The organism is Brevibacterium sp. RIT 803, assembly GCF_016892625.1.
Classification (GTDB): domain Bacteria; phylum Actinomycetota; class Actinomycetes; order Actinomycetales; family Brevibacteriaceae; genus Brevibacterium.
Genome location: NZ_JAFEMW010000001.1, coordinates 919781 through 975312 on the forward strand (window position 1 = coordinate 919781; position 55532 = coordinate 975312).

The 55532-nt window shown below is 62.4% G+C and carries 58 protein-coding genes (2 of these 58 running past the window's edge); 29 read left to right on the plus strand and 29 right to left on the minus strand.

What is annotated here, in order from left to right:
- The 3 genes from JTF07_RS04145 to JTF07_RS04155 form a co-directional block, all read left to right on the plus strand.
- A protein-coding gene (locus JTF07_RS04145) for an LLM class flavin-dependent oxidoreductase (RefSeq protein WP_204233019.1) crosses the window boundary here: on the plus strand, positions 1-1134 show its 3' portion. It extends 63 nt beyond the left edge of the window; 1134 of the gene's 1197 nt are visible here — the last part of the coding sequence; its start codon lies off the left edge, out of view; its stop codon occupies positions 1132-1134.
- Positions 1131-1697, plus strand: coding sequence for an NADPH-dependent FMN reductase (locus tag JTF07_RS04150; protein WP_204233020.1), 567 nt, complete (start codon positions 1131-1133; stop codon positions 1695-1697). Before JTF07_RS04145 ends, JTF07_RS04150 begins: the two co-directional genes overlap by 4 nt.
- 139 nt (positions 1698-1836) lie before the next feature.
- Positions 1837-2322 carry a DoxX family protein gene (locus JTF07_RS04155; RefSeq protein WP_204233021.1) on the plus strand — a complete coding sequence of 162 codons (486 nt, stop codon included), beginning with the start codon at positions 1837-1839 and terminating at the stop codon, positions 2320-2322.
- Positions 2323-2329: 7 nt separating this feature from the next.
- On the opposite strand, the gene JTF07_RS04160 is transcribed toward JTF07_RS04155, so the two are convergent.
- A complete protein-coding gene (locus tag JTF07_RS04160; RefSeq protein ID WP_252199259.1) occupies positions 2330-3415 on the minus strand; it encodes a GlxA family transcriptional regulator in 1086 nt (361 codons plus the stop codon).
- A gap of 95 nt (positions 3416-3510) precedes the next feature.
- Between JTF07_RS04160 and JTF07_RS04165 the strand changes: the two genes are divergently transcribed.
- Entirely contained in the window at positions 3511-4149 is a 639-nt protein-coding gene (locus JTF07_RS04165; protein ID WP_204233022.1) for an isochorismatase family protein, read from the plus strand.
- A gap of 4 nt (positions 4150-4153) precedes the next feature.
- On the opposite strand, the gene JTF07_RS04170 is transcribed toward JTF07_RS04165, so the two are convergent.
- Genes JTF07_RS04170 through arsB form a run of 4 tightly spaced genes read right to left on the minus strand, consistent with a single transcriptional unit; the run spans position 4154 to position 7644 of the window.
- Positions 4154-4570, minus strand: coding sequence for an arsenate-mycothiol transferase ArsC (locus JTF07_RS04170; protein WP_353843868.1), 417 nt, complete (start codon positions 4568-4570; stop codon positions 4154-4156).
- Entirely contained in the window at positions 4567-6081 is a 1515-nt protein-coding gene (locus JTF07_RS04175; RefSeq protein ID WP_204233023.1) for an NAD(P)/FAD-dependent oxidoreductase, read from the minus strand. Before JTF07_RS04175 ends, JTF07_RS04170 begins: the two co-directional genes overlap by 4 nt.
- On the minus strand, positions 6074-6532 hold the full coding sequence (locus JTF07_RS04180) for an arsenate reductase ArsC (protein WP_204233024.1): 459 nt from the start codon (positions 6530-6532) through the stop codon (positions 6074-6076). Before JTF07_RS04180 ends, JTF07_RS04175 begins: the two co-directional genes overlap by 8 nt.
- Entirely contained in the window at positions 6529-7644 is a 1116-nt protein-coding gene (arsB, locus tag JTF07_RS04185) for an ACR3 family arsenite efflux transporter (protein WP_204233025.1), read from the minus strand. Before arsB ends, JTF07_RS04180 begins: the two co-directional genes overlap by 4 nt.
- Before the next feature lie 120 nt (positions 7645-7764).
- On the opposite strand from arsB, the gene JTF07_RS04190 reads away from it, so the two are divergent.
- Both JTF07_RS04190 and mdlC read left to right on the plus strand, forming a co-directional pair.
- Positions 7765-8115 (plus strand): ArsR/SmtB family transcription factor, encoded by a 351-nt coding sequence (locus JTF07_RS04190; protein WP_353843869.1) that lies wholly within the window; start codon positions 7765-7767, stop codon positions 8113-8115.
- A gap of 143 nt (positions 8116-8258) precedes the next feature.
- Entirely contained in the window at positions 8259-9857 is a 1599-nt protein-coding gene (mdlC, locus tag JTF07_RS04195) for a benzoylformate decarboxylase (protein WP_204233026.1), read from the plus strand.
- Here mdlC and JTF07_RS04200 read toward each other — a convergent pair whose 3' ends face one another.
- On the minus strand, positions 9858-10772 hold the full coding sequence (locus JTF07_RS04200; RefSeq protein WP_204233027.1) for a DUF2268 domain-containing putative Zn-dependent protease: 915 nt from the start codon (positions 10770-10772) through the stop codon (positions 9858-9860).
- A gap of 62 nt (positions 10773-10834) precedes the next feature.
- On the opposite strand from JTF07_RS04200, the gene JTF07_RS04205 reads away from it, so the two are divergent.
- Together JTF07_RS04205 and JTF07_RS04210 are read left to right on the plus strand one after the other, a co-directional pair.
- Complete coding sequence (locus JTF07_RS04205) at positions 10835-11287, plus strand: MepB family protein (protein ID WP_204233028.1); 453 nt, start codon at positions 10835-10837, stop codon at positions 11285-11287.
- 230 nt (positions 11288-11517) lie between these two features.
- Positions 11518-12675: a calcium:cation antiporter gene (locus JTF07_RS04210; protein ID WP_204233029.1), complete on the plus strand. Its 1158-nt coding sequence runs from the start codon at positions 11518-11520 to the stop codon at positions 12673-12675.
- Positions 12676-12705: 30 nt separating this feature from the next.
- Here JTF07_RS04210 and JTF07_RS04215 read toward each other — a convergent pair whose 3' ends face one another.
- Positions 12706-13188, minus strand: a complete 483-nt coding sequence (locus tag JTF07_RS04215) for a winged helix-turn-helix transcriptional regulator (RefSeq protein WP_204233030.1) — start codon at positions 13186-13188, stop codon at positions 12706-12708.
- A 75-nt stretch (positions 13189-13263) separates the two neighbouring features.
- On the opposite strand from JTF07_RS04215, the gene JTF07_RS04220 reads away from it, so the two are divergent.
- The gene (locus JTF07_RS04220; RefSeq protein WP_204233031.1) at positions 13264-13698 is read left to right on the plus strand and encodes a PaaI family thioesterase; all 435 of its coding nucleotides are present in this window, start codon (positions 13264-13266) and stop codon (positions 13696-13698) included.
- A 1-nt stretch (position 13699) separates the two neighbouring features.
- Positions 13700-14206 carry a PaaI family thioesterase gene (locus JTF07_RS04225; RefSeq protein ID WP_204233032.1) on the plus strand — a complete coding sequence of 169 codons (507 nt, stop codon included), beginning with the start codon at positions 13700-13702 and terminating at the stop codon, positions 14204-14206.
- A 77-nt stretch (positions 14207-14283) separates the two neighbouring features.
- Here JTF07_RS04225 and JTF07_RS04230 read toward each other — a convergent pair whose 3' ends face one another.
- The 3 genes from JTF07_RS04230 to JTF07_RS04240 all read right to left on the minus strand — a co-directional run bounded on the left by JTF07_RS04230 (position 14284) and on the right by JTF07_RS04240 (position 17654).
- Positions 14284-15375 (minus strand): HNH endonuclease family protein, encoded by a 1092-nt coding sequence (locus JTF07_RS04230; protein ID WP_204233033.1) that lies wholly within the window; start codon positions 15373-15375, stop codon positions 14284-14286.
- Positions 15376-15548: 173 nt separating this feature from the next.
- Positions 15549-16757 (minus strand): GmrSD restriction endonuclease domain-containing protein, encoded by a 1209-nt coding sequence (locus JTF07_RS04235; protein WP_204233034.1) that lies wholly within the window; start codon positions 16755-16757, stop codon positions 15549-15551.
- Between the two features lie 99 nt (positions 16758-16856).
- Positions 16857-17654, minus strand: a complete 798-nt coding sequence (locus JTF07_RS04240) for an NAD(P)H-dependent oxidoreductase (protein ID WP_204233035.1) — start codon at positions 17652-17654, stop codon at positions 16857-16859.
- Positions 17655-17734: 80 nt separating this feature from the next.
- Between JTF07_RS04240 and JTF07_RS20790 the strand changes: the two genes are divergently transcribed.
- Both JTF07_RS20790 and JTF07_RS04250 read left to right on the plus strand, forming a co-directional pair.
- Positions 17735-18685 (plus strand): AraC family transcriptional regulator, encoded by a 951-nt coding sequence (locus JTF07_RS20790; RefSeq protein WP_204233036.1) that lies wholly within the window; start codon positions 17735-17737, stop codon positions 18683-18685.
- Between the two features lie 21 nt (positions 18686-18706).
- Complete coding sequence (locus tag JTF07_RS04250) at positions 18707-19459, plus strand: hypothetical protein (protein WP_252199262.1); 753 nt, start codon at positions 18707-18709, stop codon at positions 19457-19459.
- Between the two features lie 121 nt (positions 19460-19580).
- Here the strand turns inward: JTF07_RS04250 and JTF07_RS04255 are convergent, their stop codons facing one another.
- Together JTF07_RS04255 and JTF07_RS04260 are read right to left on the minus strand one after the other, a co-directional pair.
- Positions 19581-20435, minus strand: a complete 855-nt coding sequence (locus JTF07_RS04255; RefSeq protein WP_204233037.1) for a sulfite exporter TauE/SafE family protein — start codon at positions 20433-20435, stop codon at positions 19581-19583.
- Positions 20436-20601: 166 nt separating this feature from the next.
- Positions 20602-21483, minus strand: coding sequence for a LysR family transcriptional regulator (locus tag JTF07_RS04260; protein WP_204233038.1), 882 nt, complete (start codon positions 21481-21483; stop codon positions 20602-20604).
- 79 nt (positions 21484-21562) lie between these two features.
- On the opposite strand from JTF07_RS04260, the gene JTF07_RS04265 reads away from it, so the two are divergent.
- The 7 genes from JTF07_RS04265 to JTF07_RS04295 all read left to right on the plus strand — a co-directional run bounded on the left by JTF07_RS04265 (position 21563) and on the right by JTF07_RS04295 (position 29023).
- A complete protein-coding gene (locus JTF07_RS04265) occupies positions 21563-22534 on the plus strand; it encodes an EamA family transporter (RefSeq protein WP_204233039.1) in 972 nt (323 codons plus the stop codon).
- Positions 22531-23187: an NAD(P)-dependent oxidoreductase gene (locus JTF07_RS04270; protein ID WP_204233040.1), complete on the plus strand. Its 657-nt coding sequence runs from the start codon at positions 22531-22533 to the stop codon at positions 23185-23187. The genes JTF07_RS04265 and JTF07_RS04270 overlap by 4 nt, the downstream gene beginning before the upstream one ends.
- Positions 23188-23304: 117 nt before the next feature.
- On the plus strand, positions 23305-24600 hold the full coding sequence (locus JTF07_RS04275) for an MFS transporter (protein ID WP_204233041.1): 1296 nt from the start codon (positions 23305-23307) through the stop codon (positions 24598-24600).
- A 61-nt stretch (positions 24601-24661) separates the two neighbouring features.
- Positions 24662-25354 carry a GntR family transcriptional regulator gene (locus JTF07_RS04280; RefSeq protein ID WP_204233042.1) on the plus strand — a complete coding sequence of 231 codons (693 nt, stop codon included), beginning with the start codon at positions 24662-24664 and terminating at the stop codon, positions 25352-25354.
- A gap of 31 nt (positions 25355-25385) precedes the next feature.
- Positions 25386-26393 carry an aldo/keto reductase family protein gene (locus JTF07_RS04285; RefSeq protein WP_204233043.1) on the plus strand — a complete coding sequence of 336 codons (1008 nt, stop codon included), beginning with the start codon at positions 25386-25388 and terminating at the stop codon, positions 26391-26393.
- Positions 26394-26679: 286 nt separating this feature from the next.
- A complete protein-coding gene (locus tag JTF07_RS04290) occupies positions 26680-28107 on the plus strand; it encodes an MDR family MFS transporter (RefSeq protein ID WP_204233044.1) in 1428 nt (475 codons plus the stop codon).
- 157 nt (positions 28108-28264) lie between these two features.
- A complete protein-coding gene (locus JTF07_RS04295; protein WP_204233045.1) occupies positions 28265-29023 on the plus strand; it encodes an IclR family transcriptional regulator in 759 nt (252 codons plus the stop codon).
- Here JTF07_RS04295 and JTF07_RS04300 read toward each other — a convergent pair.
- Genes JTF07_RS04300 through JTF07_RS04315 form a run of 4 tightly spaced genes read right to left on the minus strand, consistent with a single transcriptional unit; the run spans position 29014 to position 32741 of the window.
- Positions 29014-29889 (minus strand): HpcH/HpaI aldolase/citrate lyase family protein, encoded by an 876-nt coding sequence (locus JTF07_RS04300; RefSeq protein ID WP_204233046.1) that lies wholly within the window; start codon positions 29887-29889, stop codon positions 29014-29016. The genes JTF07_RS04295 and JTF07_RS04300 overlap by 10 nt on opposite strands.
- Entirely contained in the window at positions 29886-31118 is a 1233-nt protein-coding gene (locus JTF07_RS04305; RefSeq protein ID WP_252199265.1) for a CaiB/BaiF CoA transferase family protein, read from the minus strand. Before JTF07_RS04305 ends, JTF07_RS04300 begins: the two co-directional genes overlap by 4 nt.
- A 5-nt stretch (positions 31119-31123) precedes the next feature.
- Positions 31124-31381, minus strand: coding sequence for a hypothetical protein (locus JTF07_RS04310; protein WP_204233047.1), 258 nt, complete (start codon positions 31379-31381; stop codon positions 31124-31126).
- A 10-nt stretch (positions 31382-31391) separates the two neighbouring features.
- The gene (locus JTF07_RS04315; protein WP_204233048.1) at positions 31392-32741 is read right to left on the minus strand and encodes a TRAP transporter large permease subunit; all 1350 of its coding nucleotides are present in this window, start codon (positions 32739-32741) and stop codon (positions 31392-31394) included.
- 166 nt (positions 32742-32907) lie between these two features.
- On the opposite strand from JTF07_RS04315, the gene JTF07_RS04320 reads away from it, so the two are divergent.
- Positions 32908-34263, plus strand: a complete 1356-nt coding sequence (locus JTF07_RS04320) for an RraA family protein (protein WP_204233049.1) — start codon at positions 32908-32910, stop codon at positions 34261-34263.
- 160 nt (positions 34264-34423) lie between these two features.
- On the opposite strand, the gene JTF07_RS04325 is transcribed toward JTF07_RS04320, so the two are convergent.
- Positions 34424-34912, minus strand: a complete 489-nt coding sequence (locus tag JTF07_RS04325; protein ID WP_204233050.1) for an SRPBCC domain-containing protein — start codon at positions 34910-34912, stop codon at positions 34424-34426.
- Between the two features lie 16 nt (positions 34913-34928).
- Between JTF07_RS04325 and JTF07_RS04330 the strand changes: the two genes are divergently transcribed.
- Positions 34929-35297 carry an ArsR/SmtB family transcription factor gene (locus JTF07_RS04330; RefSeq protein ID WP_252199269.1) on the plus strand — a complete coding sequence of 123 codons (369 nt, stop codon included), beginning with the start codon at positions 34929-34931 and terminating at the stop codon, positions 35295-35297.
- A gap of 13 nt (positions 35298-35310) precedes the next feature.
- Here JTF07_RS04330 and JTF07_RS04335 read toward each other — a convergent pair whose 3' ends face one another.
- Together JTF07_RS04335 and JTF07_RS04340 are read right to left on the minus strand one after the other, a co-directional pair.
- A complete protein-coding gene (locus JTF07_RS04335; RefSeq protein WP_204233051.1) occupies positions 35311-36516 on the minus strand; it encodes an MFS transporter in 1206 nt (401 codons plus the stop codon).
- A 121-nt stretch (positions 36517-36637) separates the two neighbouring features.
- Complete coding sequence (locus JTF07_RS04340; RefSeq protein ID WP_252199271.1) at positions 36638-37429, minus strand: YihY/virulence factor BrkB family protein; 792 nt, start codon at positions 37427-37429, stop codon at positions 36638-36640.
- Between the two features lie 430 nt (positions 37430-37859).
- Here JTF07_RS04340 and JTF07_RS04345 point away from each other — a divergent pair, with 430 nt between their 5' ends.
- Positions 37860-38405, plus strand: a complete 546-nt coding sequence (locus JTF07_RS04345) for a hypothetical protein (protein WP_204233053.1) — start codon at positions 37860-37862, stop codon at positions 38403-38405.
- Positions 38406-38500: 95 nt separating this feature from the next.
- On the opposite strand, the gene JTF07_RS04350 is transcribed toward JTF07_RS04345, so the two are convergent.
- Entirely contained in the window at positions 38501-38725 is a 225-nt protein-coding gene (locus JTF07_RS04350) for a hypothetical protein (protein ID WP_204233054.1), read from the minus strand.
- Positions 38726-39164: 439 nt separating this feature from the next.
- Positions 39165-40334: an integrase gene (locus JTF07_RS04355; RefSeq protein WP_204233055.1), complete on the minus strand. Its 1170-nt coding sequence runs from the start codon at positions 40332-40334 to the stop codon at positions 39165-39167.
- A gap of 175 nt (positions 40335-40509) precedes the next feature.
- On the opposite strand from JTF07_RS04355, the gene JTF07_RS04360 reads away from it, so the two are divergent.
- From JTF07_RS04360 to JTF07_RS04370, 3 genes are all read left to right on the plus strand, one after another.
- Positions 40510-41550: a helix-turn-helix transcriptional regulator gene (locus tag JTF07_RS04360; protein WP_204233056.1), complete on the plus strand. Its 1041-nt coding sequence runs from the start codon at positions 40510-40512 to the stop codon at positions 41548-41550.
- Positions 41551-41865: 315 nt separating this feature from the next.
- Positions 41866-42507, plus strand: coding sequence for a hypothetical protein (locus JTF07_RS04365; RefSeq protein WP_204233057.1), 642 nt, complete (start codon positions 41866-41868; stop codon positions 42505-42507).
- Positions 42508-42526: 19 nt separating this feature from the next.
- Positions 42527-43006, plus strand: coding sequence for a hypothetical protein (locus JTF07_RS04370; protein ID WP_204233058.1), 480 nt, complete (start codon positions 42527-42529; stop codon positions 43004-43006).
- A gap of 31 nt (positions 43007-43037) precedes the next feature.
- Here JTF07_RS04370 and JTF07_RS04375 read toward each other — a convergent pair whose 3' ends face one another.
- Together JTF07_RS04375 and JTF07_RS04380 are read right to left on the minus strand one after the other, a co-directional pair.
- The gene (locus JTF07_RS04375) at positions 43038-43481 is read right to left on the minus strand and encodes an NUDIX hydrolase (protein ID WP_204233059.1); all 444 of its coding nucleotides are present in this window, start codon (positions 43479-43481) and stop codon (positions 43038-43040) included.
- A gap of 29 nt (positions 43482-43510) precedes the next feature.
- Entirely contained in the window at positions 43511-44143 is a 633-nt protein-coding gene (locus JTF07_RS04380; RefSeq protein WP_204233060.1) for a DNA-3-methyladenine glycosylase I, read from the minus strand.
- A gap of 91 nt (positions 44144-44234) precedes the next feature.
- On the opposite strand from JTF07_RS04380, the gene JTF07_RS04385 reads away from it, so the two are divergent.
- Positions 44235-45119 carry an aspartate dehydrogenase domain-containing protein gene (locus JTF07_RS04385; RefSeq protein WP_252199274.1) on the plus strand — a complete coding sequence of 295 codons (885 nt, stop codon included), beginning with the start codon at positions 44235-44237 and terminating at the stop codon, positions 45117-45119.
- Positions 45120-45228: 109 nt separating this feature from the next.
- Here the strand turns inward: JTF07_RS04385 and betT are convergent, their stop codons facing one another.
- The 3 genes from betT to JTF07_RS04400 form a co-directional block, all read right to left on the minus strand.
- Positions 45229-47298, minus strand: a complete 2070-nt coding sequence (gene betT, locus JTF07_RS04390) for a choline BCCT transporter BetT (protein ID WP_204233061.1) — start codon at positions 47296-47298, stop codon at positions 45229-45231.
- A gap of 209 nt (positions 47299-47507) precedes the next feature.
- On the minus strand, positions 47508-48887 hold the full coding sequence (locus JTF07_RS04395; RefSeq protein ID WP_204233062.1) for a short-chain fatty acid transporter: 1380 nt from the start codon (positions 48885-48887) through the stop codon (positions 47508-47510).
- A 127-nt stretch (positions 48888-49014) separates the two neighbouring features.
- Positions 49015-50394, minus strand: a complete 1380-nt coding sequence (locus tag JTF07_RS04400; RefSeq protein WP_204233063.1) for an NAD-dependent succinate-semialdehyde dehydrogenase — start codon at positions 50392-50394, stop codon at positions 49015-49017.
- 177 nt (positions 50395-50571) lie between these two features.
- Here JTF07_RS04400 and JTF07_RS04405 point away from each other — a divergent pair, with 177 nt between their 5' ends.
- A complete protein-coding gene (locus JTF07_RS04405) occupies positions 50572-50925 on the plus strand; it encodes a nuclear transport factor 2 family protein (protein ID WP_143920515.1) in 354 nt (117 codons plus the stop codon).
- Positions 50926-51299: 374 nt separating this feature from the next.
- On the opposite strand, the gene JTF07_RS04410 is transcribed toward JTF07_RS04405, so the two are convergent.
- Positions 51300-51878, minus strand: a complete 579-nt coding sequence (locus JTF07_RS04410; protein ID WP_204233064.1) for a TetR/AcrR family transcriptional regulator — start codon at positions 51876-51878, stop codon at positions 51300-51302.
- Positions 51879-52015: 137 nt separating this feature from the next.
- Between JTF07_RS04410 and JTF07_RS04415 the strand changes: the two genes are divergently transcribed.
- On the plus strand, positions 52016-52846 hold the full coding sequence (locus JTF07_RS04415; protein WP_502710960.1) for an alpha/beta hydrolase family protein: 831 nt from the start codon (positions 52016-52018) through the stop codon (positions 52844-52846).
- A 102-nt stretch (positions 52847-52948) separates the two neighbouring features.
- Here JTF07_RS04415 and JTF07_RS04420 read toward each other — a convergent pair whose 3' ends face one another.
- The gene (locus tag JTF07_RS04420; protein ID WP_204233065.1) at positions 52949-53884 is read right to left on the minus strand and encodes a 3-hydroxyacyl-CoA dehydrogenase NAD-binding domain-containing protein; all 936 of its coding nucleotides are present in this window, start codon (positions 53882-53884) and stop codon (positions 52949-52951) included.
- 119 nt (positions 53885-54003) lie between these two features.
- Between JTF07_RS04420 and JTF07_RS04425 the strand changes: the two genes are divergently transcribed.
- On the plus strand, positions 54004-54867 hold the full coding sequence (locus tag JTF07_RS04425; protein ID WP_204233066.1) for a hypothetical protein: 864 nt from the start codon (positions 54004-54006) through the stop codon (positions 54865-54867).
- Between the two features lie 22 nt (positions 54868-54889).
- On the opposite strand, the gene JTF07_RS04430 is transcribed toward JTF07_RS04425, so the two are convergent.
- On the minus strand, positions 54890-55532 hold the 3' end of the coding sequence (locus JTF07_RS04430; RefSeq protein ID WP_204233067.1) for a long-chain-fatty-acid--CoA ligase. Its footprint extends 989 nt past the window's final position; 643 of the gene's 1632 nt are visible here — the last part of the coding sequence; the start codon falls outside the window, past its right edge; the stop codon is at positions 54890-54892.

Below are 55532 nucleotides of genomic sequence, written 5' to 3' on the forward strand. Positions count from 1 at the left end.
TCGGTCAACATGATGGATCACCTGGGATTCAGCTCCGGTCAGGGACTGCAGTTCGGGATGTACAGCCTCGGCGATCATCTGCCGAACCCGGCCGACGGATCCAGAGTCAGTGCGGGCGAGCGCATCCGCGAGTTCATCGGCTATGCCCAAGCGGCCGAGGACGCGGGCCTCGACTTTATCAGCGTCGGTGAGAGCCACCAGCAGTACTTCGCCTCACAGGCCCACGCCGTCATCCTCGGCGCGATCGCCCAGGCGACGAGCACCATCCGCATCGGCAGCACCTCGACGATCCTGAGCACCTCGGACCCGGTTCGCGTGTTCGAGAACTTCTCCACGATCGACCACATCTCCGGCGGTCGGGCCGAACTCGTCGCCGGCCGCGCCTCACGCGTCGGGCTCTTCGAACTGCTGGGCTATGATCTGCGCGACTACGAAGAGCTGTTCGAAGAGAAGTTCGAGTTGCTCAACCGGATCAATCGTGAGCAGAAACTCAGCTGGAGGGGCCAGTTCCGTGCGCCCCTGAACGACGCCGAGGTACTCCCCCGCCCAGCACAGGAGCCGCTGCCGATCTGGCGAGCAGTGGGTGGTGCCCCGACAAGTGCGATCAAGGCCGGCCTGGCCGGAGTACCCATGGTCATGGCGCATCTGGGCGGCACCACTTCCTCGTTCAAGCCGACAGTCAATGCCTACCGGGAGGCGGCACGCCACCAAGGCTTCGATCCGGCTGCCCTGCCGATCGCAACTGCGGGATTCTTCCATGCCGCCGAGACCTCGCAGGAGGCTTTGCGCGGACTCTACCCTCATATCAATGAGGGGATGAAGCGCACGAACGGCCAGGGCATGCCCAAGCAGCTCTTCGCCCAGGCGGTGGACCCGCACAGCATCGTCAACCTCGGCAGCCCCCAGCAGATCGTCGAGAAGATGCTGCACCAGCATGAGGTGTTCGGCCATCAGCGCTACCTTGGTCAGATGGATTTCGGCGGCATGCCCTATGACCAGGTGATGAAGCAGATCGAGATCATCGGTTCTGAGATCATCCCGGCCCTGAAGAAGTACACGGCCTCACCGACGCCCGCTTCTGCCCTGTCTGCCTCGGCAGCGAACCGCCATGCCGCCGAGGAGCCTGCCCGATGAAGCTCGTTGCGATCTCGGGTTCGAACGTCGGCACCAAGACTCGGACCGTCATGGAGCATGTCACTCAGACGGTGATTGTCCAGGATCCGGACGTCGAGGCCACGCTCGTCGACCTCGCCGAGGTCGACATGGTCTTCAGTGACGGACGGAACTTCACCGAGTACACCGGAGATACCGGTCGTGTCACCCGGGCCCTCATGGATGCCGATGCCATCATCATCGGCACGCCGATCTTCCAGGCCTCGATTCCGGCGACGCTGAAGAACATCTTCGACCTGCTGCCGGTCAATGCATTCCGCGACAAGGTCGTGGCCATGGTCGCGACCGCTGGGTCAGCCAAGCACTATCTCATTCCCCAGCAGCAGCTGCAGCCGATTCTCACGTATATGAAGGCTCAGGTTGTGCAGCCGTACGTGTTCGTCGAGGAGAAGGACCTGCTGCGCAAGCAGATCGTCAACACCGATGTCATCGCCCGCCTCGACCGGCTCGTCGAGGACACCCTTGTGCTCACACAGACTTACGCCTCGATCAGGGAAGCGAAGGATGCCGCCTACGGGTTCTGAGCATCAGACTCCGACGGCCAGTGTGTTCAGCCACGGCCGTCCGCGATTGTCTCAGACGACAAGCGAAACTGCTGTCAGCGTCTTGCCAAGCGCAGCACATACCCTGTAGTTGCACTTTCAATCAACCCTGGAGATCGCTGTGTACGCCACGACCGGATTCCCGACCATCGCTCGCGACATCATCACCGTCATCGCTCGGATCGCCCTCGGCGCCATCTTCATCGCCCACGGCTGGCAGAAGTTCAATGAGTGGACCGTTGCCGGAACTACCCAATCATTCGCACAGATGGGCGTACCGCTGCCAGACATCGCGGCCCCGTTCGCCACGTTCGTCGAGCTCATCGGCGGCGCGCTCCTCATCCTCGGCGCACTGACCCCGATCGTCGGAATCCTCCTGGCCGCCAACCTCATCGGGGCACTGGTCATCGTCCACCTGATCCCCGTGCCGTTCGTCGACCAGGGCGGCTGGGAACTCGTCGCAGCACTGGCAGCCGGCGCCCTGCTATTGGCCGCCATGGGACCAGGTCGCTTCAGCGTCGACCGGTTCCTGCTCAAGGGGAAGAAGAAGTCGAAGCAGTCGCGGAGTGCCGCAGCAACGAGCGCAGACTCCGCTCCGGCCGAATAGGCGCCGGCTATATAACCGCTGGCCGATCGGGTGTCGAATCAATTGAGGTCGGCCCGGATGGGGTTTGCCCTGTTGAAACAGGCCGCGCTTCGAACCGGCGACGATATTCCGAAGGAGTCGTCTTGAACGCGGCAGCGAAGTTCTGCCGCAGAGTGACCACACTGCCGAATCCGCAGTTCACGGCGATCTGATCGATCGACACGCTCGTGGTCTCCAGCGCCCGACGAGCCTCATCGAGGCGGCGCATGCGCACCCACGAAGCAGGCGTCGCCCCCGTCGATGCCCGAAAGGTGCGGATGAAGGTCCGCACACTCATGTGTGCGACCTCGGCCAACCTTTCGACCGGCAGTGATTCGTCAAGGTGATCGACTGCCCAATCAAGAACTCGAGAGATGGGGTCGTCATCGGCATGCTCCGGCAGCGGTCGCTGAATGTACTGCGCCTGCCCACCGTCGCGGTGCGGTGCGATGACCAGGGAACGCGCCACCTGGTTCGCAGCGTCGGCCCCCAATCTCGTACGCACCATGTGAAGACAGGCATCCAACGCCGAGGCTGTGCCAGCCGAGGTGATGACATCGCCGTAGTCGATGTAGAGAACTGAATCGTCGATCTCCAGATCCGGGTGTCGAGCCGTGAGTTGGTCGAACCCCTGCCAGTGCGTCACCGCCCTGCGGCCGGCGAGCAGACCGGCGTCTGCGATGGGGAACGTGCCCAGACAGAGTCCGGCAATGGAAGCACCCCGATGATGGCTGTCAACGAGTAGCTGTCGCAGGGGCTGCCCAGCCGGGCGACCATCGTCGTACCAGGACGGAACGACGACAACCTCGGCGCCGGATGCCGCGTCCGGCCCACTCAGCCCAGTGATCTGATACCCCTCCGCCGTCGTGACCGGCGCATCGTCGTCGGAGAACAGGACGGTTTCCCACGCCGCCAAGCCCTGGCGGGCAACCTCGTTGAAGACCATCTGCGGCACGGACAGATGGAACATGGTGATGCCGGTGAAGGCATAGATGGCGATGCGCACGTCGGGCTCTTCCTGATTGGCTGGTGGCAGGCTCGTGAAGTTTGGCGTAATTCCATCGTAGATGAGCATTTGTGCTACTGGTAGTGCCCGGTCGGCTCTCGCACACTGGAGGTGTGCCGCAGTTACGCGCCACGTCCTCACTGACCACAACCTTGGAGTTCGCTATGACTACCGCCCGCCGTGCCCTTGTCCTCGTCGATGTGCAGCAGCAGTATTTCGACGGTCCCTTGGAGATCCAGTATCCGAGCCATGACCAGTCACTGCCGAAGATCACTGCGGCCATCGACGCTGCGGTTGCCGCCGACATCCCGGTCGCCGTCTTCCAGCACACGATGGGCACCGAGGCCCCGGCCTTCAATCCGAACGAGCCCGGGTTCGCACTCCACCCTGAGGTCGCTCAACGCCAGGTCGATTCCTGGAAGTCAGTGGTCAAGGAGTACGGCTCCGTCTATGCCGACACCGATCTCGAAGCATGGCTGCGCGAGAAGGGCGTCGACACAGTCACCCTCGTGGGCTACATGACCAATAACTGCATCCTCTCCTCGGCAGCTGGCGCCGAGGTTCTCGGCTTCACCACGGAGGTGCTCTCCGATGCGACCGGTGCCATCAACATCGCCAATGATGCCGGCTTCGCCGACGCCAAGACCGTGCACACGACGCTGATGGCGCTCCTGCATTCGAACTGGGCGTCCGTCGCGACCACCGAAGCTTGGACTCATGCACTGACTTCTCAGGAGCCGCTGCCGAAGGGAGACCTGGGCAGTTCGGCCGTCACGGGTGCGCAGAAGGCAGGGCAGAACTGATTGTTCAGTAACCCGTGCGCAACCGCTCCAGAAGGTCGGTGACTCGGTTGCTGATGTCGTTGCGAACCAGACGCATGCGCTCGATTCCTTCGATGCCGCGCGCGGAGGGCTCGTCGGTGTCCCAGTTTTCAACCTCGGTGCCCTCGGGCGCATGCACGGTCGCTTCGCGGCCCAACGTGACGACGACATCAGCGGCTTCCAGATCCGCCGGCGTGACCGGTTTGGGTGTTCCTTCGCTGATGTCGATGTTCCATTCGGCCAGCGACGCAACCGAGAGCTGATTGAGCGAGGTACCGGGTTTGGTCCCGCCGGAGACGACGTCGATCGAGTCTCCGGCGATGTCGCCCATGAGCCCCGCAGCCATCTGTGACTTTCCGCCGTTCTTCACACAGACGAAGAGGACGCGAGGTGGGGCGCTCACTGCGCCTCCTGGTGTGCGCTGCGGCCGTGTTCCAGCCCTGTGGGGATGCCAATCGAGACCGGCTGTCCGGCTTCGCCACAACACGACTCCGGCTCGGCAGCTTCGACAGCAGGCGCTGGCTCGCAGCACCCGCTACTGTCTGCGGTCACCGTGGCGACCGATGGCGTATCGCATGACGAACCGATGTCGGCCGAGCACACTCCGGTCTCCGGGAGCACAAGCTCGACCCTCTCGGCCGCTTCCTGATCGCCGGCGATCGCGGCGACGATCGAACGGACCTGCTCGTAACCGGTGGCCATGAGGAACGTCGGCGCTCGACCGTAGGACTTCATACCCGCGATGTAGAAGTCCGTCTCCGGATGAGCCAGCAGGCGGGCTCCATGTGGTGCGACGGTTCCGCAGCTGTGGTGTTCGGGATCGATGAGTGGTCCCAATCCGGTGGGCGCCTCGACGATCGGGTCGAGGTCGAGTCGGATTTCGCGGAGGAAACTGAGATCCGGCCTAAATCCTGTGGTCGGAACGAGCCGGTCAACGTCAATTGAGACTGCGCCTGCGGGGGTGATTCCGGTGACGGTCAGTTTGCTCGCAGTGTCTGAACCTGTGAGGTCCTGTCCTATGTTGTCCGCCGAGGTGGCGCTCCGGTCCGTAATGCCCAGCCCCGTGATGGTCACCGAGGTGTGAACCTCGATGCGTCCGGCTTCGACAAGGTGGCGCAGGCGAGTGCCCAGTGCTCCGCGTGCTGGGAGTCCGTCCTGGTCGCCACCGCCGTAGACATCGGCAGGATCAGTTCCTCGTATGGCCCAGCTGATGCGAGTGGACGGTTCGGCCTCGCGGAGCTCTCCCAGGGCCAGCAGTGTGTTGGCCGCCGAGTGACCGGCTCCGACCACAAGCGTGTGACGGTCTGCGAAGTGTGCCCGATCCCGGCCGAGGACGTCGGGCAGCGGTGAGGTGACGAGCCCAGCCTCGCGGGCCTCATTCTCACCGTTGGCCGGCAGCCCCGCCTGGCCAAGCGGATTAGGGGTCCCCCAGGTGCCTGAGGCATCAATGACGGCACGAACGACATGATCCAAAATCTCGCCGCGCTCGTTCTGAGTCCGCAAGAGGAATGGAGTGTCCTCGCGTCCCGGGGTGCGGGTGCGATCCTTGCCGACGCGGCTGACCGCAATGACTTGTGTCTGCGTGCGAATCGCGTTGCTCAGCTGTGGGGTCGCTGCCAATGGAGCAAGGTACTTCGCGACGAGTTCAGCCCCTGTGGGCAGGTAGTCGCCAGCAGGCTCCACCCATCCTGTCAGCTCGAGCAATGCCCGTGCAGCCTGGTCGATGTTGTACTTCCACGGTGAGAAGAGGCCGATGTGGCCCCACGCACTGACAGCGGTTGCAGGTGTCGCGCCTGCTTCGAAGACGAGCGGCTCCATTCTGCGAGCGATGACGTGCGCCGCGGCAGCCAGACCAACCGGGCCGGAGCCGATGATGGCGACCGGAAGTTTGGATATTGGTGTGGACTCAGTCACGAGTCGTCCTCTCTGGAAGTGCGTCGTCTGCAGAAGCCCTGGATATGGACAGGCTGGTGAGCAGATCGTGAATGCGGGCGCGAATGTCATCGCGAATGGTGCGCACGGTCTCGATACCCTGACCTGCCGGGTCATCGAGGTCCCAGTCTTCGTAACGCTTGCCGGGGAAGATGGGGCAAGCATCGCCGCAGCCCATGGTGATCACCACATCCGAGGTCTTCACCGTGTCCGGGGTGAGAATTTTCGGGTGCTGGTCGGTGATGTCGATGCCGACCTCAGCCATCGCCTCGGCGGCGGTGGGGTTGAGCATTTTCCCCGGTGCACTGCCGGCAGAGCGGACCTCGACTCGGTCACCTCCGAACTCGCGGAGGAATCCCGCGGCCATCTGCGATCGGCCGGCGTTGTGCACGCAGACGAAGAGGACGCTGGGCTTCTGTTCGACTGTCGTCATTTCTGTGCCTCCTGGCGCTCCGGGTGCATCTGGTGTCCGGTGTATTCGGGGAAGAAGCGGCGTCGTGACCATAGGGCCACATAGACGAGGGCGACGAGGATGGGTACTTCGATGAGCGGACCGACGACTCCCGCCAGGGCCTGTCCGGAAGCCACTCCGTAGGTGCCGATGGCCACTGCGATGGCGAGTTCGAAGTTGTTGCCTGCGGCGGTAAATGCCAGAGTGGCCGTCTTCTCATAGCCCAGCTTCAGGCCACGGCCCACAACCATGCCGAAGGCGAAGACGACGGTGAAGTAGACGAGCAACGGCAGAGCGATGCGCACGACATCCAAGGGGTTCGAGGTGATCTCGTCACCCTGGAAGGCGAAGAGCACAACGATGGTGAACAGCAGCCCATAGAGCGCGAAAGGGCCGATCTTCGGTAGGAACCGGTCTTCGTACCAGGCCCGCCCCTTGGCTTTCTCACCGATGAGGCGAGTGAGGAAGCCGGCCAACAGCGGAATGCCGAGGAAGACGAGGACGCTGAGCGTGATCGCCCAGAACGAGAATTCGCCACTCGTCGTCGGCAATCCGAGGAGGTTCGGCAGCCACTGCAGGTAGAACCAGCCGAGGAGGCCGAAGGCGAAGACCTGGAAGACCGAGTTGATCGCAACGAGGACGGCAGCGGCTTCACGGTCCCCGCAGGCAAGGTCGTTCCAGATGAAGACCATCGCAATGCAGCGGGCGAGACCGACGATGATCAATCCCGTCCGATATTCCGGAAGGTCTGGCAGGAAGAGCCAGGCGAGGGCGAACATGAAGGCGGGAGCGGCCAACCAGTTGATCAGCAGGGACGTGATCATCAGTTTTCTGTCGCTGAGCACGCGCCCGGTTTCGTTGTAGCGGACCTTGGCCAGCACCGGATACATCATCACCAGCAGTCCCAGAGCAATCGGCAATGACACATCGGCGACCTTGACCGAATCCAGGGCCGCAGCGAGTCCGGGCACAAGCCGACCGAGCAGCAGACCGAGGATCATCGCCGCGATGATCCACACCGGCAGGAAACGATCGAGGGTCGACAGCTTAGTCTGTGCCGGTTCACTGGTGAGGGCTGTCACTGGGGTGCTCATCGGACTCCTGGGACGAATCTGTTCAGGGCCGAGATTCCCCAGCCGCAAACATCGAAGGTGATCGATATGAATCTAAGCACTACATATCGACAACTGTCAATGTATGGGCATAATGGAGGAGTGACCACTGAACAGACATTGCCCGCACCCGCCTCGGCGACTTGCTGCACGACACTGACCGGCGAGCCTCTGGACGAGGTTCGGGCACGCGAGTTCGCCCGGATCTTCAAAGCCTTGGCCGACCCGACACGCCTGCGCCTGGTTTCCTTGGTCGCCGCCCGCGAAGGCAATGAAGCCTGTGCATGTGACCTCATCGATCCGGTCGGGCTGGGCCAACCCACGGTCTCACACCACCTGAAGATCCTCGTCGACGCGGGAATCCTTCACCGTGAGAAGCGAGGCATCTGGTCGTACTATTCGCTGGCGGCAGAGACTCTGGAGCGCATCACTGCCTTCCTCTCTCCTGCATGAGGCTGTGACCGGACGTCGGGGACACACTGTGCGTCGGGAGGAGGCTGTGACCGGACGTCGGGCGACCTCGGCGCGCCGGACCGGATCGGGGTACGCTCCGAAATGAGACCACCCCACTCCCCCGGACGAAAGCAGAGAGGTCAATGACCAAGACTGTCCTTCAGACAAGCCTGGATGTCTTCCGCGCTCACGGAATGACGACGATATTCGGCAACCCCGGATCGAACGAATTGCCGTTCCTCGCGGGACTCGGCGATGATTTCCGCTTCGTCCTCGGCCTGCATGAACAGGTCGTCGTCGGCATGGCCGAAGGCTTCTCCCGCGCCACCGGGCGTCCGGTTCTGGTGAACCTGCATGCTGCGTCCGGCTCCGGCAACGGTATGGGCGCGCTGACCAACGCTCATTACGGCCACGTTCCGCTGGTCATCCTCGCCGGGCAGCAGGTCCGCCGGACGGTCGGTCAGGAAGTGATGCTGGCCAGCGCGGATGCCGCCGCACTGCCGACGCCGCTGGTGAAGTATTCCCACGAGCCGCTGTCTGCCGCCGACGTCCCGCGAACCCTGTCCCAAGCAGCATTCGAAGCCGTCACCCAGCCGAGCGGCCCCGTCTATGTGTCGGTGCCCTTGGACGATTGGGACGAACCGGCACTCGACGATGACGACCTGCTGCCGGCACGATCGGTGTCGACCGGGCGTGGCATCGATCCGGAGCTCGAACAGGAGCTGCTCACCTCCCTCAATGGGGCGAAGCGTCCGGCTCTCGTCGTCGGTCCCCAAGTGGATGCCGCCGCCGTTGCTGACCCGAGCGTCACGGAAGCAGCGATGTCACTGGCGGAGAGGCTCGACGCCTCCGTCTACATCGCCCCGTCGCCCACCCGCTGTCCGTTCCCGACGACCCACCCGAACTTCAAAGGAGTCCTTGTCCCCGGAATCCAGTCCGTGCGGGACCAGCTGGCCGAGCATGATGTCGTCCTGGTTCTGGGTGCGGCCGTGTTCAGATATCACCGCTGGGAGCCCTCGAACTACCTGACTCCCGGCACCGAGGTCATCCAGATCACCCAGGACCCGCGCGAGGCCACCCGAGCACCGTTCGGCAAAGCCGTGATTACCGATGTCGGCCGCACCACCGTGACTCTCGCGAAGCAGATCACCGATCGCGGTACCCGCCGCGGCGAGCGCGGTTCACGGATCATGAGCCCAGCGGCCACCTCGGCGGAGGGAATGACCGGCGGAGAGGTTCTCGAAGTGCTCAACGAGTACGTCAACGAATCGGTGTCCTACGTCAACGAGACCACCACTTTGGACCTCGATTACCTCGAACGAGTCGCCATCGACCGACCCGGAATGTACAGCTTCCCAGCCTCCGGCGGTCTGGGCTTCGGGCTACCTGTTGCCGTCGGAATGTCGATCGGAGCACCGGAGAAGACGATCGTTGCGACCGTCGGTGACGGCTCCGCGAACTACGGCATCACCGCGCTGTACACGGCCGGCCAGCTGCAGACGCGAACCGTGTTCGTCATCATCAACAACTCCGGCTACGGCGCCTTGGCCGGCTTTGCACAGCGCATGGGCGTGCCCAAGGTTCCTGGTCTGACTCTGGGCGGCATCGACTTCGTCTCTCTGGCCCAGGGCTACGGGGTACCGGCCAAGCAGACGTCGACCCGTGCCGAGTTCGCCGCCGCCTATCGGGAGGCACTCGAAGCGTCGGGCCCGGTGCTCATCGACGCCTCGATCGTCTCGTGACTAAGGGTTGAGCGGCTTCAGTCCGAGACACGGCAGAGCCGTCTCGATGATGTCCACGGCCGGCCGCCTGACATTCGCAGCCGCAGTGCCTCCGCCCGCATCAAGACAGGCGCCGACGAGTCGGACACCTGCCGCATAGCCTGCACCGGTCGGCAACCCAACGGGCTCGCTTCCGAACTGGCGCGCCGTGGCATCACCGAGGACCCAAGCCGCGAAATCCTGCATCCCCGCGACGTCGAGACCGGTGACGACTTTGGCCAAGACGTCCTCATCCAGGTAGGTGTCTGCGGCGACGAAATGGGTGTACCCAGCCTCGCCGTACAGTTCTGCTGCGAACAGATCCGCGAGCCCCTCGGATACGACGTGCTCTCCCACGGTGACCGTGGCCGGATCCCACACTACGCCGCCAGGTGAGTAGCGGACATTGTGATGGAGCTCGTGGACTGCAATAGCTTCCAATCGTTGAAGTACGCGCGGAGTGGGCCAAAGAGTCAGCACGATGTAGCCGCTGATCCCTCCGAAGCCAGACAGCCCCTGCACCTCGTTCATGAAGTGCTCGTTGCCGGGATCCCCCAGCACCAGCAGGACCTTGAGATCGGGAACCATGGCGCCGGGATCGCCCGTCTCCAGGGCCTCAATTCCACGGGCGAGTGCTGTCTCGATACGCTGCCAAGCGTCTGCTTCAATGAGGGCGTCAAGGCCCTCACGAATGAGCTCTGCCGAATCACCTGAATCGACGAAGGGAAATCCGAAGTTCTGTCTGTGCACTTCAGCCATGTCGACGCCTCCTGGGATGAAGTGATACATCCCAGCCATCGGCTCCCACAGCTGACGTACCAAGTCGGCACGATGCTGTGGGTCAGCGATGACGATTCGACGCATTCCTGTGGAACTGTCAATGAGTGAAATGGCCATAGGTATGACCGTAGATGTTGACGTCGCGTCAAGGTCAAGGTAAACCGCCTAAGCTGATCCGCATGGGATTCAGGGCTTTGGAGCACTACGCGCAAACAATGGGCCCGACCCCGACAGAGGTGGTCGCTGAGGAGCAGAACAGCGAATATGAGTCTGGCCGTGCCATGCTCGACGCGACCTGGTGGCGGATCCGGACTGCCCGCGTCACTCCTGCCAAACCGGGCGCTTTCGTTGCCGTTTGGGGTCGCACATCGGAGGGAGTCACCGCACCGTTCTCCGGCGGGGAGGACAGCGTCGATGGCTGCGCAGGCCTTCTCGTGTTCGTCTCCGAGGAAGAACACTTCGGAGTCTTCACTTTCACCGCCGCCAGCCTGGTCGAACTGGGAATCTACTCTTCCCCACGCTCACCAGGGAAACGAGGATTCCGCCTCTACCCACCGTGGTCCGCCTCGCTGAATCCCCAAGCGACTCGAACTCAACGCAGACAAGCTCCGTTCTTCGAACGGATCTGTTGATTCGTTCGGATGACCCGACTGACTCATTCATCGACGGCCAGATTGATCGGCTGCAATATTGATCGACTGACTTGTCACTCGACAGTCTTTCGGAGAACTGTGTGGCAGTTTGTCCCCCATAGACTCAACTGGATATCCTGGGCATCAGCACCATGGGAAAGAAGCGGTCGGGACGACCCGAACGCATACAGTCACGATGAGGACGGCCTCGAAGAACAGGAATGCCCGTCATGACTGCCGCCATTCGCAGCATCCTCACTCCTTCTGCCATCGTTCGCCTGATCCTCGGCTGGGGCGCATTCGCCGCTCTCCTCATCGCAGGCCCACTGCTGACTCCGCCCGTTGCCGGACCGCTCCTCGTCAGCGCCCTGATCGTTATCGTCAGCGTCATCCTCATCTGCGCCTTCGGCGTCGTCCACGAGGCCGAGCACCTGGCCCGCCGCCTCGGCGATCCCTATGGTTCGCTGGTGCTCACGCTCTCGATCGTGCTCATCGAGGTGGTGCTCATCGCCGCCGTCCTCCTCGGCCCCGGAGACCACGCCACGATCGCTCGTGACTCAGTCATGGCCGTGTCGATGATCATTCTCAATGCTGTCATCGGCCTGTGTCTGCTCGTCGCGGGACTGCGCCACGGCAGCCTCACCCATAACCGCACAGGCGTCTCGACGTATCTGTCACTCATCATCGTCCTCGCCGCTCTCGCTTTCGCTCTGCCGGCGCTCATCGGCGCGAACGGCAGCTACGAGGAATGGCAGGAGATCCCGATCATCGTACTCACGATCGGCATCTATGCCTTCTTCCTCTACCGCCAGATGGGTGCCCAAGCCGCGGACTTCCACGAGGTCGATCAGCGACTGCTCCAGATCCCCGCCGAGGTGGGTGCGGGCGACTCCGCGCCGCCGAAACTGAGCATCGGCGAGATCATCTCCACCCACCGCACCGAGATCATCGTGCGTCTGGCACTGCTCATCGCCACGGTCACTCCGATCGTGCTGCTCTCCCACGATATGGCGTCGCTGCTCGATGACGGCTTGGGCCGCCTCGGCGCTCCTGTGGCTCTGTCGGGTGTCGTCATCGCGCTCATCGTCTTCCTCCCGGAGACGATCACCTCGATCAGGGCCGCATGGCAGGGCGAGATCCAGCGGGTGAGCAACCTGTGCCACGGGGCGCAGGTGTCGACGGTGGGGCTGACGATTCCGACGGTGCTGCTCATCGGGCTGCTCACCGATCAGCCGATCGTGCTTGCGGAGTCCCCGGCGAACCTGCTTCTGCTCACGGTCACGCTGCTGCTGTCGGTGACGACCTTTGCAGCGAAGAAGGTCACAGCCATCCACGGTGCCGCCCACCTCGTCGTGTTCGCGATCTTCGGGATCACGCTCTTCTCCTGAGCCGGCCCGCCGCTGGCGATGTGCTCGACCTCAGCTCGCACGGGGCCGTTCGGCGCCGCTCATGCGGGTCACGGATTCCCGGGGTGAGGAGATGGGATGACCCGCGGCGCACTCGACGACAGCTGTCACTGGCTGGCCGCAGTCGCGATGCAGCACTTCGAGCGGCGGACCGCCCGATCCGACGTCCTGGCCACCGCCGTGCCTATCTCCCCAGCGCAGCAGAGAGATCATCACCGGATAGAGGTCGAGGCCCTTGTCCGTCAGCAGGTATTCCTTGCGGGCCCGCTGACCGACTTCGCGATAGGCCTTCGCCGTCAGTACTCCGGCGGTGACAAGCTTGCGCAGCCGGTCGGAGAGCACCGGGTCCGAGACGCCGACATGGTCACGGATCTGGTCGAACCGGCGCACTCCATTGAACGCCTCACGGAGGATGAGCACGGTCCACTTCTCCCCGATGACGTCCAAGGTCTTCTGGATCGAGCAGTCTGCAGTATCGAAATCCAGCCAGTCCATATGCGCTCCTTCGTTTGACCGCCTGATCCATTGTAGGCTAACTTCAAATTATTCAGCCAGCTCGAAGGGGAACTCATGAATCCGCAGTCAGACTCACTTCCAGACGTCTCGCTTGAGACAGCCAGCAACTTCGTCGCCGCCTCGGGTCTCATCATCGACGAGGTCACGAATACAACTGTCCGCGGCCATGCCGACCTGGGCTCCGACCATCACACGCCCTGGGGTGTCGTCCACGGCGGCGTGTACACAACGCTTGTGGAGAGCACGGGAAGCATCGGCGCCAGCCACGCCGTGGGCGAGCGCGGCGAGTTCGCCGTCGGCATCCACAACGCCACCGACTTCCTGCGCCCGACCACCGGCGCTCGTGTCGAAGTCGAGGGCACTGCCCTGCACCAGGGCCGAACCCAGCAGCTGTGGGAGGTCATCATCACCGACACCTCCTCGGACAAGGTTCTCGCCCGCGGTCAGCTGCGCCTGCAGAACGTCCCTATGCCGAAGGAAGCCAACTGAGATGAGCAGGCAATCACACACTCGCGAAGCCACGGTGACGTGGAACGACCCCTCTGAGGGGCTGGCACTTCTGCCGACGCTGGACGGCATCGACTACCTGCGCAAGATGGCTGCCGGTGAAATCCCCGGAGCACCCATCGGTTCCCATATGGGCATGGAGATCGCCGAGGTGGGCGTAGGCAGTGTCACATTCCACTGCCGTCCCGATGAGTCCCATTACAACCCGATCGGCATGGTTCACGGAGGATTGGTCTGCACCCTGCTCGACTCGGTACTCGGGTGCGCGGCGCACACCACCTTGCCGAAGGGCACCGGGCACACCTCGATCGAGATCAAGGTCAACTACCTGCGCCCGGTTACAGCAGGCAGCGGGCCGCTTGTCGCCACAGGTCGAGTCGTCAAGCCCGGTCGCCGAGTGATCTTCTCCGAAGGCGAAGTCGTCGACAACAAGGGCAAGACCGTCGCCACAGCTTCCGGCAGTCTGCTCGTCTTCCCACTGGAAGCCTAGTAGCGCGCGGCTCTGCAGCCGTGGTTGGCTCAGCGGCCGGTTCCCGCCTGGCGACAGCCTCGGCGGCCAATCGCGGTCTATTCCTGCGGTGCTGCGGACTCTGTTTCATCGGTCGAGCCATCCGCGCGTCCGTCGGTCGAGTCCGCGTCGCCGTCATTCGGGTTCGTGTCACCATCGGTCGGACTCGTTGAGGATTCTGTTGAGTTCGCTCCCGAGGACTCGTCCGAAGACTCCTCCGGGGTCTCCTCGGACGCTGATTCGGCACTGACACTCTCGCCCTCGCCCGGTTCCGGCCAAGCCACTTCCTTGTTGAAAGCGGGCTGATCCGCGCACGTGTCGAGCACGGCCTCCATCGCGTCCTTCTCAGCAGAGGCCACCCACAGTCCGTACTTGTGCTTGATCGCGATCTGCCGAGATACGTATTCGCATTGGAAGTCCTCGTTCGGCGGCAGCCATGCGGCCGCATCGCCGCCGCCCTTCTGTCGAATGACATTCGCGCTCACGGTCAGCAGGTTGAGCGGATCATTTCCGAACTCCCGCAGCTCGTCGACGGACATGCCCGAGGCCCCGGTCTGCCAGGCGTTGGAGCCGGAGACGATGTAGTCGACGTCGACATTGGCAGACCCGCGCTCGAAGGCGTATGACTCACCAAGGTATTTGTCTTCGAGATCACCGGCGATGGCGACACAGCCGTTGGTCTCCGCCTCGATCTTCAGATCCGTGAGGTCGCGTCTGAGTGCGTCGTTGCGTGTATCGCAGCCGTTGTCATCGACATCCGAGGTCCAGTCGAAGAGTTCCGGGTCGTAGCCGGTCCTGTGCTCCTTGACCTTGACGTCAAGCTCGTCGAGCATCGAACGCGCCGGACTCAACCCGGTGGTACGTTCGTTATCCTGTGGAGAATCGCTGCCGTCTTCACCGTCAGCGGCAGGCTTCGACTCGTTCTGCGCGGAGACATCGGGGCCTGAATCTGCGGGCACTTCCTGGTCATTGTGCGGTCGAATTCCCTGGGCGGGTGCCGCCGAGGCTGAAGGCCGTGAGGGAACCGGGTCGGAATCCGCTGTGCCGCCCCCGCCGGTCGACCAGGCAACTTCGCTTCCGTTGACCTGGCTTGAGCCGCTGCTGCCACACCCGGAGAGCAAGGCAAGAACAAATATGGCAAAAAGGGACATTGCCCGAATTCGAGTGCTGCGAGTCGCGACTGCGGAGTTCATCGAATTGGACACGCTTGAAATGCTAGGGCAGGTTGTCACTATTGGGAACGACCATGAGCATTCGGTAACCGATTCGTTATCTGTTGAAATCGAAACTGTCATAAAACTCTCATGTTCGGGACCTTCGACGACTATTCGCAGCCGATTCCGTCACCATCACGGTCAAGGTGAGACGCATACCCCGGGTCACCTCGGCGAACAGGTGCGGCACCGGCGTCACGAACCGCGGTGCAGTTCTTGTAGAAGATCGAACCCGACGATCCGGAGCCGGATGACGTCGATTTCTCACCCGAATCGCTCTTCGAACCGGAACTCGACTTCGAACCGGACGATGCCGGTCTCTTCGTCGTCGCGGTGCCTTCTGCAGTCTTCGCATTGTCACCCGCGCCGGGTTCTGGCCATGCGACGTTCTTCGTGAACGCGGGCTGATCATCACACGCGCTGAGGACTCGTTCCATCGCGGACTTCTCGGCTTTGACGACCCACAGCTCGTACTTGTGCTTGATCGCGATCTGGCGGGAGACGTATTCGCAGCGATAGCTCTTGGCCGGCGGCAGCCATGTTGCGGCGTCCCCGTCGCCCTTCTGCCGGTTGAGGCTCGAGTCCACGGCCAGCAGGTTGAGCGGGTCGTTGCCGAATTCCTTGAGTGTGCCCTCGTCGAACTTCGCGGCACCGGTCTGCCACGCGTTGGAGCGGGCAACGAGATGGTCGATGTCGATGTTGTTCGGGTCCCGGTCGAAGGCGTACGTCTCACCCTTGTACTTGTCGTTCACATCGCCGGCGATGACGACGCAGCCCTTCGTGCCAGCCTTGAGGGTGACGTCGCTCAGGTCCCGGCGCAGCACGTCATTGCGGGTGTCGCAGCCATTGTGGTCGGCATCCGATCGCCACTTGAACAGGTCCCCGTCGTAGCCGGCCTTCGGAGCCCGGCCCTTGACCTCCAGCTTCTGAAGCATTGCGAGAGCTGTACCGGCAGTCGTTCCGCCGGCTCGGCCCTGCTCTGTCTCCTCTGGCTTGTTCTGGCCGTCGCCGTCCTCGGCGTCTTCGTTCGGTGCTGCGGTCTCGGGCTCGGCTTCCTGCTCGGTGGCTCCTTCGGTCGCGGGGTCGGCTTCCGAGGTCCAGGATGCATCATCGGCGCTGGTCTCGACGTCGCCGCCATCGGCACAGGCGGAGATGAGGGTGAGACTGAGGATTGAGATGAAGGCGACGACCAAGCCGGCGCGCAGACGCGTCGAGGCATGATTGAGGAAGGCGGAGAAGGGCATGGGTGTCCAGTCGTGCACAAGGGTGGGAACGTGGTCGTGGACCGTGACCGGCAATGCTGCCGGCCCCCGATCCACTACAGATATGATATGACTGAACAATGGCCTCTGCACGATCTGCAGGCACATAGAGACGCATTCGTTATCGACGTCGTGCAGGTCACTCCCCCAGCCCCTTCAGTCGCTGAGGTGGATGGCCAGGTCCGTACGTCCGGGGTTCACGCCGTCGACCAGGGCCCGGGTCCTGCGGTCATAATCTCCGCCCAGCATCGTCCGATACGGGCGGACCCGCTCACGGGGAAGGCCCGCCAACCGGTCCGTCAGTCGCTGTCGTTCCTCTTCGCGCCCGGCCTCGCCGAGACCGTCCACGTCGTAGACCACGTGGAGGTCAAGCGCTTCGATCCCCACGTACCACAGGGCACCATGCGTCAAAGGGAAGAGCAGGGATTCCAGGTCGCCACTGATGCCCCGCGGGCTCAGCGTGCGCTGGTCGTCCCCAGCGGTGACAATGATCAGAGCCTTCCTCCCTATCAGCCGACCGTCGCCATACCGGCGCGGCAGCCCTGTGTCCTCGTCGAGGTCCCCCTGTGCGAATCCGGTCTGCAGCACCCGGTCAAGCCACCCCTTCAGCATCGCGGGAGGCCCGTACCACCAGAGGGGAAACTGCAGCACCAGCAGCTCAGAGGCCGCCAGGGCCTCCTGTTCTCGCCTGACCTCGGGTTCAACTTCGCCACGTGCATACGCCTCACCTGCCAGGTCCGAGACGTTGCCGGGGACCGTGGACAGGCTTCCCAGATCACGCTCACTCAGTGCCGGGTCGAATCCGTCGGCGTAGAGGTCAGACACAGTCACGTCATAATGTTCGGACAGTGCAGAGCAACCTGCCCTGAACAGGTGCTGGTTGAAGGAGTCTGCCCGTGGGTGCGTGTAGACCCAGTGGGCGCGGCCTGGCGTAGGTTCATGAAATGAGTTCATATGCCAATCTCACCGCACTTGAGTGAGACGCAGAATCGCCCACAGTCTCAAAAAGATCATTCAGCGTCTAAACTGGGGGTGTGGACACGCTCTCCGATGTACTCACGCACATCCGCTCCTCCGGCGCACTGGTGGGCCGGACTCTCGCGAACCCGCCCTGGTGCGCCACCTTTGCAGAGGATGCTTCTCTGTCCCTGGTCACGATGCTCCGCGGGGAAGCGTGGATCGTCGACGGCGAAGAATCCCATCAGCTCTTCGCCCACGACATCGCCATCGTCGTCGGACCAGCACCCTTCGACGTGACCAGCGACCCCGCAGCGAACCCCATCCCCATGTACGTTCAGACTCAGACCGGAGTCTGCTTCGCTGATGACGGCGCGCAGTCCGAGAACATTGCTCTGGGCACTCGAACGTGCGGCGTGCAGTTGGATGCAGATGACGCCATGCTGACCGGTTCATTCACCGTCACGGGGCGCATCGCCGATCGCCTGCTGAACACTCTGCCACGGGTCCTCGTCGTGCCGCGGGCCGTGCAGCGCACAGCGGCGCTGCAGCTGATGGAGGCAGAGATCCTGCGTGAGGAACCGGGACAGCAGGCTATCCTCGACCGGCTGCTCGATCTGGTGCTCGCAGGTGCCCTACGTGATTGGTTCGCCCTGCCTGAGGCGAGGGCGCCGGGCTGGTATCGGGCAAGTTCAGATCCGATCGTGGGCACCGCTTTGACAGCCATGCACGAGGCCCCACACCGAGGTTGGACCGTCGAGACGCTGGCGCGTCAGGCACTCGTCTCGCGTGCCACCTTGGCGCGCCGCTTCACGGATCTGCTGGGCGAGCCTCCGATGTCGTATCTGAACGGGTGGCGACTGTGCCTGGCCGCCGACCTCCTCGAGCGCACCGATGCCACAGTTGAGTCCGTGGCCCACGAGGTCGGCTATTCCAGCGGCTACTCTCTGAGCACCGCCTTCCACCGCGAATACGGCGTCCGGCCCAGTCAGCACCGTCAGGCGACAGGGAAACAGGCAAAGAGCTGAGGCAGGACACCCGCTCGTGCCATGGTGGAGAAGAACGCATTCGTCGGCGACGAAGGAAGAAGGGAGGCGATCATGCGACACGATGCAGAGCGACCGCAGACCACTGGCCTGATCACTGACGCCCCGGTCCCCGAGCACTGGATCCAGGTGTTGGCGACGATGCGTGCGAACCCTTTCACCCGCCTCAGTCTTGCCGAGGTCCGGGCCGAGGCGCCCCACATTCTCATCGTCTCCCCCACTGCCGAGGTGGCCCGCACCTGCTTCGCCGAGCTTCTCGGCAGCGCTGGTTCAGACACCGACACCCGTGCCACGGACGATTTCATCACGGCCATGAGCGCGAAGGAGGTTGTGCCCGCCGATATCCCCGCGGGGACGTGGATCTTCCTTCCCCATCGACAGGACGGGTGGACGGAGCTCGAGACCGCCTCGGCGAGGGTGCGGGCGGCGCTGGTCAAAGAGAACACGGCCCGGGAACAGAGAGAGAAGCTCACCCTCATCGAATACGGCATCAACCTCTGGCTATGGGCCGAACCGCCCTACGGCGGCGGCGATCCCGTCTGCCACGCCGGTGAACTCATCAGCTGGGAAAGTGCATGGACGCTGAGTGGGGCGAGCGACATAGGATCTGCTGGCGCGGGATCCGGTGGCACCGGACCCAATAGCACGGGAACTGCTGGCACCGGATTCTCCGCCCGTGCGCCGGAAGTCTCCTTGCGGCCGCCCATCTATTTCGGCCTGCCCGCCGTGCTGCGTGAGCGCCGCAGGAACGGGTAGAACCCGGAGCCTGCCACCTGGGAACTGACTGTCTCACTGCCTCTTGGTCCAGGCCTCACACGACGACGACGCGGCGACCCAGCGTTCAGGCGACGTCGGGACGGATAGGACGAAGGTCCGATCACGACACAGCGACCACGGCTCCGGCTGTGATCAGCAGGATGACGTAGCCCCAGGCGTGGATGATCTCCGGGATCTTGGGCACGCGACGACGCAGCAGAACTATCAGCGGAATCGCACCGATGAGGAGAGCAAGTGCCGAGCGCAGATCCACAGAGCCGACCATTCCCGGGACCTCGGTGGAGGCATGAGTGGTGAGTGTGACAAGCACAGCGGGGAGCATGATGACCAAGGTCAGCGGGTTGGCCAGCGTCGTGGCCACAGTCATGGTGGCCCCTGATCGGCGCATCATCGGCACGGTCATCACACTGCCGCCGACGCCGAGGAAAGACGCCAAGCCTCCGATCGGGAACCCGAACAGGGCGGCGATGCCTCGACCACCCTCACCGAGGTTCTCATCGTCTCCGACTCCAGCGGTTCCACCATTCCGGCCATCGCCGCCCTTTCCACCTTTCGTGCGCGCCTTCGCACCACCTCGGCGGAAGAAGCCGGGGCGGGCCAGGAGGTCGATCGCAGTCACGGCGATATAGATGACGAAGCCCCACTTCACGAGCGTTTCGGGTGCGAATTTCGCGCAGAAAGCGCCGAACGCCCCACCTGCTGCCAGGAGGATGAACAGCCACCACTCCCCCTTGAGATGAGTCAAGGTTTCGCGTTTGGTCGAGATCGTGGAGACGACGGCGTTGACGAGCATCACCAGCGCCGAGGTGGCTGCGGCCACCCGTGCCGTGTCACTGCCGAGGTCGGCGTGGACGAGGGTGATGATGGGGACGGTGACGAAGCCGCCGCCGAATCCGAACAGCACAGTGGTCAGTCCGACCAGAGCGCCGACGAACACCAATCCCAGAAGGTCCACTCGCCCATCTCACCCCACGGGCGCCTCGGCGGGCAACCCCTGACAGCTTCTTAAGTCAGCCGTCTTTCATCGCCTCGTGCAGATATTCCCGTGTTCGATCTTCGACCGCACCGTCCTCGACGAGCGTGCTGAGGAAGCCGCGTCTGCCCATTCCCGCGGAGAACCCTCAGTCACCCGCCGAGGTGGCACGGAGGACGTCGAGGAACGCCAGTGCCGCCGGGCTCGGGTTGAATGCGCTCCAGGCGAGGTATTCGATGCGCGTCGGTCCATCAGCAATCGGCACGACATTCAGCCCGCGAGAGTCCGCGACGACTCCCGGTGCCAGCATGGCCACAGCCAGATTCTGGTCCACGAGGTCAAGCATCACGTCGGTCGACATGACGTCGAAGGCAACCGTTCTTCTCAGCCCTGCTGCGGTGAAGGCTCGATCAGATTGGGACCGACCGGGGCTGCTCGCCGGAAAGTCAACGAAGGTCTCAGCAGCCAGGTCATTCAGGTGAAGTCTGCGGCGAGAGGCCAGCCGATGCTCCGGCGACATCACTGCACAGAGACGCTCGTGGGCAAGTATTTCAGTGGCCACACCTGTGGGAGGTGTGGCATCAGGGAGGCCGAGCACAGCGACGTCCATGGCCGATTCCCGGATCGCGGTGACGAAGTCGAGGCTGCCGCCGGTGGTCAGGCCGATCTCCACGTTCGGATGGGCTCGGTGGAAGACTCCGAGCGCGGCGGTGATGTCGACGGTCGTCACTGTTGGAATGACACCGATGAGGAGTCGACCGCGCAGGTCTCCGGAGGTAGAGACCGCCTCGGCGATGGCACGATCAGCAGCATCGAGAGTGGCTCGGGCTGCTGGCAGGAAGGCCGCGCCGGCATCGGTGAGTTCGACTCGTCTGCTGGTCCGGGCGAAGAGCTGAACCCCCAGCTCGTGTTCGAGGGCTTTGACCTGATGACTAAGCGCGGACTGCACCACATGAGATTTCACGGCCGCGCGGGTGAAGTTCCGTTCTTCGGCGACGGCGAGGACATATCGCAGCTGCTGCAATTCCATGGATCTATCGTGTCAGACGATCGGTGGGATGAAAACTATGTGTTGGACTCATTGACCAAGAGCCCTCGATGCTGGAGACATGACAACGACACATGCTGCAGACCAGGTCACCCCCGCCCACGGCACCGGCTCAACGGAATTGATGACAGCGACCACGGCACTGGCACCGATCGCCTGGGGCACCACCTACCTCGTCACGACTGCACTCTTGCCGGCCGACCATCCGCTGTCTGCAGCCCTCATGCGTGCGCTTCCGGCCGGAATCCTGGGCCTGCTCATCGCCCGTCGACTGCCCTACGGCGACTGGTGGTGGAAGATCGGTGTGCTGGGAACCTTGAATATCGGGCTGTTCTTCCCGCTGCTCTTCGTTGCCGCCGAGCGCCTCCCCGGCGGGGTGGCTGCCACATTGGGAGCAACGCAGCCGATCCTCATCACCGTCCTCGCCGTCACCGTCCTGGGCGAGCGCCTCTCCCGCTGGCGTCTGGCCTGGGGACTCATCGGTGTCATGGGAGTCGGGATGGTGGTGCTGGGTCCGGGCGCCGGCTTCGATCTGATCGGCGTCCTCGCTGGCATCGGCGGGGCGAGCGCGATGGGCACCGGAGTCATCCTCGTCAAACGCTGGGGGCGCCCGCCCGGAGTCGGCGCGGTGGGATTCGCCGGCTGGCAGCTCACCGCAGGCGGTCTTGTCCTATTGGCCCCCACCCTGCTGCTTGAAGGCCTCCCCGAGTCCATCGACAGCGCCGGGGTGATTGGCTACCTGTGGCTGGGCCTCATCGGCGGGCTGCTGGCCTACACTCTGTGGTTCCGTGGCCTGGGCAGACTTCCCGTCACTGCAACGGCCCTGCTTGGATTGCTCTCGCCCCTGGTCGCAACCGCGCTCGGTGTCGCCTTCGCCGGGGAATCGCTCAACCTCACCCAGCTCGCCGGTTTCGCTCTTGCCCTGGCCGCACTGTTCTGCGGACAGCTCTCACCGCCGACCTTCACTCGACGTCGGCCACTGGCCGCCCCGCCACTCACCCGACTCTTCACCCAGAACGGAGAAAGATCATGAGGATTGCAGTCATCGGAGCCACCGGAATGGTCGGCTCTCGCATTGTCACCGAGGCAGCCGACCGCAGCCATCAAGTCATCGCCGCCTCACGCGCGGCGCCGCACCACACCCGGAGAGAGGTGACATCGAAACAGGCAGATGCCCGCAGTGCCACCGATATCGACAATGTACTGGACGGCGTCGAGGCCGCAGTGCTCACCGTCCGAGCGGTTCCCGGCGAAGAAGATGCGTTCGTCACCATTACCAAGGTGGTCCTTGATGCCAGCGCCCGCGCCGGCATTCCCGTCTTCGTCGTGGGAGGTGCCGGACCGCTGCACTCACCCAAGGAGCACGATCGGCTAGTGGTCGACAGCCCCGCCTTCGTTCCGAAAAGGTGGCGGTCCACCGCCGCCGCCAGCGTCACCCAACTCGCGACCTGCGCCGAACACACCCATCAGAACTGGACCTATCTCAGCCCACCTGCCGTACTCGAACCCGGAATTCGCACCGGCTCCTACCGGCAGGGCACGACGACCCTCCTGACCGATCATGTCGGACGATCACACATCAGCGCCGAGGACCTCGCTGTGGCAGTCATCGACGAACTCGAGGCACCGGGCACTGAGCAGCACATCACGATCGCCCACAAGTGTCCGAGCACTTACGCCCTGTGAAAATGCGCTGAGCACACAACGATGGAGCCACCTCTCCGGGGGGTGAGATCATCTTGTATCCAAGATGGATCCAAGATACATTGTGTGAGTATATTCCACAGAACACGGAAGGCGTCGATGAAGACCCGGACTTCGGCACAGGCCAAACTGATCACCGCGCAGCTGCTCTCCGGAGCCGGAATCGCCTCCGGCTACGCGGTCGGCGGTCTGCTGGCCGAGGAGATCACCGGCAAGACCTCCATGGCGGGCATCGCGCAGATGAGCGTCATCCTCGGCGCCGGCCTCATCGCCTACCCCCTGGCCGTGTTGGCGGGCAAAGCCGGTCGGCGAACCGCACTGACGCTGGGATTCGGCATCGGCGCCCTGGGTGCGACGGTCGTCCTCCTCGGTGTCGCGTTTTCGTTCCTGCCGCTGTTCATGGTGGGCATGATGATGTGCGGCTCCGCGACCGCGTCTGGCCTGCAGGCTCGCTATGCGGCCGTCGACCTCGTCGATCCGAAATCCGCTGGGCGGGCCATGTCACTGGTGGTGTGGGCGACGACCATCGGCTCTGTCCTCGGGCCCAGCTTCACCGAACCCGGCGCCCACCTCGGCGCGGCACTGGGCATGAACGAACTGGCCGGTCCCTACCTGATCTCGATGACTGCCTTCGGGCTGGCGACCCTAGTCGCATCAACGCTGACCAAGAAGATCAAACCAGGAGCCACCGAGGCGAGCGCTGAATCCGATGAGCCGACTGTTGAGACTGCGACGATGAAGCTTGGTCCGGCGCTGCGCTTCGCCGCCGCCCGCCCGGTGCCCCTGTTTGCCATGGTCACGATCATCGCCGGTCAGATGATGATGACAAACGTCATGGTCATGACGCCCGTGCACATGGACCACCAGGAATTCTCTCTCGGCGCGATCGGCATCGTCGTCAGCGTGCACATCGCCGGCATGTACGCCCTCTCCCCCGTATTCGGGTGGATGGCCGATCGCTTCGGACCAGGAACGGTGATCGCCGGCGGCGTCCTCGTCTTCACCACCGCCATCACCCTCGGCGTCGTCGACGCCGCCTCCGAGGTCTCGTCCATGATTCTGCTCAGCACGGCGCTGATCTTCCTCGGCATCGGCTGGTCGATGTTCCTCATCGGAGGATCGGCGCTGCTGACAGCCTCGGTGCCGCGTCAGGCGAAGGTCCCCCTGCAGGGGGCGTCGGATTCGGCGATGAACCTCGGCGGCGCTCTCATGGCAGGTTTGGCCGGCACCGTGCTGCAGGCCGGAGGCTTCCTGTGGATCAACATGATGGCCACCATCGTGCTCCTCATCGCCCTGGCATTCTCAATCCGGGCCGTTCCTCTGATGCGTTGGCCCGGCCGGACTCAGAGGTCCGGATTGGCGAAGGACGTCGAGGATGCTTCGCATGTAAGTTGAGAGAGCAGATTGACACAGACGCAGGAGGGAATTCGATCCGGCAAATGAGAAGATTGCGGTCATGACCAGCAGCGGCGAGACCCAGAGCGCGGCCGAGCGCGCCTACCAGCTCATCCGCGCCCAGATCCTCAACGGCACTCACCAGCCTGGGACCATGCTGGGCGAGACCGGCCTGGCATCCGACCTCCAGGTCAGCCGCACACCGGTGCGGGTTGCTCTTGCTCGCCTCCAGGACGAGGGGTGGATCGTCATCTATCCCAAGCGCGGGGCCATCGTCCAAGGAGTCGATGAGCGCACGGTCGCCGAACTCGCCGACGCCAGGTTCGTCCTGGAGACGACGGCCGTCGACCGGGCCCCGGATGCCTTGAGACAGAAACTCGCCGAGGCTCTCGAACGCTCGATCACAGCACAGCAGACGGCCTTCGATGAAGGCGACGTCGCCGCCTTCATCGACCTGACACTTGAGTTCCATCGTGGTTTCGTCGAGGCCGGAGACAACGCCGTGATGCTGGAACTGTACTCACGGCTCTCCGACCGGCACCGCTTCATCCTCTTCGCCTCGGGAGACCGCCTTCTCGGCCGATGTGAGGAGATCATCGCTGAGCACGTTTCCCTGGTCGAACACCTGCGAGAGGGCGACTCCACCGGGTTCGCGGACATCCTGCGCGGACACCTCGCGGAGAACGCACCGCCCACGGCCACCTCGGCGAGGACGTCAGCGGCATTCGAATCGACGATGCTCCGGCGGCACTGACAAGCTTGCCTCCCAGCAGTAGGCTGAGTCCATGGAGCACAGATATCTTGGAAACAGCGGCCTGAAGATCTCGGAAATCACCTACGGAAACTGGCTCACCCACGGCTCCCAAGTGGAGAACGACACGGCAACGAAGTGCGTTCATGCAGCCTTGGACAACGGCATATCCACCTTCGACACCGCGGACGTTTATGCGAACACCGTGGCCGAACAGGTCCTCGGCGATGCCCTCAAGGGCCAGCGTCGCGAATCCTTGGAGATCTTCACCAAGGTGTACTTCCCGACCGGCCCCAAAGGTCACAACGACACCGGCCTGTCCCGCAAACACATCATGGAGTCCATCAACGGCTCCCTGTCCCGCCTGGGCACCGACTACGTCGACCTCTACCAGGCCCACCGCTACGACTATGAGACACCGCTGGAAGAGACGATGCAGGCATTCGCGGATCTCGTCCGCGCGGGCAAGGCCCTCTACATCGGCGTGAGCGAGTGGAACGCCGATCAGCTGCGTGCCGCGCACTACCTGGCCCGAGACCTGGGCATCCAGCTCGTGTCGAACCAGCCGCAGTACAACATGCTCTGGCGCGTCATCGAGTCAGAGGTCGTCCCGGCCTCGAAGGAACTCGGGATCTCGCAGGTTGTGTGGTCACCGATCGCCCAGGGTGTGCTCACAGGCAAGTACAAGCCGGGCCAGCCTGCCCCTGCCGGCTCACGTGCCACCGATGAGAAGGGCGGCAAGGACATGATCACCGACCGCTATCTCGACGATGAGACGCTCAATGCTGTGGCCAAGCTGGAGCCGATCGCGGCCGACCTGAACCTGACCATGGCGCAGCTCGCGATCGCCTGGGTGCTCGCCAACGACAATGTTGCAACCGCTCTCGTCGGCGCATCACGCCCTGAGCAGGTGGAGTCGAATGTTGCCGCAGCCGGAGTGAAGCTCGACACCGAGGTGCTCGCGCGCATCGATGATGCCCTCGGTGATCTGCCTGTCACGGATCCGTCGAAGACGAAATCTCCGCCGACCAGGATCGTGTGAGGCCGATCAGGATCGTGTGATCAGGTAGTCGCCTGCCGATCGTGCCCAGGTCGCCCCTCAGCCAGGTGACCGGGGCGCCGATCAGCACGGTCAGCTCACAGACATGGTGCCTGATCCTGCGTCCTCTGTCCTTGACCTCCGCCGACACCCTGTCCCCAGAGGCCGATCCGACGGGGAGTAGACTCGCACGGCGCGGTTGAGCACCGACGCGGAACGGATGGTCGGATCTGCACTGCTGCCGACCGTGCCGTCGTAGGCAGATGCTGAGGGGAAAGAGGGAAGTTCAGTGACAAAAGAGGACGACAGGCAGTACATAGCAGCCGATGGCAAGCCGATCAATCGGAATGTGGTCCTGGCAGTCCTTGTCTCCGGTGCCTTCGTCATCATCCTCAACCAGACGCTACTCAACACTGCGCTGCCCGCGTTCATGCAGTCCTTCGACATCACGGCCAGCGCCGCGCAGTGGGTGACGACGAGCTTCATGCTGGTCAACGGCATCATGATTCCCATCACGGCCTTCCTGATCCAGAAATTCACCACCCGCGGGCTCTTCCTCACAGCAATGCTGCTCTTCATCGTCGGCACGCTGGTCTGTGCGCTGGCACCTACCTATCCCATCCTTCTTCTCGGTCGTGTGATTCAGGCCTCGAGCGGCGGCATCATCATGCCGCTGATGCAGACCATTCTCTTCGCAATCTTCCCGGTGGAGAAGCGCGGTACCGCCATGGGCACATTCGGCCTCGTCATCGCCTTCGCTCCGGCAATCGGGCCCAGCCTCTCGGGCTGGATCGTTGATCACCTGCCCTGGGAAGTTCTCTTCTACATGATGTTGCCGATTGCGATCATCGACATCATCGTCGCCTATTTCATCCTCAAGAACGTCACCGAACGCACCTACCCCAAGCTCGACGTCGCCTCGGTCATCCTCTCGACCTTCGGCTTCGGCGGGCTGCTCTTCGGCTTCGGAACCGCTGGTGACGCAGGTTGGCTGAGCCTCGAGGTCATCATCCCCCTCGCCATAGGTGTGATCTCCTTGGCCATCTTCATTCCTCGCCAGTTCAAGCTGGACCAGCCGATGCTCGAGTTCCGAGTGCTCCGCTACCGCATGTTCACCCTCAACACCGCACTGGGTATGTGCGTCTTCATCGTCATGATCGGCGGCATGATGATCCTGCCGCTCTACATGCAGAACATGAACGACTTCTCCGCCATGGAATCAGGCTTGGTGCTTCTGCCGGGTGCGGCAGTGATGGGGTTGATGTCGCCGGTCACCGGGCGCATCTTCGACGCCATCGGCGCCAGATGGTTGGCCGTGGCCGGGTTCACCCTGCTCACTGTCACAACATTCCTGTTTGCCGACCTCGAGGCAGACACCTCGTTCATCTTCCTTGCCGTGGTCAACACGATCCGTATGTTCGGCGTCGCCATGGTGATGATGCCGGTGACCACTGCAGCACTCAATCAGCTCCCGCAGAGCCTCATCCCACACGGGACGGCGCTGAACAACACCTTCCGCCAGATTGCCGCCTCGGTGGGTACCGCTGTCCTGGTCACCATCATGGTCTCAAGTACACGCGACCCCGAAGTCTACGGAGTCGAGGGGCTGGTTCACGGCGCGGACGTCGCCTTCTTCGTTGCCGCTGTCATCGGCATATTCGGGATCGTCGGGTCCTTCTTCATCAAGAACTCGCACGGGCTTAAAGTAGAGGACTGAGGGAACTGACACGTCTCCTATGTCACCGTCGCAGCAACTGAGGCCCTCTCCACCGACTTCGGCACTAGAATAAGCCAAAGCAACAGACTCCCCGCCCCGTTGGAAAGAGAGTCTGCTGGCCAGATGATCTTCAGCTTCCAGGATTTCAGGTAAACACATGTCGAAACCCTCGCAGCCCCACATCAGGGCTGTCGAACGAGCCGTCACAATTTTGCAGACCCTGGAACGAGCACAACGACCTCTGCGCCTCAAAGAGATCGGCGAAGCGGTCGAGCTGCACAGTGCAACGGTGTCGCGGATTCTGTCCACTCTGCAGGCGTCGAACTACGTCGTCGAAGAGGATCAGCGCTACCGCCTCGGTGCGGCCGTGCTACGGCTCACGCACGGGTACCTGGTCAATGACCCACTCAGCCAGTTCGCCCGTCCTGTCATGCAGAGCCTGACTAGGCAGACCGGACTGACGTCGACCCTTCACCTGCTCAGCGGACTGGAGCGACTACTCTCAGTTCGAGTCGATGGCTTCGAACCGATGCAGTATCAGCAGCCGATCGGACGCTGGTTGCCTCTCTTCATCGGGTCTGGCAAAACGATCGCCGCCTTCATGCCAACCCAACAGCAGGAGGAAGTCGCGGCACTCGGCGACGGTCATGAGACCACCTCGCATCATGTACTGACAGCTGCAGAGATCCTCGAGGACTTCAAAGGGATCCGACACGATCGCCACCTCGTCTCCATCGGTGAACGCGATATCAGTATCGCGTCCATCTCAGTGCCACTCTTCACAGACGAGACTGTCGCTGGGTCCCTGTCATTGACAGGACCCAGCGACAGTACGACGCAGGAACAGCTCGAAAAGGTTCTACCTTCCCTGACCTCAGCAGGACACGAGATCAGCCGAATGAAGAGCTACAGCTGACGCCTATCAACACCCGCACGACGCAGGATCGTCTCCGCCCGAACCACGAACGGCCGATCGACGAACTGTCCGTCGGACAACATCACCGCTCCGCTCCCCTGCGCTGAGATTCTGTCAGCAGCCTCGACGACGCTGTGTGCCCAGTCGACCTCTTCACTGTCGGGACGGAATGCATCTCGCACAGTCTCCAGTTGCATGGGATGCAGAACGGTCCGGCCGAAGAAGCCCATCCCCCGCAGTTTGACCGAATCAGCTCGCAGACCCTCGAGATCTTTGATTCGCGGATAGACGGAGCCGGAAGGAGCTTCTTTCCCTGCGGCAGCCAACGCCATGACCAGTCGGATCCGGATCTGGTCAAGAACCACTTCACCTTCAAGATTGAGCACCGCCCGCAGGTCGTTGTCACCCAAGGAGACACTCGACGATCCATCTGCCCGGCAGAGTTCCTCGAGCGCCGCCAGACCCAGGGGTGATTCCAACAGAATTTGGATCTTCTTTCCCGCACTGATGATGGATTCGATTCGACTAAGATCGGCCAACGATTCGACCTTGGGGACGCGAATCCCTTCAACAGCGGGCAGCCTAGCGATCGCGTTAAGATCATCGACTCCCCAGGGCGAATCCAAAGCGTTCGCACGCACGAAGATCCGCGAAATTGCTGCGCTGCTGTCCGGTGACTCGCTCACGGGAAGCACGCTCACCGACGAAAGGAACTCGACAAGCTCGGCTCTGGCGCTGGTCTTCCGATCGACGTGGACAGCATCTTCGAGGTCGAAGATGACCGCATCGGCACCACGGTGCAGAGCCTTGTCCAACTTGCCACCACTCGATGCCGGAGTATAGAGCCAGGTGCAAATCTCGCTCATAAGACCACCCCCCGGGAGCGCAGATCAGCAATCGTCTCCGCGTCCACGCCGAGTCCGGACAGCACCTCGTCCGTGTCCTGCCCATGGCCCCGGCCTGTCCATTCGACACGGCCGGGCGTGTGTGACATGCGGAACGGAACGTTGAGCATCTTCATTGAGCCGAGATCCTGGTCGTCGATATCGATGACGGATCCCAACGCCTTGTACTGTTCGTCCTCGATGATGTCCTCAGCGTTGTAGACCAGCGAGGCTGCGGCGTGCGCCTCCCGGAATGCCGCTAATGCGTCGTGCGATGATTTCGTTCTCACCCAGGTGGCGACGGCATCGTCGAGTTCATCGGCGTGTTCGACTCGGCCCTTGGCCGACTTGAACCATTTTTGCTCGACATATTCACCGTGCCCGACAAGCTCGATGACTCGTTCGGCGATCGACTGAGATGACGTCGATACCGCCAGCCATCGACCGTCGGCCGTTTCGTAGAGATTGCGCGGAGCATTGTTCTCGGATCTATTTCCCAGCCGTTTGGGCACCAGGCCCAACTGGTCGAAGACGCTCACCTGTGGGCCCAGCGCGGAGAGCATAGGTTCGATGAGTGACATATCGATGTGCTGCCCCTGACCGTCAGACAGGCGCGAATGCACCGCCGTCACCGCGGCGAAGGCGCCCATGATTCCGGCAATGGAATCGGCCAGTGCCAAGGGCGGCAGGGTGGGCGGACCATCGGGTTGGCCTGTCATCGACGCGAACCCACTCATCGCCTCCGCGAGAGTACCGAATCCGGGCTCACTGGATTTGGGGCCGAACTGCCCAAACCCGGTCACGCTGACGACGATCAGGCCCGGATTGATCTCCGAGAGAGCCTCGTATCCCAGTCCCCATTTAGCCATGACACCGGGGCGAAAGTTCTCCACGATGATGTCGACGTCCGCAAGTAGACTGCGAATGAGGTCTACTCCGGCTGGTTCTTTGAGGTTGACGGCGACGGTCTTCTTGTTGCGTCCAAGCGTCTTCCACCACAGTCCGGTTCCGTCCTTCTGAAAACCGTGCCCGCGTGCCGCATCCGGCTGCCTCGGATTCTCGACCTTGATGACCTCGGCCCCGTAGTCGCCCAGGAGCGTCGCACACATCGGACCGGCGAACAGAGTCGACATGTCGAGCACCTTGAGGCCGTCCAGCGCACCCCGTGATGAATCGGCACTCGCTGATGAGCTGGTGGGTTCTTGCGTCAAGTGTGTCACTCCTCCTCGTCAGCGGATGCTGCTGACTTGTCCGTGTAGGTATAGATGAAAGCGATGATTCCGCTGACCGAGGCCAGTACCACCGCAGGGGCATTGAGCGTGCTCGATGCCCAGGTCACCAGGGTCGGATTCGTCATGATCAGACCGATGATCTGAGCGAACACGAGAACGAACCCGGTGATGAGAAACAAGCTGAATACGATGACGAACAGCGACCGTATGAGTCGCGAGCTCGCAGTTGTCGGCTGAGTCATGAGAGTTCTCCTAACCCTGCATCGGCACTGGGAGAATCCCGATGCCCACCAGAATTGCGATGAGCATTACCGGCAACAGGTAGTAGACGATCAGGGGGACGAATGTCGTTTCGGGTTTTGCCTTGACGATGCCCGAAGCGATGAAGATCGGTGCTGAGGCAGGCGGTGAGGATCCCTCCGTAGACGCCGCAACCAGGACCACGGTGATCGCGAGGACCGGATCGATTCCCACAGCGATCATCGACAACATCGACACCTGGCCGATGGCGGACACTGTGGCCGTCGACGAAAGCGGTCCGGCGATGAGCGCCACCAGAACAACTACGATGGCGACGAGAACCCATTTCGGCAGGTCCAAACCACTGAGAGTGCTCTCAATGTCTCGCGCCAAGCCGAGTTCGGTGAGCACCGAACTGGCAGCAATGGCGAAGAAGAGCAGAACACCGATGGGGGCCAACCGAGGGATCGAACCGGCTATCAGCTCGTAGAGTCCCTGCCTCGTCTTAGGAATCTTCTTCCAACCGATGAGCACCGCAAAGAGAATGATGAGAATAGGGATCCACGTGATGATCGAGATATCGCCCATGGCGTCACCGACCTCTGTCGCATTCTCCAAGAAGGATGCCAGCGGTCCGATGGTGACAGCGATCGGAATCAGCGCTCCGAGGTAGATGAGGATCGGAACACGACCCTGTTTCCAGGCTTGACCTTTCGAGAGCACATCGATGCCATTACCGGCCTTGATGTTGTCCCGCCACACGAAGTAGGTGATCAGCAGAAGACGGTAGAAGACCTGGTAGAGACCGCTGACCAGCAGGGCGAGATAGACCGAGCCTGTCGATGCCAGTCCCCCGGCGAAGCCGAGCATGATGACCATGGACGTGCTCGGAGGAAGGGCGGCACCCATCGCCGAGTTGCCTGCGACAACTGTCGCAGCCCGGGACGGTTTCCACCCCTCCTTGACCATCCACGGCCCGGTGATCGCGCCGGTTGAGGCGGCATTGCCCGAATTCGATCCGGACAGAGCTCCCATGACGCTGGAAGCGAGGGTATCGACAAAGGCGGGTCCACCACGAACCTTGCCGAACACCGAGTTCAGTAGGTCGAGGATCTTCTGCATGATTCCGAGTTGGTCGATCAGATACGTCATGAAGACGAATCCGAGTGCCGCGTAGACGACTTCGTTCTCCGTAGTCGAGGCGATGCCGTCCCACGCGACGGTGAGCGCTTGTGGGCCGGCGAACAGGCAGGTGGCGATAAAGCCGATGATCATGGCTTCACTCATAGAGCGCTTGAAGGCAACGTTCCACACGATCAAAACCGCGATGAACACCAGCAGCGCAATCAACGCAATGGGCATATGTCTCCTTCGTCAAGCCCGATGGTTTGCATCTGGTGCAATTGACATTCGCAGTATGCGATTGCAATGCACTCGATGTACAGTACGTGGCAACGGTCACAAGCGCAAGAGCGAGTGCCGCACAGTAAGTTCCCAACAGCTTTCGCATCACTTCAATGGAGGAATAATGCGCGTATCCATTCTGGGTCTCGGAGAAGCAGGCCGAGTCTTCTCATCAGCGTTCGCGACAGCCGGGTGGGGTGTCTCTGCCTTTGATCCGGCGGACACCCCGACCCCGAAAAATGTCGCCCGATTCGACTCCGTCGGCCCGGCAGTCGCTGATGCCGACCTCATCCTCAGCCTCACAACTGCACGCTTCGCGGTAGGCGCCGCAGCGGATGCGGGTTCGCACCTGAAGGACGATGCGGTCTTCATTGACCTCAACGCCGCATCGCCTGGGTGTAAGCGCGAGGTCGCCACGGCCCTGGGCAACGAGACTCAGCTAGTCGACGGTGCCGTCCTCGGCTCTGTGATGAAGTTCGGCCCGAACGTCACAGTGCTCCTCGCCGGCCCGCGGGCACAGTCGGGCGCATCCCTCCTGTCTCAGATCGGCGCTAAGACAGTTGTGATCAGTGAGGAGATCGGCTCAGCATCGCAGCGGAAGCTGGTCCGCAGCGTCTTCGTCAAGAGCCTCGCCGCATTGATCGCAGAGTCAATGGATGCTGCACGGGCCTTCGACGGCGAGCAGTGGATGAAGGAACAGATCGCGGAATGGCTCAACGACGGTGATTCCACCATCAATCGCCTCGACCACACGACACGGTTGCACGCTGGCAGGCGCAGCCATGAACTCGAGGACAGTCTCGGCGTACTCGCAGAGCTCGGCGTCTCCTCCACCGTTACAGAAGGTGCCTTGGCTACTCACCTGCGGTACGCGCGGTCGAAGGCAGACGATCTTGCGGCCGCCCTGGCCGAGGTTCCGACTCCAGCATTGGGCGATGCTAATGAACGTCGCGGACTCATGCACTCCGCGATCAAACCAGTCTGGGCATCTCCGCGGATCGCCGGACGCGCGTTCACAATTGAAACGAGAGCTGGCGACAACAAGGCGATCCATGACGCGATTGCCGACATCCGTCCGGGCGCTGTCGTCGTCATCGACGGTCGTGCAGAGACGGAACGTGCTCTGATCGGTGACCTGATCGCCGAGCGCCTTCGTGACGCCGGCGCCGTCGGAGTCGTACTCGACGCCGCAGTTCGCGATGTCAGCGGAATTGCCGAACTCGACTTTCCGACATTCGCTCGGGCAGTGACACCGGCGGGGCCATATCGTCATGGCCCCGGACGCCATCAGGTCCCGATCTCCATTGGAGAAGTGGTGTGCCACCCGGGTGATTACATCGTCGCCGATGAGGACGGGGTCATGGTTCTACCAGGATTGCAGGCCGAGTCGATCCTCAAAGGAGGTCTGGCCAAACTCGAGGCAGAGGCCAAGCAGAGCGCTGCCCACCGACGCGCTGTTCGCGCTAAGGCCGCCGACTGAAAAACCCGGTGCACGCGATCTTCTTGGCAGCAACCTCGTTGATTCTCATCTAGCATTTTCAGGCGAGACGTGGAGTGAAGCTGACCATGGCCCCGCCTCATTCCCCAGGGTCCGCAGGTCGAATCACCTCAAACTGACCACCTGCGGAAGATCGGACTGACTACTTGTAGAAGCCTTCGCGCAGGTCGATGCCGTATTCGACCCAGGCTTTCAAAGCGGCGAGCATGCCGGTCCAGCCCATGCAGTTGCCGAAGGCACCCTCTGCGCCCCCGATGGTCGTCTGCCACGACTTCTCGGTCACCGTGACAAGAGTCCGCGCTCCGTCATCGACAGGAGAGAACTCGAAGGTCGTCGTCGTGGACTTCGCCGTGGCATGCTCCGTACCTTCCCACGCGATGACGATCTTCTCGTCCTGAACGGATTCGAGGACCTCAACCGGGAACCGACCGGGGAAATCGGCGAAGTCCCAGGTCACCTCGGCGCCGGACTCCAAACGTCCGCGCGCACCGCCTGTGGTGAAGTACTTCGAGAGCTGCGCTGGATCAGCCACTGCCTCGAAGGTCTCGTGCGGGGTCTTCGAGATGTAGCCCATGACGGTGAAAGACAGTTCTTCCAGCTGTGCATCTTTGGTGCTCTGCTCATCATTCATGTGATATTTTTATCACATGTCGCCTGCAAATGGAATGGCTTCCCCTGTTGATGAGGACGAACGCGATGATGCGGTGTTCAAAGCGCTGGCCAATTCCACCCGTCGCAGGATCCTCGACATGCTGCGCGACGAGCCCCGCACCACAGGAGAGGTCTGCGCCGCCTTCTCCGATCTCGATCGCACGACGGTCCTCCAACACATCCGTGTCCTGGAGCGAGCGGAGCTGATCGGAGGGCGTCGCGTCGGCAGGACCCGCCAGCTGGCGCTGGCTCCCTTACCGATCAAGCGCATCCACGATCGCTGGATCGGCGAATACACGCGGGCCGCTGTGGGGCTGCTGGCTGATCTGGATACCCAAGCTGGCTCCACAATGGAGTCACAGTGAGCGGCTCCGGCAGCTAGCCTGAGCGGCGCAGCGTTCGCAGAATCCAGGACACCACACCGCTGAGAAGCAGCAGCAATGCGCAGAGTAGGAATGTCGCTGTATCGCCGAGGTAGGTGAAGCCGAGACCTCCGAGAACTCCGGCAATGGCCAATCCGATATCGAAATTCATGTTCCAGGCGACGCTGGCCTTCGCCGGGGTGCTGACGTTGGAAAACGCCATCACCAGGCTCGCCGATTGCAGTGTGCCCAAACCCAGGCCGATGATCATCATCGCCAGGAAGAGCATCCCGCCGAACACCATGACGGCGACGACCAGTCCGATGACAGCCATGGCAAGGCCCAGCAGATTGAGCGCAAACGGGGAGAATCGGTCTGCGATGGCACCGGCGGCGAACCGTCCGACCACGGCCGACACCTGCATTGCGCCGATGTACAGAGCAGCTCCAGCGACGTCCTCGCCCGGTCCGAATCCGATGATCAGACCGAAGACGACCATACCGATGAGGAACGGGCAGAGCATGATGACCAGGTACAGGATTTCACCGAGGCTTCGACCTGCCCTGCGCCGTGACCTGCGCTCTCTCGTTCCGCTGCGAACTGTCGCCCCGGAATCGTTCGTCGAAGTCTTCGCCGGTCTGGGTTCTCGGCCCGGCAGGAATCTCACGACGGTCGGCACCGCCAGGAGCAGCGAAAAGCACACAATCATTCTGAAGGTCCAGACGGGGATCGTGCCGACCAGCCACAGTCCGAATGGGGCTCCGACGGCAGAGGCCAATGAAGTGATTCCGCCGAAGAAGCCAAGGGCCTTGCCGATGCGGCCAGGAGACGTCGTGGACGGCACCGCGGCATTGGCCAGAACCACGAAGAGTCCGAAGCCCACTCCCCCGCACAGTCCGGCCAACACCAGGCCGAGCAGCGGTGCGGGTACGGTCAGACCGAGGACCTGTCCCAGCAGCTGCAGACCCAGCGCAAAGAACAATGCGCCCTTGAGACCAAGTTCTCTGCCTACCCACGGCGCGAAGGGCTGAGCGACGATGACGCCGACCATCATCGTCGTCAGAACCGAACCGCCGGTGACCGTCGAAAGTCCGTTGACGGCCGCGATCGATACCATCGTCGAATAGCTGAAGAAGAACGCCGAAAATCCGAACATCGCAGTCCACACAAGGCCCAGCAGCGCTGGGGTGAACGTCGAACCGTCAGACTTCTCGGAGCTCATGATTTGACCATACGGCACCGGGTGGCCGGGGCCGAAGTCCGGGCGCCTCCGGCCCAAGCCCCGGTGCCGCGTTCCGGAATCAGGTGCCAGGTATCCAATCAGGTGTCAGGTATAAGGTGTCTCAATCCGAGGTGTGCGGCCTTTCGATCTCAGCATCGAGTTCCGCGCCGAAGATCAGAGCCAGATTCACCATCCACAGCCACGCGAACCCGACGATCACACCACCGATGGCACCGTAGGCGGCGTTGTAGTTGTCGAAATTGTTGATGTAGAGGACGAATCCCAGTGAGACCACGATCAGGGTGATCAGCGCGATGAATGCCCCGATGCTCGACCAGCGGAACTTCGACTTCTTCACGTTCGGAGTCGCATAGTAGAGAAGAGCAATTGCGAGCATGACGAAGAAGATCACCACCGGCCACCTGGCGATGTTCCAGATCATCACCGCCACCGGGCCCAAACCGACAAGCCTGCCGATGGATTCCGCGATGGGTCCCGAGACTACAAGCAGCAGGCCGAGCCCGGCCATGAGCAGCAACAGAACCAATGTGATGAGCAGCATCATCGGTTTGAGCTTCCAGAGCGGCCGCGTCTCCTCAACCGCATAGGCTCTGTTCGCCGCGCGGCCGAAGGCACCGACGTATTTCGATGATGACCAGATCGCGACGCCGACGCTGACGATAAGGGTGAGACCGGCAGCCGGTGTCGACGCCAGCTCGGTGACGATCGGACGGATCGCCTCGGCTGCCTCGGTCGACAGATCAGAGGCCAGGCCCAGAACCGCCTCGGTGGTGGACTTCGCCTCACCGAAGACGCCGAGCATCGACACGAGCGCCAGCGTGGCTGGGGCCATCGACAGCAGTGCGTAGAACGCCAAGCCCGCCGCCAGATCAAGTCCCTGATCACTGAACATGTGCCGGATCGTATTGGTGAAGATCCCGTTCCTGCCTCGCGCCAGCGTGTGCGCTCGACCTCTCACTCGATCTCTCAATGCTCGTTCCTCGCCGGCTGAGACATCCGTTTCAGTCAACGGCGGCCTCACCGCGGGTGTCTCGACGCGAGTTACGGGTGGCTCGGCAAGAGAGGGAATCTTTTCGGCCATGACTTTCTCCTGCCGCGGGGACGGACTGCTGGATGCTCTGCAATACGTTGACATCGTAGTCGTTCTCAGCGTCTGCTCAGCCCCGCCATGCCGTCCCAAATGTCCCCCTCACCACCGACTCCCCCGCCAGGTCGATGACTTCAGAACCGTGGACGAGGACGCGGCGAGGTCCGCGAGCTCGGGTGAAGATACATCGTCAGAAGTTCATCTTCCGTCTAGTGCCCCTCTGTACAATCACGGAATGAACTCCTCTACCGAAACCCATTCCAGCGGCGTCATTGACACGGCCTTCGTACTGCGGTTCGAGCCTCAGTACATGGTCACGGATGCCGAGGCGGAGATCTTCGATTCCATTGGGCCCAAGGTCGTCAAGCGCGAGTCGTACAAGCGCAAGCATTTCCTCAAGGTCGCCGAGTGGAAGGCCGTCGCCGCTCAGGCGACATTTGAGGGTCTCGACTCCGATGACATCGAGTATGTGACCGCAGTGGCCCTCGACGAGGACACACCCAACCACCTGCGGCTGCCGTTCCTCAAGGTTCTGCCGGGTGTCGGCGGACCGCTCGCGAGCACTCTGCTCACCGTGTATGACCCGAAGAAATTCACCATCATGGACTCGCGCGCCACGGGTGTCCTCCACGAATACGGTCTGCTTGAATCGCCCAACCCCAATCACACTGACTACCAGACCTATCGGAAACTGGTGAAGTCACTGGCCAAGGGCGCCAACTGCGCACCGCTCGATCTGTACCGGGCGCTCATCGCTTACTCGCGACAGCCCAACGACTGAGTCCAGGCAACGGCTGGCACAAGGTGCGCTGCTGTCAGTCACGCTGCAGTCAGTCACGCCGCTGTCAGCGCCCCGGACAATCAGAGTCACCGCCGTCAGCGCGCCTGACCCCAATCGGCCATGTGCCACATGCGCGATACCGCGCGGAAAATCAGGTACCCCACCAACAGCGGCCAGACAGGGACGAAGAACCCCATCCGCGCCGCATCTCGGCGATCGCGCCATGATCGTCCATAGTCAGCTTTGGACAACAGCAGGATGATGATGAACACGGCCACTCCCGCATAGGCGATCATGGCGATGGCGAGGGCTTGGATCATGAGTTCTCCCGTATGCTGCGCCGCGCCAGGCTCCCGCTCGCCCTCACCAGTCGTCCTCTTCCATCAGTGCACGCAACTCCATAGCCATCTCCCAAGACGCTCTCCTGACAACCGGCTCGCCCGGTGCTTGAGGATGGCCGGGCTGCACACCGACATCCTCAGCGAAGGTGGTCCGTCTCCACCCTCGGTCAGTCCCTTCTGAAAGACCGCATCCCAGTCGATCGGGTGCGATTCAGACTCGGGTCGGCACGTAACATTGTGCCGAGTTTCGAAGGTTGGTCAGATCACAATCGATCTTTACTGTACCCGGAAGTTACGCGATTGTAATCCCCCAAAATCGACTTGCCCCAAAGTCGCTTTCGGGGTGGCTTCCTGGCAGGGTTGCCTGCTAAGATTGAAGTTTTGATTACCGGAGCGCCCGCCACGAGCGACAGCCCACTCACCCCGCCAGATCGGCGATCTCACTGAGTTCGTGCTGCCACTGGCTGATATCTGCAGCGAGCTTCGCGGGGTTGAGGCTGTTGCGGTAGGTGATCAGCTCGGCCTCCTGAACAGGTGACATGATGCCCGCGACGCTCAAACGGTGCAGCGGCGTCGCAGGGTCGTCGTAGATCCGCTTGCGGTGACCGGCCGAGTCCCTGACCCAGGCGACGGGTTTCCGGATCGGCGTGAAGAAATTCAACCGATCATTGACTGCCCTCCACAGTTGATTGAGCGCCCACCTGGCCTCCTCGGTGTCATAGCGATTGACGAACCCGTACTCGTGGACCAGGTGCTGATGCTTCGAAGCCTCCGGCAGTCGGTCTCGCCGATGATCCTTCGACACGGGGCTGTAGTGGATATCAAGTGCCTGCGCCCACGAGGCGACCGCTTCATGGACCCTCTCACATGCGTTGCTCAATTCGACGGCGTTGACCCAGAAGGGAATGCCCGTGATTTCGTCGAGCGACCACTGCAGAGTGTCGGCGACGAGGTCAGGAGCGTTGTCTGCAAGGCTTCGAGTGAACACCCACCCAGTGTGCAGGCACGTAGCGTTGAGGGTGAATACGGAACCCTTGCTGAGGGCTGGACCCGTGTGGGCAACGGTATCGGCCATGAAGAAGCCAGGTTCATTCTCATTCTCCCCGCCGGCGAAGTCGAGGAATTCGGCACTGGGCGCGTGAGAGCGCCTCGTTGACACATTGCGAGTCGCAAAGTCACAGGTTCGGGCACACTGCAGGTAACGGTCGATCGAGGCCGGGCTGACGGACAGCAGCTCTTCTCGCACTCCCCGGCTGTATCCATCCACACCGTCTGTCAGCGAACCGTGACGCTCCAAAGCATCGAGCAGCACAGGCATGGCGGCGGCCAGATACTTTCCACTCTGCCGACCGGACCAATCCCAGACTTGCTCCAATGCAGCCCTGGCCTCGTCGGAATATTTGCCCTCTCTGCGACGCGGCCTGTCAGCTTCGTCCAGCAACGGCTTCTGCCCTCGTGCCAACTGCGCCAGGAGCCTGCGGACATGGTCCCGTGACCACCCAGTCATGACGACGATCTCGTCGAGAATCCAGCCTTTGTCCTGTTTCCGAGCTGATCTGTAGCGATCCAGATAATCGTTGACAATCATTCCGCGCTGTCTCCTCGAACCAGAATGAGGAGCGAATTGCGTATGCATGAATTCCTCTGTTCCTCCATTTTCGTCACGGCTTCGCTGCCGCGTTCAGCTCATTACGTATTCAGACCTCCGATGCTATTGTTTGATTAGGCAGGAGGTCTTCCTAAATCCAGGGAGACAACAGAAAATGTCACAAACAGCAGCGCGGCTACTCGGATTACTGTCATTGCTGATGGTTCCTCGCACTTGGTCCGGCACAGAGTTGGCGGAGCGCCTCAACGTCAGCTCACGCACGGTCCGCAACGACATCGGCACATTGCGCGACCTCGGCTATCCTGTCGAGGGCACCCGCGGCGGGGAGGGCGGATACCGTCTGGGATCCGGCGGATCGGCTGTGCCGCCGCTGTTGCTCAACCCTGACGAGGCCGTCGCCGTTGCTGTGGGCCTGCACTCCGGCCTGAGCTGCATCATCGGCGGAATGGAAGAGACTTCGGCGCAGGCTCTGGCGAAGCTCGAGCAGATACTGCCCGCCAGCGTGCGCAACCGTGTGAAGAACCTAGCCCATTTCACAGTCCCGCTGGCCGGCAACCATCCGATGCCGATCGTCGACCCGAATCTGCTGACCCTGATCATCGAGCACTGCCACAGTCACGAGAGGTTCAGATTCACCTACACCTCCGAGACCGGCGCCTCTTCGGATCCAGGAGGCACACCATCGAATAGGGAGCGCGGCGGGGAGTTCGAGGTGGAGCCCTACCGGCTAGTGAACCATCAGCATCGCTGGTTTCTCCTGACGTTCGACCCGGGGGAAGAAGCATGGACGATCTTCCGGGTCGAACACATCGTGCCCAAACTGCCCGGAGGTCGACGCTTCGAGCCCCGGGCCCTCCCGGCCGAAGACATCGGCGCCTACGTCGAGCGCAACGTCTCGGCCAGCAGGTGGAAACACGCGGCCACAGTCACCGTCGACGCTGCGGCATCCGAGGTCATGACAATGCTGATGCCGGCCGAAGGCACAGTCAAAGCCCTCGACGAACAACGCTCGTCGGTGAAGATCGGGGCGGAGACTGTCAGCACCATGGCGCTGACTCTGGCCAGGCTCGACGTCGAGTTCGTCGTCGAGGACTCACCGGAGCTCATTGCGGAGCTCCGTGCACTCTCGAATCGACTGCTGCGTGCGACGACGCAGGCAGGACCAGGTGCTGAGCACCGTCCCACCTCGATATAACCTGCCGCTGGCGGCTGAGTCCAACACAGAACGGTCCTCACCCGACATGGCCGTGAAATCCATATTGTCACGCGGCCTTTCGCGGGCATGACTGGTGAGTCTTGTCCTTTCCTTGTCTCCTGCAATCGTCGAACTGTAGCTTTCTTAGCAATCGCCGAAGCAGCACCGCGACTATTCCGAGAAATCATTGTGGTCACATTCCACCACGGTTCTCTTTTCCCGAGGCATAGATCCATTTAAATGTCTGCGGACGAATTCAATCAGAACCCAATCACATCTGAACAATCGCATTCGACATTCGTTTGGAGAATACACATGCGCTCACCGAATTGGCGGACCCCCTCGGCCGTCATGGCCGCCGCCTGCATTCTGGGAACCACCCTGCACCCTGGCTCTGCCGCTGCTGCCGACTACGCAGACGGAGTACCGACGATCGTCGACGTCAGTCCGCGGGCACTCGCCACCACCGACTTCATCACCGACAACGAAGCGGTGACCATCACTGCCACCGGCTTCCTTCCAGGTGAGGAAGTGCGGCTCAACATCGCATCCACGCCGAGGGGCATCGAAGCTATCCACGACAGAAGACGAGCCCGAGCCGATGGAACGGTGACGTTTCCAATCGGCGGCCCGCCCGGCCGACCGCTCAACACCTACGCGGGCGGCTACCAGGCTGAGATCACGTCGGAGCAGAGCATGGACGAAGAGCAGTTGAGCGAGTCGTTCTCGGTCCTGCCGGTCATTCCCGCCGGCGATACAGACGCCGGTACCGGCACCGGCGGGGCCACGACCCCGGCGGGAAGCATCGGATCTCAGGCGAGGAACGGTCTTCAGGTCCCACCGAGCCCGGGATTCTCGGTCTTCGGCATCGGCCTGAGCATGCTCACCCTCGTCTTCGCTTCAGCGGCGACCGTCGTCGTGGCACGAAGGTCACCGAATTCGACGAGCGATGACTGACAGTGAGGACAGACAGCACATGACTCTGCCCGAGCAGATGATCCGAGCCGAACTCTTCAATTCACGGATCACGCGAACCAACGCCATCTACGCCCGCTACTACGGCCCGCTGTGCCTGCTGGTCATCGCGCTGACGTTCTTCCCCTACTACGAGTCGGAACCAGACAGCTCGATCATCTACGGAAACCTGTGGCAGGAGGTGGTGCGACTCGGACCTGGCTACGACCTGATGGCGCTGCTGGTCCTCCTCCTGACAGCGCTGCTGCTGGTCTTCGCGGCAATGGGAAAACTGTCGACGAGCGGTCTGATCGCAATCCTGGTGGGCTCAACCGTCATCGGTTCCACCTTGCTGCAGTCCCCTGGCTATGTTGACCCTCCGACTTACACGGCTTTCGGTGTCGTCGACATCGTCGTCAGCTTCCTCACCGCCGGCCTGGTGCTGGGGCACGCCGTCCACCTGTTCGTCCTCGAACTGGCGTTCCAACGCGGGGGCGTCTGAGCCTCACCGCGTGGGCGTCATCGCATCAGCCTCACTGCGTGAGCAGGCCCCGTGCTTCCAACGCGGGAATGACCTGCAGACGGGTCAGTGGAGCGAACTGACGCTCAGCAGTGTCGACTGGCATCGGGGCGTAGGAAAACCACGCGGCCTCAGCGATTTCGGCCTGATGGTTGATGCGATCGACATCGAGTTCTGCAGGCAGTCCCTGATAGCAGAACACGTCCCCGATCACTCGGTGGTCGGCTTCATTGGCCGCGTCCGCGGCGAAGGTGCCCAGCGGGGAGAGGCGGCCGGCCTCCAGCGCCAGGCCCAGTTCTTCGCTGATCTCCCTGATAATCGTCGCCTCGGCGCTCTCACCGGCTTCGGGTTTGCCGCCGGGGAGCATGAACGACGTCGTGCCTTCTTTGCGAACCATGAGCAGAAGAGGTTCGAGCGGGTGCAGCAGGACGAGCGCGCTGACTCGGATATCGTTCATTCCAGCCTTTCGCCAATCATTCGTCAGCCTTACAGCCAGTCATTCCAAACTCCGGAGACCCCTCGGCGATGGGATCCGAGGACGTGCGTGTCAACCATACCGACCGCCTCCATGAGCGCAAACATGGTGGTCGGTCCCACGAACCGGAACCCCTTCTTCTTCAGCGCCTTCGACAGCGCCAGAGACTCGGGGCTCGTGGTGGGGACCTCGCTCAGCGCGCGGGGACGCGGGGTGGTCTCCGGCTGGAAGCTCCAGATGAAGTCGCCGAGGCCACCTTCCTCGCGCAGCGCCAATGTTGCTTTGGCGTTTCCGATGCAGGCTTCGATCTTGCCGCGATGGCGGATGATTCCTGCATCGGCGAGCAGGGATTCGATCTCGGGCTCACCGAACTTCGCGACCACCTCGGCGTCGAAGTCTTTGAATACCTGTCGGAAGCGTTCACGCTTCTTCAGAATCGTCAGCCACGACAATCCGGCTTGGAATCCTTCGAGGCTCATTCGTTCGAACATCCCGGATTCCTCCCGAACGGGCATACCCCATTCGGTGTCGTAGTACCTGCGCAGCAGCGGGTCACCATAGGCCCACGGCGTTCGGGCGAGCCCGTCCTCGCCTACCACCGCACCATCGGCGGCTGTTCCATCGCCGGCATTCGTCTGCGTCATCGGTTCCTCTCCACTGCCTCGCCCATCCACACCGTTACGGTACCCCGGCGCACTGACATTGCGTGTCAGTGCCGATGTGTACCCTGATCTCATGAGTCCAGAGCGGGAAGCGGCAATGGTGACGATGATCGGGTTCGGGGCTATCGGGCGACATGTCGCCCGGCTGCTGCATCCGGAGATTTCGAGTGGGCGGCTGAGGCTGACAGCCCTGGTTCGCGACCTCGACAAGCACGTCGAGCATCGTGGCCTGGGAGCCGATCTCATTGAGGTCGAGCATCCTGCGGAACCGCGCTGGGCCGAGCTCACATCCGATGCCGTGGTCGAATGCGCGGGGGTTCCAGCTGCCAAAGCCTATGGTCCGGCCGTGGTGGCCGCTGGCACTCCGATCGTTCTCACCAGCGTCGGAGCCCTCGCGCATCGGCCGACCAGGCAGGCACTTCTGGCCGGTCCGGGCGAGCTGCATGTGACGAATGGGGCGATCGGCGGGCTCGACGTCCTCGAGGCCGCTGCTCAGGCACAGGCCCTCGACGACGTGTCGATCAGGACGGCCAAGGCCCCGGCCGGCCTCATCCAACCGTGGATGGACGCTGAGGAGGTTCGCCGGCTCAATGAGCTGACCCCGGCAGATGGAGCGCAGACCATCTTCACCGGCTCCCCTGCCGAGGCGATCGTGAGGTTCCCGGCCAATGTCAACATCACCGTCGCGCTTGCCTGGGCGACGCGTGGGCTCGGATTCGACGCAGCCGACGATGACGAGCTGATGGAGGAGGCCCTGCACCGGACACAGGTGGAGATCCGGGCTGATCCCAGTCAGGTGGACTCACACCACGAGATCACCGCGAGCGGATCGGCAGGTGACTTCGCTTTCTCGATCTCGTCGACACCGAGCCCGGAGAATCCGGCAACCAGCGGTCTCACCGCGCTCTCGGTCGCTCGGACCCTGCGGACATGTATGGAGGGCCTCGGCCGTCGCTGACCGTGTTTGCCAGGTCACAAGACAACTGCCCCGAGACAGACAGCTGTCCCCGGCACGGCCGTCAACCTCGAGGGCAGACGGCTGGACCGGGGACAGCGTGCAGACGATGTCAGTCGTCGGGGTGAGCGATGTTCTCCTGCATCTGCAGGAACTCCACGTGACGACCGTACTTATCGAGGATGTCGTCGATGAGCTGTTCCTTCGAGTAGCCCATGACGTCGTATCCCTGACCGGTCCCACCGTCGAGGTAGACCTCCATCCGGAAGTAGTCTTCGGTTCCGCGCGGGATGTGTCCGCCGAACGAAGGAACACTGACCTTGTGCGGCCAGATCTGGTAGCGGAACGGGTATTCGCCCTTGCCGTCGACTTCGAGTTGGATGAGCTCACCGTCTTCGACGAACACCCCTTCTGTGTCGACTCGACCGCAGTGGGCGTCGACTCCGCGCTCGACCATCTCTGCCACGACTTCTTCGAAGGTGGGCAGCAGGACGTCGCGTTCGAAATCGCGTGCCTTGCTCCCGCTGGGGAAGGACAGGACTCGACCGAGCTGACGTTGCCAAGGCTCATGACCGTCGACTGTGCGCGAGCGTCTTGCCAGGGAACCGGGCAGACTCTGAGAGACGCTGTCGACCCGGTGTGCCTCGACCCGCAGCGCCTTGTACAGACCGACCATCACGAGGATGACGACGAAGGCGAACGGCAGACCCATCACGACGGTTGCGTTCTGCAATGCCCCGACACCGCCGACGATGAGCATAGCAATCGTCAGCGCACCGGTGGCCAGAGCCCAGAAGATGCGCAATCCCGGCCGGCCGTCGTCCTGCGGGGTCGGCAGGCGCGATGAGAGGTTGGCCATGACGAGTGCAGCGGAGTCGGCCGTGGTGACGTAGAACAGCAGCGCGGTGATCGTCGCAAGTGCGGCGACGACGAAGAATCCCGGGTAGTTCGAGAGCAGCTCGTAGAACCCGCCCTCGGGGTTGACCATCGTCTTCTCACCGAACTCCTTGTCGCCGTTGCGGATGAGGTCGAGGGCGGAATTTCCGTAGATCGAGATCCACATGAAGATGTAGATGAACGGGATCGTCAGGGTGCCGAGGACGAACTGACGGATCGTGCGGCCGCGCGAGATACGGGCAAGGAACAGACCGACGAATGACGCGAAGGCGATCCACCAAGCCCAGAAGAACAGCGTCCAGTCGGTCATCCACGTTCCGGTGTCTTCGAAGGCGAACGTCTGTCCCGCCATGTTCGGGAACATCCGCACGAAGTCGAAGACGTTGAGGACGAAGGCGTTGAGCAGGAATTTTGTGTTGCCTGCGACCAGGACCCAGAGGCTGAGTGCCACCGCCAGGAAGACATTGAGGATCGAGAGGAACTTGATGCCTTTGTCGACGCCGGAGACGGCCGAGAGCGTTGCAACAGCGACACCGACGACGACGATGCCGATCTGAGAGCCCACACCGATGGGGAGGCCGAAGACCGTGTTGAGACCGACGTTGACCATGACCACGCCGATACCCAAGGAGGTGGCCACACCGAAGACGGTGCCCAGAAGCGCTGCGAAGTCAACGGTGTCGCCCAGTCCGCCGTGGACGCGTTTGCCGAAGAGCGGGGCGAGCGCGGAGCGGATCGCCAAAGGCATATTCATCCGGTAGGCGAAGTAGGCCAGCGCGATGCCCATGAGGGCATAGAGCCCCCAGCCGCTGATGCCGTAGTGGAACAGGGTCCAGACGGTGGCCTCACGGGCAGCCTCGACTGTTTCGGGTTCCGTGCTCGGTGGTGCCAGATATTGGGTGACTGGTTCAGCCACGGCGAAGAACATGAGGTCGGTGCTGATGCCTGCGGCGAAGAGCATCGAGGCCCAGGCCAGCAGCCCGTATTCGGGTTTCGAGTGCTCGGGGCCCAGCTTCGTGTTTCCGTATTTGGACGCGGCGAGGTAGATGACGAAGACGAGGACGGCGGCCACGAGAAGGACGTAGAACCAACCGAACCAGTCCGAAGTCCAGCCGACGACGGCACCGAGAACAGCCTCGGCGTTGGCCGGAGCGAAGAAGGCCCAGAGTGTGATGGCCAGAGTGCCGAGGGCCGCAGCGATGAAGACCGGCTTGTTCACCGGTGGCAGAGCCTTCTTCACACCGCCCTTCGGCGATTTGGCGGGTTTGTCCACTGTGGCTGTCATCGGCTCACTCCTTCAGCGGACGACTTCGCGTCCACATCGATTTCCCTGTTTCTGCACACCGGACTCCCGGTGAAGACCAACCATGCAGGCTACCATATCGTAACCGTCGGTAACCGGATAGAGGGCAAACTGTGACCTCACCAGGCACCTTGTGGCCATCACAGCGTCGGGTCGCCTCTTCGCTCATTCCCCTTCGAATCCGCCTCGGCTCACAGGGAGACGAGGAACAGAGCCAGAGCCATAACGACCCCGGATCCGAGGAAGGTCACCGAGGTATAGCCGAGGATGTCACGCATCTTCAGCCCCGCGATGGCCAGCACCGGCAGAGCCCAGAATGGCTGCAGCATGTTCGTCCACTGATCACCGTAGGACACCGCCATGATCGCGATCGACGGGTCGACTCCCAACTGGTTGGCGGCGTCGAGCATGATCGGCCCCTGGACTGCGAACTGTCCGCCGCCCGAGGGGACGAAGAAGTTGACCAGTCCTGCCGAGAGCAGTGCGAGGACGCCGAATGTCGAAGGGTTCGCGATCGAGACCAGAGCGTCGGAGAACACGGCGATGAGGCCAGTGCCGGACATGATGCCCAGGATTCCCGCGTAGAGGGGGAACTGGAGCAGGATCTCGCCGACGTTCGAGGCTGCTTCCTTTGTCAGATGGATGAGTTCGAAGGGGTTCTTCACGAGCAGGAAGATGAGCGCGAGGAAGGACCAGTTGACGATGTCGAGGGTCAGTCCCCCGCCCTGGGCGAAGTGGATGATCAGGTAGATCACGAGCGCCAGGCCGACGATGAGAGTGAGGATCCGCGAGGCATCGATGCGGTCGGCTGGTGTGACGACCTTTTCGTCGAAGACCGCCCGCGATTCGGAAGTGATCGACTCGGGCAGTTCGTAGACCGGGGCATCCTTCTTCGGTGCGATGAGGTAGAAGAGGACGGCGCAGACGATGATGACGCCGAGGATGGCGAGCAGATTCCAGGTGGAGAAGATGGTCTCGCTGACGGGCACGACTTCACCGCCCAGCGACTTCGCCAGGAAGGAATCGGGTGTCGCTGCGGTCAGCGGGCCCGATCCCGAGTAGCCCATGTGCCAGACCACGAAGCCCGAGTACCCAGCAGCGACGAGCAGCGGGAAGTGGACCTTGAGGCCGCGGCTGCGCGCCTGAACGGCGATTTCACGCGCCAGCAGGGCACCGACGACGAGGCCGAGGCCCCACGTGATGAGGCTGGCGATCGCGGCGACGAGGAAGACGAAGACATAGGCGAAGGCCGGGCTGCCGGGAACTCGTGCCAGCCATGTCAGCAGCTTCTGCACCGGTCCGGTATTCGCGAGAATGTGGCCCAGCAGCAGGATGAGGCACATCTGGGTCATGAACTCGAGGAGTCCTGCCAGTCCCTCACCCCAGCCGGTGACGACATCGACTGGACTGGCCCCGGTGAGGATGAACGCCAGGACGGCGACGATGAGGGTGAGAACGATGGCGAACGTCAGCGCTGACGGAATCCACTGCTCGAGGAAGCGGTTGATCGGACGCATGAACCCTCGTGAGGCCGCGGCGTTGACCTGGGGCGACGGCTTCGATGCCGACATGAGATCCTCCTGCTGAGAAAAGTATGTGTGTGTCCTCAGCTTACAATCAGAGCGCTGATCGACGATGCGATCAGCGCTCTGAGAGTGGCAGGCGGGTCAGACGACGTGGTGCGTCAGGAATTCAGCCTCAGCTCTTCTTGAACACCAGCTGCTTGTTGACGAACTCGTCCATGGCCAGCGGGCCCAGCTCGCGTCCGACGCCGGAGCGCTTCACACCACCGAAGGGCAGGTATTCACGGCTGCCCTCTGGTGTGTTGAGGAAGATCATGCCGGAGTCGATCTGGGAACCGACTCGCTCTGCCCGCTCCAGGTCGTTGGAGAACACAGCGGCGCCAAGTCCGAACGGGGTGTCATTGGCCATCTCGACAGCCTCTTCCTCGCTGCTGACTCGGTAGACGATGACGGCGGGACCGAAGAGCTCTTCGTAATAGCCGCGCATGCCTTTCTCCACATCGGTAAGGACGACGGGCTCGACGAAGGCGCCGCCACCCTCGTAGCGCTTGCCCCCGGCGAGCAGAGTTGCGCCGTCCTTGACCGTGTCCTGAACCTGCTCGATGAAGCGATCGGCAGCCGCAGTCGACGACAGCGGGGACAGGCGGGAACCTTCAGCACCGGGGGTTTCGGGGGTGAACTTCTTGGCGGCCTCGGTGATCGATGACAGGAACTCGTCGTAGACGTCATCCATGACGATCATGCGCTTGGGCGAATTGCAGGCCTGCCCGGTGTTGCCCATGCGGGTCTTGAAGAAGGTGTTCGCGCTCTTCTCCACATCGGCGGTGTCGAGGAGGATGTAGGGGTCGGATCCGCCGAGCTCGAGGACGACCTTCTTGAGGTTCTTACCGGCTTCGGCGGCCACGGCCGAACCTGCGCGCTCGGAACCGGTCAGGGACACTCCGTGGTTGCGTGGGTCGGGCAGGATGATGTCTGCGACCTGTTCGTTGCTCGCGTAGATGTTGATATAGGCGCCCTCTGGCAGCCCGGCTTCGATGAAGATCTCTTCCATGATCTGAGCCGAACGGGGGCACTGCGGGGCGTGCTTGAGCAGGATCGTGTTGCCCAGGGCGAGGTTGGGCGCTGCGAAGCGTGCGACCTGGTAGTAGGGGAAGTTCCAGGGCATAATGCCCAAGAGGGATCCGACCGGCTTGCGGCGGATCATCGCGGTTCCGTCATCGGGCCCGCGCAGGGGCTCGTCGGCCATGAAGGCTTCGGCGTTATCGGCGAAGTAGCGGTAGATGGCGGAGCTCAGTCCAACCTCGCCCTTGCCTTCGGGGACCGCTTTGCCCATCTCCAACTGGATGACCTTCGCCAGCTCTTCGGCTCGCTCCGCGTAGATTTCGGAGACGCGGACGAGGATCGCGGCGCGGTCGGCCACGGACGTCTGACTCCATTCGGTGAAGGTGGTCGCGGATCGATCGAGTGCGGCCAGGATCTCCGAGTCGGTCGCTGTGGCGAATTCTTCGGCCACTTCACCGGTTGCCGGGTTGGTCACGCGATACATGGTGGACATGTCGAGCCTCATTTCTGCGGGGGTTGTTGACCTCGATCCAGCGGCGTGGAACCGAGTCTCCGGCACCGATCGACGAATGGATCCATCTCCCACGCTATGGCCCAATCACCTCGGCGGCAATTCCCCGTCCCACCCTGTGAGCGCAGGCTCGAGTGTGATCGCTGTTACTGTGTTGCCATGGACAGTGTGACTGAACTCGTAAAGCGCTATTACTCCACCGTCGATGCCGGGGACGCGGGTGCCACCTCGGCGCTCTTCGCGGCCGAAGGTCACTACGATCGGCCCGGATATCCGACCATGATCGGAACACAGATCACCGAGTTCTACCACGGTGAGCGCGTCATCGAATCGGGTGCGCATTCGCTGACTGAGATCCTCATCGACGGCGACCGTGCGTCCAGCCGCGGGGTCTTCACCGGCCGACTCAAGGACGGCACGGAAACCTCCGTGGGCTTCGCTGACTTCTTCCTCTTCGACACCGAAGGCCTCATCGCCGAACGCACCACCTACTTCTACCAAGCCGCGGTCTGAGTTCTTCCAAGCCGCGGTCTGAGTTCTTCCAAGCCGCGGTCAGAGCGTCCCGGCGCAAGCGGACGGACTGTCCGGCCCCAGCCTCGTCCAAACCGGCTAAACCTGAGGCCTGTTCGGCGCCCGGACTTCCTACCGACGGCCCATTACCCTTGGAAAAGCTGCGGCGCAGTCAAATATTCAGGGCAGCCGTGAACCCACCAGGAAAAGAATCGGGTCGCGACATCTCATTGATGGCGAGATGACTTTTACCTGCTGGTCTCGACTCCAGCGTTGGGGTCGTCCGGTGGAATCTCCTCGACTGCCTCGGCTCAAAGACTCGAAGAAGTGTCCTGACTTCCCGCCTATGGCGTCATCTGCCTGATTGGTCAATATGCCTAGCCGCGCACTACGGCCGTGACGACGGCATGCAACTCTTCGAAGGCGGCATTGACTCTCTCCTCGTCTCCCGTGGCGAGAAGATCGACGAGCAGCCCGCGCAGGGAGCCCAGCACCAGGGTCGCCAGAGAAATCGCCCTGGACGTCGGGCATCCGGCGCGGATCAACCCCGTTGCCAAGAGGTCGATCCGGTCGTCCACTGATTGGCGAACAGCCCGACTCACGGCTGTGCCTTCCCTGTACCCGAAGAACGTGATCTCAAGGAACGTGGCCGCGTGCCGCAGGCCGCCGGTTGAACGCGCCCGCTCCCATAGGGAGCGCAGAGGGTCGGGATCGTCACTTGGGATATCCGGGTCGGCAAGTGCGACTCCGAGGATCGTCTCGAGGACTTCGGTGACGAGCTTCTCCTTCGTCCCGAAGTGGTGCAGGAGCGTGGCATGGCTGATACCGGCGACTTCCGCAGCCCGCCTTAGGGAAAGGTCTGCGATTCCGTGGTCGAGGACGTACTTCGTGACTGCCTGCAGCACCTCGCTGCGTCGGTGCTCGAATCGTCGCTTCCGTCCATCTGTTTCTGCCATACCTCAAAGACTAGACACTGACGGAGCCAACAGCTAGATTGATCTACCGTGTGGTAGAGAAACATGACTTGTCGTTTGCCGAAGGAGAACTCGTGAAATCACTACCCAGTCGGACCACATCCACACTGCCGCTGCTAGTGGCGCTGACCCTCAGCATCATACTCACGGGTGCACCCGCTGGCGCAGCAGAGACGTCCTACGAGAATGGGCCGGACCCCACTTCCAGCAGCATCGAAGCAGTGAAAGGTCCATTCGATGTGTCAACGCAGACTGTTTCCTCCTATTCGGTGAGGGATTTCGGCGGGGGCACGATCTACCATCCGGCCAGCAGTGTCGAGGGCGGCTACGGCGCAGTGGCGATCTCGCCCGGGTACACGGCGCGGAAGTCCAGTATCGCCTGGCTCGGATCGCGGCTAGCGTCCCAGGGCTTCGTGGTCTTCACGATCGACACCAAAACCACCAGCGACAGGCCCGCTTCCCGCGGAGATCAGCTGCTCGCATCCCTCGATTACCTCACCGAGAACAGCAGAATCAAGGACCAGGTGGATCCGAACCGTCTCGCAGTCATGGGGCACTCCATGGGTGGCGGCGGCGTCTTCGAAGCAGCAAAAGACCGACCCGAGCTCCAGGGAGCCATCGCCATGACCCCGTGGAACACGAATAAGACTTTCTCAGAGGTCAGCACCCCGACGCTCATCTTCGGGGCACAGGACGACACCGTCGCTCCAGTTTCCAGGCATTCGATTCCTCTTTACAGCGGACTGCCCAGCACCACTCCGCGTACCTACCTCGAGCTGCGCGGCGCCAACCATTTCGCCCCGAACAGATCCAACACCACCATCGCTGCGCAGTCGATCGCCTGGCTCAAGGCATTCCTCGACGAGGATCGGCGCTATGACCAGTTCCTCTGCCCGGGTCCGACGACCGGCATCGACCTGAGTGATGTCCGTACCAGCTGCCCGTTCTGATCGCGCAAAGGCCAGGTGACGATGCACCGATGGCGGCGAATTTCCCCACCGCCATCGCCGGCGCACCGACGGATCCAGTATGCAGTCGACGGACAGGGTGTCTCATTCCTCTTCGTGCGTTCCGCCCTTGTCGCGAGCATCGAGCACCGCACGCTGAGCACGATCACGCGCCTCGGCGCCGGCCGGACTCGGAGTCTGCCCGTAGGCCTGCTCCACTTGGGTATAGACCTCGGTCATCCCCTCATCGCTGAGGTCGAGCGGAAGCTGCCCGATCTCAGCGAACGAGGTCCCGATGTGGTCCATGAACCCGCGGATGCCCTTCTCTCCCCCGCCAAGGTGCATCGCCTCGAACTGCCCCACCGCGGACCAGCGCAGGCCCAATGAATTCTTCATCACCGCGTCGAGGTCGGGCGCCGAGATGACCCCGTTGGACACCAGTGCGATCGCTTCCTTCATCAGCGCGTTCTGCAGGCGGTTGCCGACGAAGCCGCGAACTTCCCGGTTCAGTGCCACGGGTTCACGCCCGCAGCTGCGGTAGAACTCGAGGGCTCGCTCGACAGTCTCGGAGCTGGTCGCCGGGGCCGGTACCACCTCGACGAGCGGCATCAGGTGAGGTGGGTTAAACGGATGACCGACAATGACGCGGGCCGCGACTTCCGGCGGCAGGTGTCGAGCGATCAAAGATGCCGGGATGGTTGATGAAGAGGTCGCAAGGATCGCATCGGTCGGCGCCGCGGCCGCGATCTGGGCGAACAGCTTCGGCTTGGCCCAGGGATCCTCTGGCCCCGATTCCTGCACGAACGAGGCCTGGGCCACCGCAGCCTCGACGGATTCAGCGAGGCTGATCGACCCAAGTTCGGGGGCGAGCATTTCGTGGGCGGCAGCATCGGCACTGACGTCGGCCTGCAACTTCGCGACCACCTCCGCGAGGTCGGGCCTGGGGTCGAAGACCTGGACCTGATAACCCGATCGGGCGAACAGCCAAGCGAATGAACGGCCGATCGTCCCGGCCCCGATGACAGCTGCGCAGAAGCTCATATTGTCAAGGCTATACCTGCCGATTGCTCTTCGACACCACCCGCCGGCACCAGCGCAGACGCGTCAGATATCGATGTTCGGGCGCGTCAAGACGGGTGGTTCGGTGGCACAATGTCACCATGACACCGCGCGAAGGATTGACCACAGTTGACTCGGAGATCATCGCCCTGGCCGAGGATGAGTATGCGGCCGCAGCTGACGCCGCCCGGATCGAGGTTCGCGAGATCCATACCGCTGCCGAGGCCGCCGAAGCCGCCCTCCTGCTCGACGAGGTGTGGAGCGTCGACGAGACGGGCACAAATGTGCTTGAGCCCGGACTCATCGTCGCCTTCGCCCATGCAGGAAACTATGTCTCGGCCGCCTACAGCCTCGACGAACCCGACGAGATGATCGGGGTGACGATCGGCTTCTTCGGCCAGCCGCTGGGAACTCTCATGCACTCACACATCGCTGGGGTGCGGCATCAGATCATCGGCCGCGGCGCCGGTTCGGCGATGAAGCTGCATCAGCGCCTGTGGTGCCTCAACCTCGGCATCACGGAGATGACCTGGACCTTCGATCCGCTGGTGGCACGCAACGCCTACTTCAACTTCCAGCGCCTTGGAGTGGGAATGGTCGAATACCTCGAGGACTTCTACGGGCAGATGCGCGACGGCGTCAATGCCGGTCAGGCCAGCGACCGCATGGTCGTATCGTGGCCGCTCGACAAGCCAGCCAGGGCTACCCTCGCCGAGGCGGACGACGCCTTCGAATGTCTGCGCAGTGATGACAACGGTGAACCGCTGGTTGCCGAAGTGCCTAAGGAAGCCAGTCTGGTCTCCCTCGACATTCCCTCTGACATCGAGACGCTGCGCGGCCAGGATGCCGAGCTCGCCTCACGGTGGCGGAAGGCCCTGCGCGATTCGCTGACCGCGCTCGTCGCCGACGGTTGGGTCCTCGACACCTGCCTCAAGGGCGGAACCTACCTGCTCCACCACCCGTAGAACCGCTCGTACTTCGACAGCCTTACTTCTCTTCCCAATTCTTGCGCAGCAGCTTCTTGTCGAGTTTGCCGACCGAGGTGCGAGGCATCTCCGCAACGACGTTGACCTCGTCTGGCATCTGCCACTTGGCGAAGCGCTCGCTCAGCGTTTCGATGATGGACTCACGGGTCACCTCGGCGCCGTCAGCGGCCACGACATAGGCCACAGGACGCTCATCCCACTTCTCATCGGGGACGCCGATGACGGCGGCTTCCTTGACGTCGGGGCTGTCGAGGATCGCGTTCTCCATATCGATCGAGGAGATCCACTCGCCGCCGGACTTGATGACGTCTTTGAGCCGGTCGGTGATCTTGAGGTAGCCGTGGGCATCGATGACGCCGACGTCACCCGAGCGCCACCAGCCGTCGATGAAGCGGTCGGCATTGTCGGGCAGCTGGAAGTAGGACTCAGTGATCCATGGGCCGCGCATGACGATCTCGCCCACGGATTTCCCGTCGCGGGGCATCTCCTGGCCGGTCGGGTCGACGATCTTGAGATCGACGCCGATGATCGGCAGACCCTGGTAGCGCTTGAGGTCCCACTTCTCCTCTTCGCTTAGGTTCATACCGGACTTGATGCGCCAGTTCGTCGTGGCCAGCGGAGTGGTTTCGGTGGCACCGTACCCG

Bases quoted from the DNA above. Each gene is read 5' to 3' on its own strand.
- JTF07_RS04265 (WP_204233039.1), top strand. From the start codon at position 21,563: ATGACAACGACACATGCTGCAGACCAGGTCACCCCCGCCCACGGCACC.
- JTF07_RS04375 (WP_204233059.1), bottom strand. From the start codon at position 43,481: ATGAACGATATCCGAGTCAGCGCGCTCGTCCTGCTGCACCCGCTCGAA.
- JTF07_RS04410 (WP_204233064.1), bottom strand. From the start codon at position 51,878: ATGGCAGAAACAGATGGACGGAAGCGACGATTCGAGCACCGACGCAGC.
- JTF07_RS04330 (WP_252199269.1), top strand. From the start codon at position 34,929: ATGTCGCCTGCAAATGGAATGGCTTCCCCTGTTGATGAGGACGAACGC.
- JTF07_RS04385 (WP_252199274.1), top strand. From the start codon at position 44,235: ATGAGTCCAGAGCGGGAAGCGGCAATGGTGACGATGATCGGGTTCGGG.
- JTF07_RS04350 (WP_204233054.1), bottom strand. From the start codon at position 38,725: ATGATCCAAGCCCTCGCCATCGCCATGATCGCCTATGCGGGAGTGGCC.
- JTF07_RS04225 (WP_204233032.1), top strand. From the start codon at position 13,700: ATGAGCAGGCAATCACACACTCGCGAAGCCACGGTGACGTGGAACGAC.
- JTF07_RS04275 (WP_204233041.1), top strand. From the start codon at position 23,305: ATGAAGACCCGGACTTCGGCACAGGCCAAACTGATCACCGCGCAGCTG.
- JTF07_RS04315 (WP_204233048.1), bottom strand. From the start codon at position 32,741: ATGCCCATTGCGTTGATTGCGCTGCTGGTGTTCATCGCGGTTTTGATC.
- JTF07_RS04310 (WP_204233047.1), bottom strand. From the start codon at position 31,381: ATGACTCAGCCGACAACTGCGAGCTCGCGACTCATACGGTCGCTGTTC.
- JTF07_RS04260 (WP_204233038.1), bottom strand. From the start codon at position 21,483: ATGGAATTGCAGCAGCTGCGATATGTCCTCGCCGTCGCCGAAGAACGG.
- JTF07_RS04400 (WP_204233063.1), bottom strand. From the start codon at position 50,394: ATGTCCACCATGTATCGCGTGACCAACCCGGCAACCGGTGAAGTGGCC.
- arsB (WP_204233025.1), bottom strand. From the start codon at position 7,644: ATGAGCACCCCAGTGACAGCCCTCACCAGTGAACCGGCACAGACTAAG.
- JTF07_RS04205 (WP_204233028.1), top strand. From the start codon at position 10,835: ATGGGATTCAGGGCTTTGGAGCACTACGCGCAAACAATGGGCCCGACC.
- JTF07_RS04340 (WP_252199271.1), bottom strand. From the start codon at position 37,429: ATGTTCAGTGATCAGGGACTTGATCTGGCGGCGGGCTTGGCGTTCTAC.
- JTF07_RS04270 (WP_204233040.1), top strand. From the start codon at position 22,531: ATGAGGATTGCAGTCATCGGAGCCACCGGAATGGTCGGCTCTCGCATT.
- JTF07_RS04165 (WP_204233022.1), top strand. From the start codon at position 3,511: ATGACTACCGCCCGCCGTGCCCTTGTCCTCGTCGATGTGCAGCAGCAG.
- JTF07_RS04405 (WP_143920515.1), top strand. From the start codon at position 50,572: ATGGACAGTGTGACTGAACTCGTAAAGCGCTATTACTCCACCGTCGAT.
- JTF07_RS04365 (WP_204233057.1), top strand. From the start codon at position 41,866: ATGCGCTCACCGAATTGGCGGACCCCCTCGGCCGTCATGGCCGCCGCC.
- JTF07_RS04335 (WP_204233051.1), bottom strand. From the start codon at position 36,516: ATGAGCTCCGAGAAGTCTGACGGTTCGACGTTCACCCCAGCGCTGCTG.
- JTF07_RS04320 (WP_204233049.1), top strand. From the start codon at position 32,908: ATGCGCGTATCCATTCTGGGTCTCGGAGAAGCAGGCCGAGTCTTCTCA.
- JTF07_RS04355 (WP_204233055.1), bottom strand. From the start codon at position 40,334: ATGATTGTCAACGATTATCTGGATCGCTACAGATCAGCTCGGAAACAG.
- JTF07_RS04285 (WP_204233043.1), top strand. From the start codon at position 25,386: ATGGAGCACAGATATCTTGGAAACAGCGGCCTGAAGATCTCGGAAATC.
- JTF07_RS04250 (WP_252199262.1), top strand. From the start codon at position 18,707: ATGGTGGAGAAGAACGCATTCGTCGGCGACGAAGGAAGAAGGGAGGCG.
- JTF07_RS04370 (WP_204233058.1), top strand. From the start codon at position 42,527: ATGACTCTGCCCGAGCAGATGATCCGAGCCGAACTCTTCAATTCACGG.
- JTF07_RS04380 (WP_204233060.1), bottom strand. From the start codon at position 44,143: ATGACGCAGACGAATGCCGGCGATGGAACAGCCGCCGATGGTGCGGTG.
- JTF07_RS04240 (WP_204233035.1), bottom strand. From the start codon at position 17,654: ATGAACTCATTTCATGAACCTACGCCAGGCCGCGCCCACTGGGTCTAC.
- JTF07_RS04160 (WP_252199259.1), bottom strand. From the start codon at position 3,415: ATGCTCATCTACGATGGAATTACGCCAAACTTCACGAGCCTGCCACCA.
- JTF07_RS04280 (WP_204233042.1), top strand. From the start codon at position 24,662: ATGACCAGCAGCGGCGAGACCCAGAGCGCGGCCGAGCGCGCCTACCAG.
- JTF07_RS04360 (WP_204233056.1), top strand. From the start codon at position 40,510: ATGTCACAAACAGCAGCGCGGCTACTCGGATTACTGTCATTGCTGATG.
- JTF07_RS04325 (WP_204233050.1), bottom strand. From the start codon at position 34,912: ATGAATGATGAGCAGAGCACCAAAGATGCACAGCTGGAAGAACTGTCT.
- JTF07_RS04345 (WP_204233053.1), top strand. From the start codon at position 37,860: ATGAACTCCTCTACCGAAACCCATTCCAGCGGCGTCATTGACACGGCC.
- JTF07_RS04215 (WP_204233030.1), bottom strand. From the start codon at position 13,188: ATGGACTGGCTGGATTTCGATACTGCAGACTGCTCGATCCAGAAGACC.
- JTF07_RS04295 (WP_204233045.1), top strand. From the start codon at position 28,265: ATGTCGAAACCCTCGCAGCCCCACATCAGGGCTGTCGAACGAGCCGTC.
- JTF07_RS04150 (WP_204233020.1), top strand. From the start codon at position 1,131: ATGAAGCTCGTTGCGATCTCGGGTTCGAACGTCGGCACCAAGACTCGG.
- JTF07_RS04210 (WP_204233029.1), top strand. From the start codon at position 11,518: ATGACTGCCGCCATTCGCAGCATCCTCACTCCTTCTGCCATCGTTCGC.
- JTF07_RS04180 (WP_204233024.1), bottom strand. From the start codon at position 6,532: ATGACGACAGTCGAACAGAAGCCCAGCGTCCTCTTCGTCTGCGTGCAC.
- JTF07_RS04200 (WP_204233027.1), bottom strand. From the start codon at position 10,772: ATGGCCATTTCACTCATTGACAGTTCCACAGGAATGCGTCGAATCGTC.
- JTF07_RS04230 (WP_204233033.1), bottom strand. From the start codon at position 15,375: ATGTCCCTTTTTGCCATATTTGTTCTTGCCTTGCTCTCCGGGTGTGGC.
- JTF07_RS04300 (WP_204233046.1), bottom strand. From the start codon at position 29,889: ATGAGCGAGATTTGCACCTGGCTCTATACTCCGGCATCGAGTGGTGGC.
- JTF07_RS04220 (WP_204233031.1), top strand. From the start codon at position 13,264: ATGAATCCGCAGTCAGACTCACTTCCAGACGTCTCGCTTGAGACAGCC.
- JTF07_RS04425 (WP_204233066.1), top strand. From the start codon at position 54,004: ATGACACCGCGCGAAGGATTGACCACAGTTGACTCGGAGATCATCGCC.
- mdlC (WP_204233026.1), top strand. From the start codon at position 8,259: ATGACCAAGACTGTCCTTCAGACAAGCCTGGATGTCTTCCGCGCTCAC.
- JTF07_RS04420 (WP_204233065.1), bottom strand. From the start codon at position 53,884: ATGAGCTTCTGCGCAGCTGTCATCGGGGCCGGGACGATCGGCCGTTCA.
- JTF07_RS04395 (WP_204233062.1), bottom strand. From the start codon at position 48,887: ATGTCGGCATCGAAGCCGTCGCCCCAGGTCAACGCCGCGGCCTCACGA.
- betT (WP_204233061.1), bottom strand. From the start codon at position 47,298: ATGACAGCCACAGTGGACAAACCCGCCAAATCGCCGAAGGGCGGTGTG.